This is a genomic window from Dactylosporangium sp. NPDC005555 (assembly GCF_040605635.1).
Classification (GTDB): Bacteria; Actinomycetota; Actinomycetes; order Mycobacteriales; family Micromonosporaceae; genus Dactylosporangium.
This window is the reverse complement of sequence record NZ_JBEXDG010000036.1, coordinates 1-57671: the sequence shown is the minus strand read 5'-3', so window position 1 is coordinate 57671 and position 57671 is coordinate 1. Positions and strand designations below refer to the sequence as shown.

Here is a 57671-nt window from a genome sequence, read left to right as displayed (position 1 = left end):
GGAGTCCTGGGCGGCGCGGAACCGCTCCCAGAGCTTCTGCTCCGTCTCCTTCGCGGCCCGGGGGGCGGCCTTCCACTCGGTCATGAGGTCCTTGAGGCGGGCGGCCGTCGCGTTCCACTCGGTGGACTCGGCGATCTGCTCGGCCTCGACGACCAGCTCCTCCTTGCGGCCCTGGGCCTGCTTGCGGCCGGCGTCCAGGGTGGCGAAGTGAGCGCCGCGGCGGCGGGTGAAGGCGTCGCGGGCGGCCGCGTAGCGCTTCCAGAGCTCGCTCTCGGCCTTCTTCTCGACGCCGTGGATGGACTTCCACTCGTCGAGGATCTCCTTGAGGCGGTCGCCCGCGGTCTTCCAGCCGGTGGCGTCGGCCGCGATCTGCTCGGCCTCCTCCACCAGGGTGGTCTTCCGGGTGAGGGCCTCGGCGCGGGCGGCGTCGCGGGCCGCGCGGGCGGCACCCGCCTTCTCCTCGGCGATCGAGGTCAGCTTGTCGAGGCGGGCGGCGAGCCCGTCGATGTCGCCGACCACGTGGGCCTCGTCCAGGCCGCTGCGCAGCCGCTTGATGGTGGACAGCGACTGACCTGCGTCGGCCGCACCGCTGCCGAGCCGGGCCTCGATCAGGTCGACCTCGGTCACCAGGTCGGCGAACCGGCGGGCGAAGTGGGCAAGGCCCTCCTCCGGTGTGCCGGCCTGCCACGATCCGATGGCCCGCTCTCCGGCTGCCGTCTTCACGAAGACGTTGCCGTCAGCGTCGATCCGTCCAAACGTCGTAGGCTCGCTCATCTGCCATCCTCGCTCCCGGCGTCCGTGGGATCGGGTATCCCACCGTCACGCCGCCATCGCACAGCAAAGTTCCCCATGGCATTCTCACAGGTGCGCCCCGGGGGCGGTCGAGGGCCTGCGGCCGAACCGTGACCATTCCGGTGCCATTCACACCGTCCAGAGCCACCGACGGGCCACAGATGGGGCGCGGAGCGCCGCGACGACCGTCCCGATACCGTTATGGACGTGCCACTCGTCGCCGCCGCAGTCTGCCCACATCCGCCGATGCTCGTGCCGGAGGTGGCCGCGGGGGCCGCCGGAGAGCTCGACGAGCTGCGTGCCGCCTGCCGCGTCGCGGTGGCGCACCTGGCCGGCGCCGAGTCACTCGTCGTGGTCGGTGCCGACACGATGACGGTACGCCGTGAACCCCCGTTCGGGGGGACCCTCTCCCCCTGGGGCATCGACGTGCGGGTCGGCGCGGCCACCGAAGACCCCTTGCCGCTGAGCCTGCTGATCGGCGCCTGGCTCGTCGAAGGCGACAAAAACCTAAATTTCGGAAATGTTCAGTTCTACTCCATCGCCGCGGACGCGACGCCGGACGAGTGCGCGGCGCTGGGCAGGAGCATCGCCGGCACCGACACCGCGATCCTCATCATGGGGGACGGATCCGCGTGCCGGGGCGAGAAGTCACCGGGTTATGACGACCCGAGGGCCGAGGGCTTCGACACGGCCGTCGCCGCCGCCCTCGCCGCAGGGGACACCAGGGCCCTGCTGGACCTGGACCCCGCCCTCGCCGCCGAGCTCCTGGCCGCAGGCCGCGCCCCGTGGCAGGTCCTGGCGGGCGCCGGCGCGGAGCACAAGACGACCGAGCTGCTGCACCACTCGGCGCCGTACGGCGTCGGCTATCTCGTCGCGAGCTGGCGGTGACCCGCGTCGTCGCGGTCGTCGGCCCCACCGCGGCGGGCAAGTCCGCGCTGAGCATCAGGCTCGCCCACGAGCTCGGCGGTGAGGTGGTCAACGCCGACTCGATGCAGCTGTACAAGGGCATGGACATCGGCACCGCCAAGCTCACCCTCACCGAGCGTGATGGCGTGCCGCACCACGTGCTCGACATCTGGGACGTGACCGAGCCGGCCAGCGTCGCGGTATACCAGGAGCTCGCCCGCGCGGCGATCGACGACATCGCCGCCCGCGGACGGGTCCCGCTCCTGGTCGGCGGCTCCGGGCTCTACGTGCGGGCCGTCCTGGAGGACTTCGACTTCCCCGGCACCGACCCCGGCCTGCGCGCCGCCCTGGAGCAGGAGCTCGCCGAGGTCGGTCCGCAGGTGCTGTACGCCCGGCTGCGGAGCACCGACCCGGAGGCGGCCGAGCGCATCCTGCCCGGCAACGGCCGCAGGATCGTCCGGGCCCTGGAGGTCAACGCGCTGACCGGCACGACGTTCACGGCGAGACTGCCTTCGCAGCCGCGGCCGGTGTACGACGCCCTGCAGGTCGGCGTCGACGTGGACACGGCGGTGCTGGACGCGCGCATCGAGACCCGCGTCGACGTGATGTGGGCGGCGGGCCTGGTCGACGAGGTGCGCGCCCTGGAGGCCAAGGGCCTGCGCGAGGGCAGGACGGCCGGCGCCGCGCTCGGCTACAAGCAGGTGCTCGACGACGAGGCCACCGCCAGGGCGGAGACGGTGCGGGCCACCAGGCGGTTCGTGCGCAGGCAGCGGTCCTGGTTCCGCCGGGACGACCGGATCGTGTGGCTCGATGGTGGCGCTGACGACATCGCCGCAGCGGCGCTGGGGGTCGTGCGGCAAGATTGACGCCATGCGCTTCGCCAAGGGACATGGAACGGGCAACGACTTCGTCATCCTGCCCGACCCCGACGGCGTGCTGCCGTTGACGCCGGCGTTCGTCGCCGCGCTCTGCGACCGCCGGCGGGGCCTCGGCGCCGACGGCGTCCTGCGCGTGGTCCGCAGCGCCGCCCACCCCGACGCCGAGGCGTCCGCGGCGACGGCCGAGTGGTTCATGGACTACTGGAACGCCGACGGCTCCCAGTCCGAGATGTGCGGCAACGGCGTGCGCGTCTACGCCCGCTATCTCGCCGAGGCCGGCCTGGTCGCCCCCGAGGGGTCGTTCAACCTGGTCACCCGCGCGGGCGTGGTGCCGGTGACCATCGGTGAGGAGATCGCCGCCGGCATGCCGATGCCGCGGGTGTACGTGCGCAGCGAGGCCACCAGCGAAGGCCGCACGTTCGGCGGCACGGCCGTGGACGTCGGCAACCCGCACCTGGTCTGCCCCGTCGACGAGCCCACGCTGGAGCGGCTGGACCTGACCCGCGCGCCCGGCATCGACCCGCTGATCTTCCCGGCCGGCGTCAACGTCGAGTTCGCCGCGGCCGGGTCACCGCCGGCCGGCGCCGACCTGTACCGGAGGATGCGCGTCTACGAGCGCGGCTCCGGCGAGACGCAGTCGTGCGGATCCGGGGCGTGCGCGGTCGCGGCGGTCGCCCTCGACCACGCCGGCCTGGAGACCGGCGTGGTCGTCGTGGACGTGCCCGGCGGCCGGCTGACGATCACGCAGACGGCGTCGGAGTTCCTGCTCGCCGGCCCGGCCGTGATCGTCGCCCACGGCGACGTCGACGCCCAGGCGATCCGCCAGCTGGCGCCGACCTTCTAGACCCGCGTCCGGCTTCCCCAGCTCCCACGGCGCGCCGTCCGCACTGGCCGGCGCGCCGGAAACGCGGCAGGCCGGGTCAGGCCCGCTCGACGGGGGCCGGGAGGGCGGACGGCTCGCCGTCCACCGTGCTGTCCAGGTAGGCGCCCTTCGCGGCGGCCCTGACCGCGGCGGCGACGGCCGGGGCGACGCGCGCGTCGAAGACGCTGGGCACGATGACGCTCGGGTTGAGCTTGTCCTCGCCGACGGAGTCCGCGATCGCCCGGGCCGCCGCGATGGCCATCGCCTCGGTGAACTCGCGCGCCTGCGCGTCGAGCATGCCCCGGAACACGCCGGGGAAGGCGAGGACGTTGTTGATCTGGTTCGGCTGGTCGGAACGGCCGGTGGCGACGATGGCCGCGTGCTCGCGGGCCTCCCGAGGGTCGACCTCCGGGTCGGGGTTGGCCAGGGCGAACACGATCGAGCCCGGCGCCATCGTGGCGATGTCGTCGCCGGTGAGCAGGTTCGGCGCGCTGACCCCGATGAAGACGTCCGCGCCGCGCAGCGCGCCCTTGAGGTCGCCGGCGTAGCCGGTCTTGTTGGTGTTCTCGACCAGCCACGACCATGCGCCGGTGAGGCCGGGCAGGTCGCGGTGCAGGGCGCCGGGCCGGTCGGTGGCGATCACGTCGCCGACGCCCTGGCGCAGCAGCAGCTTGATGATCGCCGTGCCGGCCGCACCCGCGCCGCTGACCACGACCCGGATGTCGCTCATGGACTTGCCGACGACGCGCAGCGCGTTGGTGAGCGCGGCCAGGACGCAGATGGCCGTGCCGTGCTGGTCGTCGTGGAACACGGGGATGTCCAGCATCGCCCGCAGCCGCTCCTCGATCTCGAAACAGCGCGGCGCGGCGATGTCCTCGAGGTTGATGCCACCGTACGCCGGGGCGATCGCCCGCACGATCGAGATGATCTCCTCGGTGTCCTGCGTGTCGAGCGCGACCGGCCACGCGTCGACGCCGCCGAACCGCTTGAACAGCGCGGCCTTGCCCTCCATGACGGGCATCGCGGCGAACGGGCCGATGTTGCCCAGGCCGAGCACGGCGGAGCCGTCGGTGACGACCGCGACCGTGTTGCGCTTGATCGTCAGGCGGCGGGCGTCGTCGGGGTTCTCCGCGATCTGCAGGCACACGCGGGCCACCCCGGGCGTGTACGCCCGTGACAGCTCGTCACGGTTGCGCAGCGCGACCTTCGGGGTGACCTCGATCTTGCCACCGAGGTGCAGCAGGAACGTGCGGTCCGACACCTTGCGCACGTCGACCCCGTCGAGCTTCTCCAGGCAGGCCACGACCTGCTCGGCGTGCGCGGAGTCGGCGGTGTCGCAGGTCAGGTCGACCACGACCGCGGTGCTGTCGGAGTCGACGACGTCGACCGCGGTGACGACGCCCCCCGCCTCACCGACCGCGGTGGTGAGGCGTCCGATCGCCGAGGCATCGGCGCGGACGGAGACACGGATCGTGATGGAGAACCCGGCGCTGGGCAAACGGTGCGTGGCAGTCGTCACGTCACCCATTCTTATCCCCCGGCCCGGGTGACCTGCGCGGGGGGACATATCAAGTGCCGCGAACGCGGCGAGGTGTCACGATTGGGGGGTCATACGGATCGGAACAAGGAGAACATGTTGCGAGCAACCGCCGCGGAAACCTGGGAGATCGCCGACGACGGCGACGGCCTGGAGCTCGAGGAGCGGCATGCGCTTCGCCGTGTCGCCGGTCTGTCGACCGAGCTCGCCGACGTCACCGAGGTCGAATACCGCCAGCTGCGCCTCGAGCGGGTCGTGCTCGTCGGGGTGTGGACCGAAGGCACCGCCACCGACGCGGAGAACTCCCTCGCGGAGCTCGCCGCCCTCGCCGAGACCGCCGGGTCGCAGGTCCTCGACGGGCTGATCCAGCGCCGCAGCCGGCCCGACTCCAGCACCTACATCGGCTCCGGCAAGGTCGACGAGCTGCGGGTCGTGGTGCAGAGCACCGGCGCCGACACCGTCATCTGCGACGGGGAGCTGTCCCCCTCGCAGCTGCGGACCCTGGAGGCGAAGGTCAACGTCAAGGTCATCGACCGGACGGCGCTGATCCTGGACATCTTCGCCCAGCACGCGAAGAGCAAGGAGGGCAAGGCCCAGGTCGAGCTCGCGCAGCTGCAGTACTTCCTGCCGCGGCTGCGAGGCTGGGGTGAGGCGCTGAGCCGGCAGGCCGGTGGCTCCGCCAGTGGCAACGGCGGCGTGGGCCTCCGCGGTCCCGGTGAGACCAAGATCGAGACCGACCGGCGCCGGATCCGCACGAAGATCAGCCGGCTCAAGCGCGAGATCGCCGCGATGGCGACGATCCGCGACACCAAGCGCGCCACCCGGCGCCGCAACAGGGTGCCCAGCGTCGCGATCGCCGGCTACACCAACGCGGGGAAGTCGAGCCTGCTCAACCGGCTCACCGGCGCGGGTGTGCTGGTCGAGGACGCGCTGTTCGCCACGCTGGACACCACGACCAGGCGCTCGCGCACCGACGACGGCCGGCTGTACACGCTGTCGGACACCGTCGGGTTCGTCCGGCACCTGCCGCACCAGCTCATCGAGGCGTTCCGCTCCACCCTGGAGGAGGTCGCCGAGGCCGACCTCGTCCTGCACGTCGTGGACGGCGCCCACGCCGACCCCGAGGAGCAGATCCGCGCCGTCCGCGAGGTCCTCGCCGAGGTCGGTGCGGACGCCGTGCCGGAGCTGCTGGTCGTCAACAAGATCGACGCCGCCGACGAGGAGACCCAGCTGCGGCTGAAGTCCCTGTGGCCGGACGCCGTGTTCGCCTCGGCGCGCACCGGATCGGGCATCGACGCGGTCAGGGCGGCACTGGAGCAGCGGCTGCCGTGGCCGGCGATCGAGCTGACGGCCGTGGTGCCCTACGAGCGGGGTGACCTGGTCGCGAGGGTCCACACGATCGGCGAGGTGCTCGAGACCGCGCACCTGGCCGAGGGCACGCGGATCCGGGCGCGGATCAACGAGACCCTGGCCGCGGAGCTCGCCCCATTTGCCGTGAAGTCGTAGGTTCGTCTGATCACTGCGAGTGAGAGCCGGACCGGGCTCACCCACTTCCGGTCCGGCTCTGCCAGACTTGTCCGATGCGACAGCGGGTTGGCCTGGCGATCGGTGCGGCTTGTGGTGCGGTGACGAGTCTGTTCCTGGGGCTCGCGGCGCCTGCCGCGGCCGCGCCGACCCCGGCGGCGACCACCGGCCAGGCATCGACCGAGGGCGCAGGTCAGACCGTCTGCACCCCCGACTCTTCCAAGATCAACGAGATCTCCGGTCTCGTCGCGACCGCCACCGGCTTCTACGCGATCAACGACAGCGCCCCCGCCGGCGGCAAGGCCAGGATCTTCACCCTCGACGCGGCCTGCAAGGTCGTCGGCACTCCGGTCAACTACGACCCGACCGCCCGCGACCCCGAAGACCTCGCGATGGACAAGAACGAGACGCTGTGGATCGCCGACATCGGCGACAACACCGAGGCCGCCGGCGGCAGCGCCGCCGCCCGCCCGACCGTCGCGGTGTGGACCCTGGCCAAGGGCGCCAAGGCGCCGGTCATCAACCGTCTCGCGTATCCGGACGGCAAGAAGCGCGACGCCGAGGCCATGCTGCTGGGCGGCGACGGCCTGCCGATCATCATCACCAAGGACCCCGTCGGCGAGGTCTGGGTCCCCGAGGGCCCGCTGCAGCCCAACACCACCAAGGGCGTCAAGCTCAAGCAGGTGGGCACGTTCGCTCCCCAGGAGACGAAGACGCCCAACCCCCTCGCCTTCCTCGGCTGGAAGGCGATCACCGGCGCCGCCTCCTCGCCCGACGGCACCCGGGTCGTCATCCGCACCTACTCCGACGCCTACGAGTTCGACGTCCAGGGCGGCGACGTCATCAAGGCCATCACCACCGGCAAGCCGCGCATCACGCCCCTGCCCAACGAGGCCCGCGGCGAGGCCATCACCTACTCGACGGACGGCAAGCAGTTCATCACCGCCTCCGACGTGCCCGCCGACCAGAGGGCGCCGATCCTCAGGTACACGCCGCAGAACGTCACCCCCGGCAAGGGCGGCGGCGCGGTCCTGCCGACGCCGAAGCCCGACGAGCGGTCGTTCCTGGAAAACCTGACGCTGCAGGACATCACCTACATGGTGGCCGCCATCGGCATCCTGGGCCTGCTGCTCGTCGTCGCCGGCATCATCGGCATCCGCCGCTCCCGCGCCACCCGCCGCGCCGCCGCCGGGTCCGGCCCTGTCCGCGGCTCGGCACCCCGCCCCGTCGGCGACGACCTGCCCCCGGACGACGGCGGCACCGGCAACGTCTACGGCGCCCGCCCGGCCACCTCGGCCGCCCGCGGCGCGACCGCCCCCGCCGGCACCGTCTACGGCGCCGGCGGCGGCCAGCCCGACCCGCGCGACCTCGACCATCAGCCCGGCTGGGGCCCAGGGGACCAGCCGCGCGGCTACTCCCCTGGGCCCCAGCCGGGCGGCGTCTACGGCGCCCCACAGGGCGGCTACGACCAGCGCGGCGCCTACGGCTCAGGCCACCCCGGCGACCAGGGCGGCTACGAACGCGGCTACGCCCCCCACCGCTGACCGCACCGCACCCATGATCAGGTGGGCCTTGCGCAGCCGGCGGCGCGCGAGTTCCGCAGGACCATGGGGAGCGGGGTCAGCAGGAGCGGGCGGGGGTGGCTGACGGGGGCGGGGTGCCGATGGTGGGCATGCCGAGCGAGACGCCCGGGGTGCGGGTGACCCGGCCGGCTTCCCAGGCGTCGCCGGCGCGGGTGCGGCGGTGGGACAGCAGGGGGCCGTCGGCGTTGAGGTGGTGCGGGGCGGCATAGGTCACCGTGGTGTGCACGACGTCGCCGGGGCGCAGGGTCAGCGACGGGTCCGCGGCGAAGTGCACGAGACGCCCGTCCCGCGCGCGGCCCGACATGCGGCCGGTGGCGCTGTCCTTGCGGCCCTCGCCGACGGCGACCAGGACCTCGACCGGCGTGCCGACGAGCTTCTTGTTCTCGTCCCAGCTGATCTCCTCCAGGGTGGCGATCAGCCGGTCGTACCGCTCCTGCACGACGGCCTTCGGCACCTGCAGGTCCATAGTGGCGGCGGGGGTGCCGGGGCGCTTGGAGTACTGGAACGTGAAGGCACTGGAATACCGGGCCTCGCGGACCACGTCCAGGGTGCGCTCGAAGTCGGCATCCGTCTCGCCGGGGAAGCCGACGATGATGTCGGTGGTGATCGCGGCGTCGGGCATGGCGGCGCGGACCTTGGCGATGATGCCCAGGTAGCGCTCGGCACGGTACGAGCGGCGCATCGCCTTCAGGACGTCGTCGGAGCCGGACTGCAGCGGCATGTGCAGGGAGTGGCAGACGTTGGGCGTCTCGGCCATGGCGGCGATGACGTCGTCGGTGAAGTCCTTCGGGTGCGGGCTGGTGAAGCGGACCCGCTCCAGGCCCTCCACGTCGCCGCAGGCGCGCAGGAGCTTGCCGAAGGCGAGCCGGTCGCCGAACTCGACACCGTAGGAGTTGACGTTCTGCCCGAGGAGGGTCACCTCCAGGACGCCTTCCGCCGCGAGGGCGCTGACCTCGGCGAGGATGTCGCCGGGGCGGCGGTCCTTCTCCTTGCCGCGCAGCGCGGGCACGATGCAGAACGTGCAGGTGTTGTTGCAGCCGACGGAGATCGAGACCCAGCCGGCGTAGGTCGACTCGCGCCGGGTGGGCAGCGTGGAGGGGAACACCTCGAGCGACTCGAGGATCTCGACCTCGGCGGCGGCGTTGTGGCGGGCGCGCTCCAGCAGCACCGGCAGGGAGCCGATGTTGTGGGTGCCGAAGACGACGTCGACCCACGGGGCCTTCTTGACGATGTCGCCGCGGTCCTTCTGCGCCAGGCAGCCGCCGACGGCGATCTGCATGCCGGGCTGGGCGAGCTTCGTCGGGCGCAGGTGGCCGAGGTTGCCGTAGAGGCGGTTGTCGGCGTTCTCCCGCACGGCGCACGTGTTGAACACGACGACGTCCGGCTCCGCGTCGGCGGGCACCGGGACGTAGCCGGCGTCCTCGAGCAGGCCGGAGATGCGCTCGGAGTCGTGCGCGTTCATCTGGCAGCCGTAGGTGATGACCTTGAAGCTGCGAGGGGTCTCAGTCATAGCAGCGAGAAGTCTAGCCGCCGACGTGCTCACCGGCGGTATCCACCAGCCCCGGCAGCACCACGTCGGACGCCTCGCGGGGCGGGCGGACCGCGCTGACCGAGACGTAGCCGTCCAGCAGCCACGCGTCGTCGCTGCCGGGCTCCGCACCGTGGTCGCTCTGTTCCAGCGACATCCGCACGTACCCGTGGCCCTGCTCCATCAGGACCATCTGCACGGTGCCGAACTGCGCGAGGGTCGCCCGGCGGATGCCGCGCAGGTCCCCGGCCTCCAGGTTGGGCACGTTGACGTTGAGCACGTACTCGCCGGACAGCAGGGGCAGCAGGTCGCCGGCGACCTCGGCGGCGGTGTCCCAGTGCTCGTCGGGATCGTCGGCGCCGGTGATCCGGAACGGCACGTCCAGGGAGACCGCCATCGCGCAGCAGCCGTTGGCGACGGCGGTGAAGGCGGCGCCGACGGTGCCGGAGTGCAGCACCGCGGCGCCGGTGTTGGGGCCCCGGTTGATGCCGGACAGCACCACGTCCGGCTCGGCGCCGTACGCGCCGCGGGTCGCCATCAGCGCGATGAAGGCCGGCGACGCGGACACCGCGAACGTCGGTACACCGGGGAACAACTCAGGACGGACCTCGGTCGCGATCCGCCCGTCGGCCTCGACGCCCGTGAGTGCGCTGCCCGAGCCGCTCGCCTCGCGGGCCGGGGCGGCGATCACCACGTCGTGGCCGAGGCGGACCGCCATCTCGGCGAGTGCGTGCAGGCCAGGGCTGTCGATGCCGTCGTCGTTGGTCACCAGGATGCGCATGGTCATCATTGTGACAAGCCCTGGCCGTTATCCGTCCGTGACCGCTATGCGGCCGTTCATGGGCATCGTCACCGCTAACGTCGAGCCCACCTACGGACCAGGGTGCACTGCGACGACGCGATGGGGCGGATGATGACGGACGAGCCTTTGATCGTGCTCAGCGGCGTCAACAAGTGGTTCGGCGAGCTGCACGTCCTCAAAGACGTCAATCTCTCGATCGCTCGTGGCGAGGTCGTGGTCGTGATCGGCCCGTCGGGTTCGGGCAAGTCGACGCTGTGCCGGGCGATCAACCGGCTGGAGCCGATCAACAACGGCGACATCGTGTTCGACGGCACCCGGCTGCCGGAGGAGGGCAAGCCCCTCGCGCGGCTGCGCAGCGAGGTCGGCATGGTGTTCCAGTCGTTCAACCTGTTCGCGCACAAGACCATCCTCGAGAACGTGATGCTCGGCCCGGTCAAGGTCCGCAAGGAGAAGGCGGACGTGGTGCGGGAGCGCGCCCTGGGCCTGCTCGACCGGGTGGGGATCGCCGCGCAGGCGCAGAAGTATCCGGCGCAGCTGTCCGGCGGCCAGCAGCAGCGGGCCGCGATCGCCCGGGCCCTGGCGATGCAGCCGAAGGCGATGCTGTTCGACGAGCCGACGAGCGCGCTGGACCCGGAGATGGTCGGCGAGGTGCTCGACGTCATGACGGGCCTCGCGAGCGAGGGCATGACCATGGTCGTCGTCACGCACGAGATGGGCTTCGCGCGGCACGCCGCGAACCGGGTCGTGTTCATGGCCGACGGCCAGCTGGTCGAGGAGGCGGATCCGAAGGTGTTCTTCGCCAACCCGCGCACCGACCGCGCCAAGGACTTCCTGTCGAAGATCCTCACGCACTAGAAGACCCCCTAAAGCATTCGAACGACGCTCTATAGGCGCACGAAGAAGCAAGAAACCCACCGAAAGGGGATAGCGACCATCATGCGTATCACGCGGATCGCCGCGGCAGCCGCCGCCGTCACGCTTGCGCTCGGCCTGGCCGCCTGCGGCAAGGAGGGCACGCCCGCGCCTTCGGCCGAGGGCGGCAGCTCCGGCGCTGCGGCGCCGGCCAGCGACGCCTGCACCTCGTCCGGCACCACGCTCACGCCGGCCACCGGCGTGGCGATCACGGGCAGCCCGACCTTCGACCGGATCAAGGCGGCCGGCAAGGTCGTCATCGGCGTCAAGTTCGACCAGCCCAACCTGGGCTACAAGGACGCCTCCGGCAAGCGCTGCGGCTTCGACATCGAGATCGCCCAGCTGATCGCCTCGAAGCTCGGCTTCGACGCGTCGAAGATCGAATACAAGGAGATCGCCTCCGCCAACCGCGAGACGGCGATCAAGGGTGGCGAGGTCGACTACTACGTCGGCACCTACTCGATCACCGACAAGCGCAAGGCGGACGTCTCCTTCGCCGGCCCGTACTTCGTCGCCGCGCAGGACCTGCTGGTCCGCAAGGACGACACGACGATCACCGGCTCGGACAGCATCAAGGGCAAGGCGGTCTGCTCCGCGACCGGCTCCACGCCGATCCAGCGGGTCCGCGACCAGAAGCTGACCGACAAGATCGTGGAGTTCAAGACCTACTCCGAGTGCGTGTCGCAGCTGCTGGACAAGAAGGTCGACGCGGTCACCACCGACGACGCGATCCTGAAGGGCTTCGCGGCGCAGGCGCCGTCGCAGCTGAAGGTCGTCGGCAAGCCGTTCCTCGACCCGACCACCGGCAAGGCCTACCCGGAGAAGTACGGCATCGGCCTGGGCCACGACGACAAGGCGCTGCGCGACTTCGTCAACGCGTCCCTCGAGGCGGCGTACGGCGACGGCACCTGGCAGAAGATCTACGACGGCACGCTCGGCAAGTCCGGCTCGGCGGGCAGCCCGCCGGCGCTCGAGAAGTACTGATCCTGATGTGAACGGGGCGCCGCCCGGCAAGGCGGCGCCCCTCCCTTATGAGCGCACGAGCGGACCGGGCGAAGCTGAGGTGACGGCGTGAACGACTTTGTACACGTCCTGACGGACAACTGGGACGTCATCGGCTCCCATTTCTGGGAGACGATCCAGCTCTTCCTGATCGCCGCGGTCGGCTCGATGGTGCTCGGCACGCTGCTGGTCGCGATGCGGGTCTCCCCCGTCCCCGCGCTGCGCGCGTTCGGCAGCGCCTATGTGCTGCTGCTGCGCAACACGCCGCTGACGCTGGTCTTCGCGCTGCAGGTGTTCGCGCTGCCGAAGCTCGGCGTCACGTTCGAGTTCTTCACCGGCGCCTGCGTCGCGCTCACCGCCTACACCAGCGCCTTCGTGTGCGAGGCGCTGCGCTCCGGCATCAACACCGTCCCGGTCGGGCAGGCCGAGGCGGCCCGCGCGCTGGGCATGACGTTCATCCAGGTGCTCACCAACGTGGTGCTGCCGCAGGCCTTCCGCACCGTCGTCCCGCCGCTGGTCAGCGTCCTCAACGCGATGCTGAAGAACACCACCGTCGCGGCCGGCTTCTCGGTCGCCGAGGCGGGCGCGATCACGTTCTACCTGTCCGAGCGCGGCGAGAACCAGATCTACGGGCTGCTGTGGGTCGCCATCGGGTTCCTGATCCTGGTCGTGCCGCTCGTGACCCTGCAACGGACGCTGGAACGACGCTGGAAGGTCGCGCGATGAGCAATGTCCTCTACGACTTGCCCGGTCCGAAGGCGCGGCTGCGGTACCGGCTGATCGGCGTCCTGAGCGCGCTGGGCATCGTGGCGCTGATCGCCTACATCGTCTGGCGCTTCTACGACACGGGACAGTTCGAGCCGATCCGCTGGGAGCAGTTCGAATACGCGCAGACCCAGCGCGACCTGGTCGACGGCTACCTGACCACGCTGCGCGCCGCCGGCACCGCCGCGGTGCTCGCGCTGGCCCTCGGCGCGCTGCTGGCCACCGGCCGGCTCAGCGACCACGCGGTCTTCCGGGCGCCGGCCTCGGCGTTCGTCGAGCTGTTCCGCGCGATCCCGCTGCTCATCCTGATCTTCTTCGCGTACTACGGCCCGATCCAGCTCGGCTACAAGGTCGGCGCGTTCTGGCCCCTCGTCATCGGCCTGACCCTCTACAACGGCGCGGTCCTGTCGGAGATCTTCCGGGCCGGCATCATCGCCGTCGCCCGCGGGCAGTCCGAGGCCGCCTACGCGCTCGGCATGCGCAAGACCCAGGTGATGACGTCGATCCTGCTGCCGCAGGCGGTCCGGGCCATGCTCCCCGCGATCATCAGCCAGGTGGTGGTACTGCTGAAGGACACCGCGCTCGGCTTCATCATCCAGCTGCCGGAGCTGCTGTACTACGGCAAGCAGTACGGCGGCCGGTTGACCTTCGGCTTCCCGTACGTGCCCGGCTACCTCGTCGTCGCCGCCGTGTACATCGGCACCTGTGCCCTGCTGTCGTGGTTCGCCTTCTGGCTGCAGAAGCGGCTCATGGGCGGCCCGAAGCAGGCCAAGACGACCGCGAAGGCCGTCAAGCTGGCCGACGTCGGACAGTCCGTGTGAGCCGGCCGGTTGATTGGCAACGTTGCGCGTAGTACGTACGCTGCGCGGGTGGCGGACACCGGCTTTCGTTTGGGCATCGACTTCGGCACCTCGAACACCGTCGCCGTGCTCCGCTGGCCGGACGGCCGCACGAAACCGCTGTTGTTCGACGGCTCGCCGTTGCTGCCCTCCGCTGTCTACGTCAACGCCGACTACAGCATCCTCACCGGCCGCGACGCGGTGCACTCGGCGCGCCTGCAGCCGCACCGGTTCGAGCCGTACCCGAAGCGCCGCGTCGAAGAGGGCACCGTCTGGCTCGGCGAGCAGGACGTGCCGGTCATCGACCTCGTCGCCACCGTCCTGCGCCGGGTCGCCGCGGAGACGTACCGGGTCGCGGGCGCGCACCCGAGCGAGGTCAACCTGACCCACCCGGCGACCTGGCCGCCGCAGCGCCGCCAGACGCTGTCGCAGGCCGCCGTGTCCGCCGGCTTCCCGCAGCCGTTCCTGTCCTCGGAGCCGGTCGCCGCGGCGTCCTATTTCGTGGGCACCGTCGGCACCCACGTCCCGGTCGGCGGCATCGCCGTCGTGTACGACTTCGGCGCCGGCACCTTCGACGCGAGCGTGGTGCGCCGCAACGCGGGCGGGGGCTTCGACGTCCTCGCCAGCGAGGGCCTCCCCGACGCCGGCGGCCTCGACGTCGACGCGGCGGTCGTGGCATACCTGGGCCGCGCGTTCACCGGCCGCGAGGGCGACCAGTGGCGCCGCCTGACCAACCCGGAGAGCGAGGCCGACCGGCGCGCCGCGTGGCAGCTCTGGGAGGACGCGCGGCTGGCCAAGGAGATGCTCAGCCGGGCCGCCACCACGTACGTGCACGTGCCGCTCTTCGACGAGAGCGTGCCGATCGGGCGGGAGCAGCTGGAGCAGCTGGCCAGGCCGATCCTGGACCGGACCGTCACGGCGACGCAGCTCGCGGTGTCCGCGGCGGGTGTTTCCGGGCAGCCGCTCGCGGCGGTGTTCCTGGTCGGCGGGTCGTCGCGGATCCCGCTCGCGGCGACGCTGCTGCACCGGGCGTTCGGTCAGGCGCCGACCGCGATCGAGCAGCCCGAGCTGGTGGTCGCGGAGGGTGCGCTGCACCTCGCGCCGCCGACGGGTCGGGCGCACGTGGCCGGAGTGCCGGCCGGGCCCGTGTCGGGGGCTTCCGGGCCGTTCGGGCCGGTGCCGTCGTCGCCCGGTCCTTCGCCGTCCTCCGGTGGGCCGCTCAGCGGGGATGTCGCGGCGTCGCCCGTGTCGGCGGCGCCGGTGTCGCCGGGGTTCAGCATGCCGACGATGGACCCCGGGTTGCCGCCGTTGCTGCAGACCGCCTCGATGCCGGTGGTGCCGAGCCGTCAGCAGCAGCCGCCCGTGCGCCAGCAGCCGCCGGCGAACCAGCCACCCGCCCAGCAGGGGCCCGGGCCGCAGCAGCCTCCTGCCCAGCGGCCGCCGGGGGCGGGGCAGTTCCAGCAGCCGCCGCCGGCGCAGCGGCCCGGGGTGCCGCAGCAGGGGCAGTGGCCGCCGGGGCAGCAGCCACCCGGGCAGCCGCCGGTCCAGCCTCAGGTGCAGCAGCGGCCGCCGGTCGTGCCGCCGGTGCAGTCCGTCCCGCCTGTGCAGTTCGTCCCACCCCAGCAGCCGCCTGTGCAGTTCGTCCCACCCCAGCAGCCGCCGGTGCAGTTCGTCCCGCCGCAGCAGCCGGTGCAGCAGCGGCCGCCCGTCGTGCCGCCCGTCCAGCCCGGCCAGCAGCCGCCCGCCCAGGTCGGCTTCCCGGGGCAGTTCCAGCAGGCGCCGCCCGTGCAGCGGCCGCAGGTGAGCGCGCCGCCTGCGTCTGGACCTCCGGTCGGCCCCGCGCTGGGTTCACCGGGCTGGGCGCCGGGGCAGCCCGCCGCCGGGCATCCGGCCGGCGGGCCGCCGGTTTCGGGGCCGCCCACGTCCGGGCCGCCCGTCGCCGGGCCGCCGCCGTTCTCCGTGCTGCCTGCTTCCGGGCCGCCTACGTCCGGTCCGCCTGCTTCCGGGCCGCCGTTCTCAGGGCCGTCCGCCTTCGCGCCGCCGCCGCCGGGTGGGCGGCGGAGCACAGCCGTGCTGACCGCGGTCGGCGGTGGGGTGCTCGCGCTGCTGCTGCTCGTCGGCGGGATCGTCTGGTTCGTCAACCGGGACGGTGGGGGTGAGCCGGGCGGGGGTGGCACCGGGCCGACCAACCAGGCGGGGCCCGCGGTGTCGCCGGCCTGCGGGCACAAGATCGCGTTCCTGGGCATCCTCGCCGGGACCGGATCCAAGGACAGCAACGGCATGCGCAACGCCGCCAAGCTGGCCGTCGACGACTACAACGCCAAGCACGCCGGGTGCGACGTCGGGTTCGCGGAGTTCGACACGAAGGGCACCGAGGAGGGCAGCAAGCTCGCCGCGGAGGACCTGGTCGCCGACAGCGAGGTGATCGGCGTCGTCGGCCCGGCGTACCGCACCGAGCTCCTCGCCGCGGGCCCCATCCTGGAGAAGGCGGGCGTGCCGTTCTTCACGCCGTTCGCGCCGGACGTCGACCTCTCCGGCAAGGGCTGGAGCACGTTCCACCGGCTCATCGCCAACGACAAGGAGCAGGCCGCGGCCGGCGCGCGGTACATCAGGAACACGATGCGCGCCTCGAAGGTCGTGGTGGTCTACGACGACACCGACTTCGGCGGCGTCGCCCGGCAGGCCGTGTCGAGCACGCTCGGCGGCGCCGTCACCGCGAGCGTGGCGATCCGCCGCGCCGACACCGACTTCGCCGGGCCCGTCGGCCAGGTGACGAACGCGAGCCCGGAGGTCGTCTACTACGCGGGCGAGTCCGACGACGGCACCGCGTTCCTGAAGGCGCTGCGGACCGCGAAGCCGACGATCCAGGTCGTCGTCAGCGACCGGCTCTTCACGCAGCTGTTCGTGGACACGCTCGCCAAGTCCGCCGACGGCATCATCGTCACCTGCCCGTGCATCCCGAGCGACCGCGCGGGTGGCGACTACGCGTCGCGCTACCAGGCCGCGTACAAGGCCACCGCCGGCTACTACGGTCCCGAGGCGTACGACGGGGCGAACATCATCCTGGAGGGCTTCACGGCCGGGAAGGCGACGCGGCCGGACATGCTCGCCTTCGTCGACAAGTACGACGGCAAGGGTGTGGCCCGGTCGTACAGGTTCGCGTCGAACGGCGACCTCGCCGTCCAGGACCCGCTGATCTGGTCCTACAAGATCACCAGCCCGTACACGTCGGCCGAGAAGGCGATCGAGCCGTAGCCGCACGTCCGCCGTGATCCGGAAGACTTTTCGTCGTCCTGACAGCAAGAAGTCTTCCGGATCATGAGCTATGGGTGGTTCACGACCGCAGGTCGTGGCTGGGCGACTGACGGCGGCGGGAGAGGGAAGGCCGTCCACGGCCTGACCGGCGGCTGACGGGAGCGGCGGACCTTCGCCACGACGGACCGGAGCATGCTGCTTGTGGCTCTTGTCCTTGCTTGTGCTGTTATCTGGCGATCTCGGTGACGCGCGACTCGCGGACGACGGTGACGCGGATCTGGCCGGGGTAGGTCAGCTCCTCCTCGATCTGCTTCGCGACGTCGCGGGCGAGGACGGCGGCGCCGATGTCGTCGACGTCGTCGGGGCGGACCATGACGCGGATCTCGCGGCCGGCCTGCATCGCGAAGACCTTCTCGACGCCCGACTTACCGGCGGCGATCTCCTCGATGCGTTCGAGACGCTTGACGTAGGCCTCGAGGCTCTCGCGGCGCGCGCCGGGGCGGCCGCCGGAGCAGGCGTCGGAGGCCTGGGTGAGCACGGCCTCGATGGTCTGCGGGAGGACCTCGTTGTGATGGGCCTCGATGGCGTGCACGACGTCCTCGGACTCGCCGTACTTGCGGGCCACGTCCGCGCCGATCAGCGCGTGGCTGCCCTCGACCTCGTGCGTGAGCGCCTTGCCGATGTCGTGCAGGAACGCGCTGCGCTTGATCAGCTTGGGGTCCAGCCGCAGCTCGCTGGCCATGATGCCGGCGATGTGCGCGGTCTCGACGAGGTGCTTGAGCACGTTCTGGCCGTAGGAGGTCCGGTACCGCAGCCGGCCCAGCAGCGTCATCAGCTCGGGGTGCAGGTCGGTGATGCCCACCTCGACGAGCGCGTCCTCGGCGGCCCGCAGGCAGAGGCGTTCGACCTCGTGCTTGGCCTGCTCGAACACCTCCTCGATCCGGTGCGGGTGGATCCGGCCGTCGAGCACCAGCTTCTCGAGCGTGAGCCGGCCGATCTCCCGGCGCACCGGGTCGAAGCACGACAGCAGGACCGCCTCGGGCGTGTCGTCGATGATCAGGTTGACCCCGGTCGTCGACTCGAACGCGCGGATGTTGCGGCCCTCGCGGCCGATGATCCGGCCCTTCATCTCGTCGCTCGGCAGGTGCAGGACGCTGACGACGCTCTCCGCGGTCTGCTCGCTGGCGACCCGCTGGATGGCGTCCACGACGATGTGCCGGGCCCGCTGGTCGGCGGTGTTGCGGGCGTCGTTCTCGATGTCCCGGACCAGGAGGGCGGCCTCGCGCTTCGCCTGCACCTCGATCGTCTCGATGACCTCGACCCGGGCGGCGTCGGTGGTGAGGCCCGCGACCCGCTCCAGCGCCTCCCGGTGCCGCTCCTCGCCCGCGGCGATCTCGACCTCCCGGCGGGTGAAGGCCGCCTCCCGTTCGAGCAGGTCGGCCTCGGTGCCGGTGATACGCCGGTCGCGTTCGGCGAGCCGCTCGGCCTCCTCGGCGAGCAGGCGTTCGCGTTCGTCGAGCCGGCGCTGGCGCCGCTCCGCGTCCTGCGACTGCTCCTTGGCGACGGTGGTGAGCTGGCTGACCTCGCGCTCGCCGGCGCGGCGGGCGGTTGCGCGGGCCTGCTCGGCGTCGACCTCGGCCTGCCGGTGGGCGCGCTCCAGCAGCGAGTCGGCCTCGGCCCTCGCCCCGTCGAGGATGCGCCGCGCCTCCGACCGTGCCGAGCTGGCTTCCGCTTTTGCGGCGGCCGCTTCGGTACGAGCAGCGGCGGCCACCGCCCGTGCCTCGTCCACCGCCGCGGTGGCGTCCTCGGCGGCGGTCCGCAGTGACGCGAGGGAGTGCTCCTGCCGGTCCTTCTCGGCGAGGAACGCGGGATCCTCGGCGACAGGCTGAACGGTCACGGTGGCGGCGGAGTGCAGCCGGCGCATGACCTTCAGCGAGACCACCAGCGCGGCGAGGACGCCGAGGCCGATGACGACGACCACGGCGACGAGCACGACCTGCAGGCCGGTCACGCGGTCACCTCGGCTGCGGCGGTTGCGGTTGCGGCGGTTGTGGCTACGGCCTGGCTCGCGGGTCGTGCTCCGCTCGCGGGTCGCGTTCCGCTTGCGGGTCGTTCGCAGAGGATGACAGGGGCGTACTCCGTCACGACGTCACCTCGCTCCGCTCGGCGCTGCGCAGAGTCGCGCAACGCGGGATGTTGTGGAGGAGACGCCCGACCACACACTGCCATCAAGATGTATCAATATCGGGACACAGGGTGACCCGACAACCGGTCAACGGCCGCCACCTCCCGCAAGGCGCGGCGCTTATATGTCGTGCGTAAACGTTGCTGATCTGTGACGCGATCTATGTTGTGCGGTAAACCCGCGGTGGTTGGGCGGTCTCCATCTGGTAACGCCGAGGCTAGGTCTTGAAGGGCGCTTCGGTCAAGGACTCATGATCGGGCACCATAAGGGACGTAAGTCCGTCAAGACCCTCGCCAGCCGAAACACCCTATCAGTGACATTTGACCAGAACTATCCGGCATGTCGGTCGCGGACGGGCAGAGATTGTCGACGAACTGTAGTCACCCGGACGCACGGCGCTGAACTGCCGCCTCCGTACGCCTGCAATCATTCCACCACACACGGTGCGCCGACCAACCACCGCATCGACACCCGTCGCACTCCTAGGGCTCTCCCCAGTGTGGCCCGGCGCCACATCCACCTAGCTGACAGCCACATGGCGGCACGTCGCCGCACGTGACCGCCCGGATACGGCGGTGAACGCTCACATCCGAAACCCGACCGTCGCCGGCGACGAACACCGACGGCCGTGCGGCGGGGTCGTTTCGGATGCAACGTCGTGGTGTCTTCATCCGGACTCGGGACGGCACGGCGCCAAGCGGTCATCGCCCGGACCTCGGCCGCAGGCGCCCGACGCCTGCATCACCTGGAGACCAGGTCTCGCACCGGCCGGAGGCGACGCGCTCCTCGCCACCGATCCGTCCGCGACCCGGTCCGTCCGCGATGCGGTCCTCCGCGACGCGGATCTGCATGGCCCGATCCATTGGGCTCACGGCCCCACGGGCTTGCTGATGGCGGAGCAGCGCGGCTTTGTGAGGGGAGGCGCATACGTCACGTGCCGGCCGGGTGACTCCTCCTGTCCGTCGGCTGGTCGGGTCAGCGCTGGTCGGGTCAGCGCTGGTCGGTCGCACTGGTCGGGTCAGCGCTGGTCGGGGTCGATGGCGGCGTCGGCGAGGGCGTCGGGGTCGATGCCGTCGGCGAACTCGGCGGCGTCGGCTCGTTCGGCGAGGCCTTCCTTGACCAGGCGGATGGCCAGGCCGGGTGGGTACCCCTTCCTGGCCAGCATCCCGACCAGCCTGCGGAACACCGCCTCGGGCGCGGCGTTGGACTCGACGCGGAGCCGCCGGGCGACCAGGGCTCTGGCGGTCTGCTCCTCGACGTCGGGGTCGAGCTCGTCGAGTGCCTCACCGACCTCGTCGGAGGAGACGCCCTTGCGGCGCAGCTCCCCCGCGAGGGCCCTGCGCGCCAGGCCCTTGCCGTGGTGCCGGCTGGCGACCCACGCCCGAGCGAAGGCGGCGTCGTCGATGATGCCGACCTCGTCGTACCGGTCGAGGATCTCATCGGCGATCTCCTCCTCGACACCGCGCTTGCGCATGGTGGTGGCGAGCTCGAGCCTGGTCCTCGGCCGGACGGCGAGCTGGCGGAGGCAGATCTCCCTGGCCGCTTCCCTCGGATCGAGCGGCGCGGCCGGCGGCCCACCCCGCCGCCGGGACCCACCGCTCCGCCCGGATGCTTCCTGCGGCTCGCGATCGCCCTGCGGCTCGCGATCGCCTCGGGGGTCGGAGCCGTCTTGCCAGGCGCTCTGCTGTCTGGCGCCGCCCGACCACGCGGGACCACCCTTGCGTCCGGAACGGCGGCCGGGGCCGGAACGTTCGCCGGAGTCGTAGCCCTCCCCCGAGCTGAACCGCCCGCCGGTGGCACCATCCGCCGGGTCGGCGCGTCCGTCCGCGTCACGGTCCTCTGCCGGGTCGGTGCCTCCGCCGGTGTCACGCCCCCTTGCTGGGCTGCGGCGTCCGCCGGTGTCGCGACCGTCTGCTGGATCCGCACGCCAGCTGGCGTCACGACCGCCTGCCGGGTACGCGCGTCCGCCGGTGGCACGATCCTCCGCCGGGACAGAGGCGGACGACGACTTCCTGGCGGCCGAGGAAGCGGACCGGCCGGGCGGAACCTTGCCGGCGGTCCCGGTCTCCGGAGCGACGAGCCATGCGGGCGGGGGTACGGGGCCGGTGGACCCAGCCGCCGGGGCTCCGGACCGGCCGGGCGGAGCCTGGCCAGGAGGAGCATCGAGCCACGCGGGAGGCGGCACACGACTGGTCGGCCCGGTCCCTGGAGCGGCCGGCCAGCCGGGTGGGATCTTGTCGGCGGTCGCCGGCCAAGGGGGCGGAGCATCGCCGGTGTCCTCTGTCCGAGGCGTGGGGTCCGGGGCGACGCTGGGGCCGGGAGCCGACCGCCACCCCGGCGGGGCGTCGGCGGAAGCATCCCGTGGCCGCGTTCTGCGTGGGTGCGCCGGCGGCACACCGGCGGCGCCGCCCGGCTGAGCTTCGGCGGACAGCCAGGGGTTGTCGTCGCTCATGTCGGCGAACCGCCAGGGCTTGCCACTCGCGGCCGCGGCGGATCCGAGCCCGTCCGGCAGAGCGGCACCTGACGTGAGGTCGCCCGACTCGGAAGCAGACGCATCGGACGAGGAGGCGACAAGCTCAGCGTCCACGGAAGCAAGGACCGCGGACGCCGGGGGCACAGCACCTGACGGGGTCACGCCCGGCGCGGAAGTAGGAGACGCAGGCACAGCACCTGATGCGGGGTCGCCCGGCGCGGAAGCACCACGCGCATCGGACGGGACCGCGGCAGCCGCCACGGCGGGGTCAGCGGTGTCGGGCGGGTCGGTCGGTTGCTGGCTGGGACTGCTGGAACGCCGCCTGCCCGGCACGGGCACACCTCCGAAACCGCGAACCGCTCATGCCGAGCATCACGGCGAGCGGCGAACCTGCATGAAAAAGCCCCCGAAAGGCGCCAGCGCGGGCGGGGCCGGCCGCGGGACAAACCTCCAGCAGCGGAGGTCTTCCCGCGGACCGGCACCGAACGCCGTGGGTCGCGAAGTAGGGAGCGCGTGAGGGAGAGCGCCGGTCAGAAGTCGACCGGGACCGCCTCGGGGCCACCGGCCGCGTCGGTGGCCTGGCCGACCCCGACGCCCAGCTTCTCCTTGATCTTCTTCTCGATCTCGGCGGCGACGTCGGGGTTCTCCCGCAGGAACTTGCGGGAGTTCTCCTTGCCCTGGCCGAGCTGGTCGCCGTCGTACGTATACCAGGCGCCGGCCTTGCGGATGATCGTCTGCTCGACGCCGACGTCGATGAGGGAGCCCTCGCGGGAGATGCCCTTGCCATACATGATGTCGAACTCGGCCTGCTTGAACGGCGAGGCGACCTTGTTCTTCACGACCTTGACGCGGGTGCGGTTGCCCACCACGTCGGTGCCGTCCTTGAGGCTCTCGATGCGGCGCACGTCGAGGCGGACCGACGAGTAGAACTTCAGCGCGCGGCCACCGGTCGTGGTCTCCGGGCTGCCGAACATGACGCCGATCTTCTCGCGGAGCTGGTTGATGAAGATCGCGGTGGTGCCGGAGTTGTTGAGGGCACCGGTGATCTTCCGCAGGGCCTGGCTCATGAGGCGGGCCTGCAGACCCACGTGGCTGTCGCCCATCTCGCCCTCGATCTCGGCGCGCGGCACGAGGGCGGCGACGGAGTCGATGACGATGATGTCGAGGGCGCCGGAGCGGACCAGCATGTCGACGATCTCGAGGGCCTGCTCACCGGTGTCCGGCTGGGAGACGAGCAGCGCGTCGGTGTCGACGCCGAGGGCCTTGGCGTAGTCGGGGTCGAGGGCGTGCTCGGCGTCGATGAACGCCGCGATGCCGCCCTGGGCCTGCGCGTTGGCGATGGCGTGCAGCGCCACGGTCGTCTTACCGCTGGACTCGGGCCCGAAGACCTCGACGACCCGGCCGCGGGGCAGGCCCCCGATGCCCAGTGCGACGTCCAGGGCGATGGAGCCGGTCGGGATCACGGCCATCGGAGCGATGACCCGCTCGCCGAGCCGCATGACCGAGCCCTTGCCGAACTGTTTGTCGATCTGCGAGAGGGCGAGCCCGAGCGCCTTCTCCCTGTCAGGTTGCACTGCCATGTCCGTCACCCCTGAGTTCGCGGTCTTCGTCGGCGTTCGTTTATTCACGCTGACAAGGTAAGCGCCGGGTATGACAAAAAACCGGCACCGACGCCTGAGGACACTACCCGTACATCTGTACGATCAACGAGGAGACACGCCAGAATTCATCACCGCAACCTGCTGGGAACACGCTCCGGGTATGCGGCGACCACAGCCCGCCACACCACGGCGGCGTCCTCGCCACCTGCGAGCGCTTCCTTGATGGTCCGGCCGCCAAGCTCGGTCAGCACCTGGTCGTTGGCGACGCTTCCGGCATACGCCACGCCGAACACCTGCTCCAACCGCTGCCAGAAATCCGTCAGTCGCACGCGGCCAAGACTAAGACCTCCGCAGCGTCAGCGCGGCCAGCGGCACCACGGCGATCCCCGCCAGGATCGACAACGTGGCGAAGCCGAACAGGTCGACCACGACCCCGGCGAGCGCGCCCGCACCGGCCGCCGAGACGCCCATGATGACGTCGGACAGGCCCTGCACGCCGGAGCGCTCCACGACGGGCACGGACTCCGACAGCAGCGTGGATCCGGCCACCATCGTGCAGCCCCAACCGACCCCGAGCAGGCCCATCCCGATAGCCAGCCGGACCGTGTCCTCTCCGGCCGTGCCGCTGAGCGCACACGCCGACGCGAGCAGCACGACGCCCGCGAGGATCACCGGCTTGCGGCCGAACCGGTCGGTGGCCCAGCCGATGACCGGCGACAGCGCGTACATGCCCGTGATGTGGATGCTGATCACCAGCCCGACGATGCGCAGCAGGTCACCGTGCGCGTGCACGTAGTCACCGATGTGCACGGGTGTCATCGACATCACGCCGACCATGACCACGTGCCCGACCGCCACCGCGGAAACTCCGAGCCGTGCGGCGGCGCTCGCCCGCACCGTCGCGAACGCCGACTTCCAGGATGTTGATTTTTCCGATAGATCGGACTCAGCAATCGACCGCCGGGCCGTCAGCAACGGGTCCGGCCGCAACAGCACGAACAAGGCAACGGCTCCGAGCGCGAACACCGCGGCGCTGAACAGGTACGGTCCCGCGTACTCCGGCGCACCCCACGGCATCGTCACCCGGTCCGCGAACGGCGCCAGATTCGGACCGGCCACCGCCCCCAGCGTCGTCACCCACACGACCAGCGACAGATGCCGCGCCCGGCGGTCGCTGTCGGCGAGGTCGACCGCCGCGTACCGCGACTGCAGGTTCGCCGCCGACGCCCCGCCGAACAGGAACGTGCCCACGAACAGCAGCGGCACCAGTCGCAGCGACACCGCGGCCACCACCAGCAGCGATCCGAGCACGCCGGCGCTGTACGCGAAGACCAGCCCCGGCCGCCGCCCGCCGGTGCGCATCAGCCGGGTCGCCGGGATCGCGATCAACGCGGCCCCGATGACCGCGGAGCTGCCGGACAGCCCCGCCGCGGTCGGCCCGGCCATGTCGGCGGCGAGCAGCGCACCGATCGACACCCCGCTGGCGACGCCCAGCCCTCCGAGGGCCTGCGTGGAAACGAGCAGGCCGAGGGTGCGCCGCTGCAGCACGGGGATGTCAGGTGCGTCGATCACGGACGACATCCTCGCGTAGGCACCGCGACCCGCACCACTCCTTACCCTCGGCGGCCCGCGAACTACTCGAACGACGAAAGCATCACCGCCAGTGCGGCGACCGCGGCGACCGCGTCGTCGCCCGTGGCGGACACCACCACCGGCGTGCCCGCGCGCGCGTTCAGCCCCATCACCCCGAGCACGCTCCGCGCGCTGACCCGCCGCTCCCCGGCGATGATCTCGACGATGCTGGTGAAGCCCGCCGCCGCCCGCACCAGCGCCCCGGCCGGCCGGGCGTGCAGGTCCGCCGGGAGCACCACGGTCGCCTCAGAGTTTGCGGACATCGCGGGCCTCCGTCGCGGCGCTGACGCATTCCGCGAGGTCGGCGCCGGTCCCGGCCAGTACCGCCGCAGCCACCGCACCCTCGACGAACGGTGCGTCGACCAGGGTGGCCGTGTTGGCGACCCGGTCCTCGAGCACGGTCTGCGCGGTGAGGACGGCGCTGCCGAGATCAGTCAGGACCAGCACCCCGGCACCCCTGTCGGCCCGGTCGATCGCCACGAGGATCCGGTCGTAGCTGGTGCCGAGGCCCCCGTCGTCGGTGCCTCCCGCCGCCTCGATCGGCACCTCGTCGCCCGCCACCTGCACGAGCATGTCCCGCAATCCGTGCGCCAGGCGTTCGCTGTGCGAAACCAGCACTATTCCCACCATGTGTGCCACAGGGCAATGCTATGCAGCGTCGGTACCGCCAAAATGCTAGGCATGAAGAAGTTCATCAACGACCCGGACGACGTCGTCCGTGAGGCGCTCGCCGGAATGGCCGCCGCGCACCCTGAGCTGCGCGTGGACCTCGACGAGCAGATCATCGTCCGCGCCGACGCGCCCCGCCCCGGCAAGGTCGGCCTCGTCTCCGGCGGCGGCTCCGGTCACGAGCCGCTGCACGGTGGGTTCGTCGGGCCCGGGATGCTCGACGCCGCCTGCCCCGGCGAGATCTTCACCTCGCCCGTCCCCGACCAGATCCTGGCCGCCACCAGGGCCGTCGACGGCGGCGCCGGGGTCGTGCACATCGTCAAGAACTACACCGGCGACGTCATGAACTTCGAGATGGCCGCCGAGGACGCCGAGATCCCGGTCGAGAGCGTCCTCGTCGACGACGACGTCGCGGTCGACGGCTCCACCTGGACCGCCGGCCGCCGTGGTACGGGTGCGACGCTGCTGGTCGAGAAGATCGCGGGCGCGCTCGCCGAGGAGGGGGCGGCCCTCGCCGCGGTCGCCGCGGTCGCCCGGGACGTCAACGCGCGGTCGGCGTCGTTCGCGATCGCCCTGACCGCCGGCACCGCCCCGGCCGCGGGCAAACCAGGGTTCGACCTGCCCGGGGACGAGATCGAGGTCGGCGTCGGCATCCACGGCGAGCCCGGCCGCGCCCGCGAGAAGCTCCGGCCCGCGCGTGACCTCGCCTCCCGCATCGTGGAGCCGATCCTGGCGGCCAAACCGCTGGAGGCCGGGAGCCAGGTGATCGTGCTCGTCAACGGGCTCGGCGGCACGCCGCTGCTCGAGTTGTACCTGATGTTCAACGAGATCAACCGGTTGCTGGCCGATGCGGGTGTACAGATCGTCCGCAGCCTCGTCGGCAACTACGTCACCAGCCTGGACATGGCCGGGATCTCGCTGACCGTGTGCCGGGCCGACGACGAGCTCCTGCGGCTCTGGGACGCCCCGGTCCGCACCGCCGGCCTGCGGTGGGGTGCCTGACGTGGACGCCGCACAGGCCCGCGCGTGGGTCGCCGCGATCGCCGCGTCCGTCACCGAGCACGCCGCCGAGCTCGGCGACCTCGACGCGGCGATCGGCGACGGCGACCACGGCGTCAACCTGCGCCGCGGGTTCGACGCGGCGGTCGCCGCCCTGGCCACGTTCGAGGCCGACACGGCCGGGGCGGTGCTGACGAAGACCGGCACGACCCTGGTGTCGAAGGTCGGCGGCGCGTCGGGACCCCTGTACGGCAGCATGTTCCGGGCGCTGGGCAAGGCGTTGCCGTCCGACGACGCTTCCTTCGCGGACGGTCTGCAGGCCGGTCTGGACGCGATCGTGCGGCTCGGCAAGGCCTCACCCGGGGACAAGACCATGGTCGACGCGCTGACTCCGGCCGTGGCCGCCTACGCGGCCTCGGGACCTGACGCCGCGGCTGAGGCGGCTCGGGCCGGGGCCGCCGCCACCATCCCGTTGCAGGCGCGTAAGGGCAGGGCGTCGTACCTCGGCGAACGCAGCACCGGCCATCAGGACCCCGGCGCCACGTCCACCGCATTGATCTTCGCCGCGCTCGCGTCCGTCTCGGGCTGACTTTTGCTCACACGCCCAGGCTCCGGCCGATGATCTCCTTCATGATCTCGGTCGTGCCGCCGTAGATGGTCTGCACGCGGCTGTTCAGCCAGGCCTTCGCGACCGGGTACTCCATCATGAAGCCGTACCCGCCGTGCAGCTGGACGCAGCGGTCCGCCACCTTGTTCTGCAGCTCCGTGGTCCACCACTTCGCCTTGGCCGCGTCGGCGACCGTCAGCCGCCCGGCGTTCTGCTCGACGATGCACTGGTTCAGGAACGTCCTGGCGATCGTCACCTCCGTGTCGAGCTCCGCGAGCACGAACCGGTTGTGCTGGAACGACCCGATCGGCTTGCCGAACGCCTGCCGCGTCTTGGCGTAGTCGAGCGTGATCGCCAGGACGTGCTCGGCCGACGCGACCGCGGCGACGGCGATGCCGAGCCGCTCCCGCGGGAGGTTCGCCATCAGGTGGTAGAAGCCGGCGTTCTCCTGGCCGAGGAGGTGGTCGGCGGGGATACGGCAGTCGTCGAAGAACAGCTCGGCGGTGTCGTTGGCCTTCAGCCCGACCTTCTCCAGGCGGCGCCCGCGCGTGAAGCCCGGCGTGCCCGTCTCGACCACGAACAGGCTGATGCCGTGCGCCCCCTGCGCCGGGTCCGTCTTCGCCACGACGACGACGAGGTCGGCGAGCTCACCGTTGGTGATGAACGTCTTCTGCCCGTTGAGGACCCACTCGTCCCCGTCCCGCACCGCCGAGGTGCGCACCCCGGCGAGGTCGCTGCCGGCGCCCGGCTCGCTCATCGCGATGGCGGTCACGATGTCCCCGGAGCAGAAGCCCGGCAGCCACCGCTTCTGCTGCTCCTCGGTGGCCAGATCCGTCAGGTACGGCGCGACGACGTCGTTGTGCAGCCCGAACCCGAGCCCGGACGCGCCGGCGGCGACGATCTCCTCGACGAGCACCGCGTTGAAGCGGAAGTCCTTCTGCCCGCCGCCGCCGTGCTCTTCGTCGACATCCATGCCGAGCAGCCCGGCCGCGCCCGCCTTGCGCCAGACCTCCCGGTCGACGATGCCGGCCTTGTCCCACTCGTCGTTGTGCGGCACCGCCTCACGGGCCAGGAACGCCTTGCACAGTTCCCGGAACGCTTCGTGCTCGGCTTCGTAGAGGTGCTGTTCCATGACGTGCAGTGTTGTCCGTGAGACACGGTCTCGCCTAGGCCTCGCCCCGCGGGGCCGCCGCCCCGCCTGCGAAGCAGCGCGAAGCAGCGCGAAGCAGCGCGAAGCCGCCGGGCGAAGCCGCCGGGCGAAGCGGGCAGCGCGGAGCCGCCGGGCGAAGCGCCGGCCGGTCCTTCAAGGCCGGCGGCGGCCCGAGGTGCGGGCGTCAGAGGCCGAGCATGCCGTAGAGGTGGTCGGGAAGGGGTTCGGCCCCGGTGGGGGCGGCCGTCGTCAGGCTCGTGCCGAAGTCGGAGTAGGTGGCGATGACCGGGTTGTCGGGGATCTCGACCTTCACCGACACGAGGCGGTCCTGGTCGTCGACGACCGCCTCGAACGGGATTCTTCTGGCGACGTCGCCGAGCTGCATCACCTGCGGGATGTTGACCGGGCCCCAGGTGGTCACGCGGGTCATGTCGACGGTGCCGGTGTAGGAGCGGTTCTCGCGGCGGATGTCGTGGGTGGCGGCGATCAGGGCCTGCACTCCGGTCGGGTCCTTGGTGGCGCTGAGGCCGAGCGAGCCGGGCCTGGTGATGCGGGCGGGGTCGACGCGGAACCAGGTCGCACCGTCGAAGCCGGGCAACGGCAGGCCGGTCAGGCGCGTGTACGCGGAGCCCCGCACCCCGAGAGTGTCGATCTTCAGGGTGGCGCCGTCGGAGGTCACGCTGACCGTGGCATCGAGCAGGTCGGCGACGGGGTCGACGCCGCCGGTGTAGCTGCCCTCCTTGGCCACCACCTTGAATCTGTAGCCGCCGCTGGTCAGGACGTGCAGGCTCTTCGCCAGCTCGCTCTGCGTCGGCGCCACCGATGGCCCGGTGTCCGGCCGCGGCGACCCGTCCCTGCCGAACGAGCAGCCGGCGAGCGCGACCGCCGCGACCAGGGCGGCGACCAGCGCGGCGGTCAGCACCCCGGCGCGCGAGGCGGTCCGCGAGCGGGCGGGCGGCCGCCCTGCGGGAGTCGGTCGTCGCAGCATCAGGGTCAGCCGTTGAGCAGGCCGTAGACGGCGGCGGGGGCGGCGAGCACGTCGGCGGCCTTCGGCGCGGCGACGGTGACCGGCTGGCTGTGGCCGGTGTAGTCGACGGTCAGCGTCTGCTCGGCGACCGTGCCATAGGCCGGGACCGTGATCTTCAGCGAGACCAGGTGCTTGCCGTCGAGCGTGGCGGTGAACGGCGCGGACTTCGCCTTGTCGCCGAGCGCCTGCAGCACGGCGGCGTCGTCGATGCCGAGGTCACCGCCGCCGGTGAGGTCGTAGGTGCCGGTGATCGTGGCCGGGTCGGGCTGCGTGGCGGTGGTGACCCGCGCGAGCACGCCCTGACTGGCGGTGGGGTCCTTCGTCTCGATGAGCCCGATGATCGCGTCCTTCTTGATCTTCGAGCGATCCAGCTTGTACCACTTCTTGGCGTTGACGCCCGTGGTCGGGATGCTGGTCTTGAAGTAGTAGTCGGCGCCGAGCGCGATGCCCTCGATCGTGTATTTGAGCCCGCCGGCGGCGACCCCGTCGACCTTCACCTGCTGCTTGCCGGTGGGGTCGATCGAGCCCGTGAACGTGCCCTCGGGGATCTTCATCGAGTAGCTGTAGGTGCCGGCGCCGAGGTCCTTGACAGCCGCGGCCAGCGTGTCCTTCGCGGCGGGGGTCTGCGACGCGCTGCCACCGGAGCCCTTCGAGGCGTTGCTGGTGGTCTTGTCGTCGTCGCCCCCGCAGGCGGTCACAAGTGCCAGTGCGACCGTCGCGACCGCGATGCCGACCGTCCTGAACGTGCTGGTGCGCATGTCATTCCCCTCCCTGATGACGCGCCCTGAGAACGCCACTGTCTACCCAACAGCCCGCAGACGATTTCGGGTGCGTCGATGGCCGCGGAACCCTGCGACCACTCACGGAGACTAGCCGCCGGGTCCGACAATTCCGCCCCGCGGGTCACACCTGCCGCCGGGACGAGCCGGTGAGCCGGCGCATCACCGCGTCGGCGACCCGTCCGGCGTCGCGAGGGTCGAGGGTGGCCGTGGTGATGCGGATCGCAGGGGGTGTGAGCAGCCGGAACATGGAGCCGGGTGCCACGGCGATGCCGTCCTCGCGCAGGCCGGCGACCATCGACGTCTCGTCGGGGACGGGCAGCCATACATTGATCCCGCTGACGCCGCGGGCCGGCAGGTCGCCGAGCGCGGCGCGCAGCGCCTCCCGCCGGACCGCGTAGACGTCGCGGGCCCGGTCGACCGCGGCCGTGGCGTCCGGGTCCTGCCACAGCGCCACGACGAGGCGTTGCAGGACGGTGGAGACCCATCCGGCGCCCAGCCGCATGCGTCCCTCGATCCGGGCGATGGTCACGTCGTCGCCGACGACCGCCGCGACCCGCAGGTCCGGTCCGTACGGCTTGGACAACGACCGGATGTAGGCCCACGCACCGGACGATCCGACCAGCGGGTGCGCTCTGTCGTGCGCCAGTTCGGCCGCGTGGTCGTCTTCCAGGACCAGGAGCTGGCGGTACACGCTGAGCAGCCGGCGAAGGACGGCGGCCCGCCGTGCGGAGATCACCGCGCCGGTGGGATTCTGGGCGCGGGACGTCACGACCAGTCCGGCCACGCCGGCGCTCAGCGCTGCCCGCATGCCCTCCTCGGTGGGCCCCTCGTCGTCGACGGGGACCGGCACGGGGGTGAAGCCGAGCGCCGCGACCAGGTCCAGGAGGTTGGCCCAGCCCGGGTCCTCGACCGCGACCTTGTCGCCGGGGCGCAGGTGGGCGACGAGGGCCCGCTCGATCGCGTCGAGCGCCCCGCCGGTCACGGTGAGCCGTCCGGAGGGGATGCCGTCGGCGGCGAAGCGCTCCCCTGCCAGGTCGAGCAGCTCGGGCAGCGGGCCGCCACCCGAGTAACCGACCGCGGGCATGGCCTCGGCGAGCCGGATCAGATGTGGCGCGTACATCGGCAGCAGACCCTGATCGGGGCCGCCGCCGGCCAGGTCGAGGGCACCGGAGGGCACGGCGAGCCCGTGCAGGCTCCGCCTGGCGACCGGCGGGCGTGGCCGGACCCGTGTGCCGCCGCGCCCGGCCGTCTCGACCAGCCCCCGCTCGCGCAGCGCCCGATACGCGGCGGCGACTGTGGCCGGGCTCACACCGAGGTCGACCGCAAGGGCCCGGACCGAGGGCAGCGCGGCGCCCGGGTCCAGCCCACCGGTGCGGATGCCGCTCTCGACGCTGGCCGAAATCTGGGCTGCCGTGGCGCCCGACGGCTGGTACTGTACTGCCACAGTTTCAAGATTGTACTAGAACAAACGAGGTCGCGGTGGAAACTTATCAGAAAACACCACGGACGACGCCCAAACGGATGAGCGAGCGCGCGTCGTACGACGCCGAACTGGTGCACACCGTCCTCGACGAGGCCTATGTCTGTCATCTCGGGTTCGTCGTCGACGGCGAGCCGCGGGTGCTGCCGACCCTGCACGCGCGCGTCGGCGACACGGTCTACCTGCACGGATCGACCGGCAGCCGGCCGCTGCTCGCGGCGCGCGACGGCGGCCTGCCGATCTGCGTGACCGCGACGCTGATCGACGGCCTGGTCCTGGCCCGTTCCCAGTTCCACCACAGCGCCAACTACCGCTCGGTCGTCGCGCACGGCACCGCGCGCCTGGTCACGGACCCCGCCGAGCGGGAGCTGGCATTCGCGGCGCTGGTCGACAAGGTCGCGCCCGGCCGCGCCGCGGACAGCCGCCCGCCCGACGCGAAGGAGCTCGCGCAGACGGCGCTGCTGGCCCTGCCGTTGCGGGAGGTGTCGGCGAAGGTCCGCACGGGCGGCGTCAGCGACGATGAGCGCGACCTGCCCTTGTCGCATTGGGCAGGTGTGGTGCCGCTCAGGCTCGTCGCCGGGGTGCCGGAGCCGGCACCGGGCGTGCTGGTGCCGGTGCCCGCGTACCTTCGGCCTTCCGAGTCCGGCTGGCTGGGCGCGCCGACACTGCGTGGTCGGCATGTCGTGATCGAGCCGCTCGACGCGTCGCACGCGGCGGGCCTGTTCACGGCCCTGGACGACGCCGAGGTCTGGACGCATCTCACCGTCGCCCGGCCCGCCTCGGCCGGGGAGATGGCCGCGATCGTGGACGCCGCGATCAAGGACCAGACGCGCACGCCGTTCGTGCAGAAGGATCCGCGGACGGGAGAGATCCTCGGCAGCACCTCCTACTACGCGATCGACGAGGCCCGTCGCTCGATCGCGATCGGGCACACGATGCTCGGCCGCCCGCACTGGCGCACGGCGATCAACACCGAGTCGAAGCTGCTGCTCATGGCGCACGCGTTCGACACGCTCGGCGCGATCCGTCTCGAGTGGCACACCGACATCCGCAACGAGCGCTCCCAGAAGGCGATCGCCCGGCTCGGCGCCGAGCGCGAGGGCGTGCTGCGCGCGCACCGGCAGCGGCCCGACGGCAGCTGGCGCGACACGGTCTGCTTCGCGATGCTCGCCGGCGAGTGGCCCGCCGCGCGGGAGCGCCTGACTGCAGGGGTCCGCTGATGCTCGGCGTGACCAACCCCTGGACCTATCTGCTCGGCACCGCCGCCATCGTGCTGCTGCCCGGGCCGAACTCGCTGTATGTGCTGTCCGTGGCCGCCCGCCGCGGTGTCCGGGACGGGTATCGCGGCGCCGCCGGGGTCTGGCTCGGCGACGCGGTGCTCATGACGCTGTCCGCCGGGGGCGTGGCCTCGCTGCTGCACACGTATCCGTGGTTGTTCGTCCTGGTGAAGTACGCGGGAGCCGGCTACCTGGCGTATCTCGGCATCCGGCTGGTGGTCGACACGCTCCGGCGGCTGCGGGCGCCCGATTCGCCGGCGTCGGCGGAGCCGGAGGCGCCGGCGGACCGGCCGTTCCGGCGGGCGCTGGTGATCAGCCTGCTCAACCCGAAGGCGATCCTGTTCTTCGTGTCGTTCTTCATCCAGTTCGTCGACCCGGAGTATCCGTATCCGGCGGTGAGCTTCCTGCTGCTGGGCATCGTCGCCGAAGTGTTCAGCGCGATCTATCTGACCGTGCTGATCTTCGCGGGGCGGTATCTCGCGGAGCAGTTCCGGTCGCGACGCAAGCTGGCCGCAGGGCTGAGCACCACGGTCGGCGGGTTGTTCCTGGCGTTCAGCCTCAAGCTGGCGACGGCGAGCCTGTCGTAGCGTCAGCGCCGCGCAACGCATGGAGGGTCCCCCACTGGTTCATGGGGGACCCTCTTCGCTGCCCGGCCAGGCAAGTTCTCTCAGTGCTCCACGATCAGGTCCGCGCGCCCCAGGTCGCGGAGCAGGTCGTTGACGACGCGGTCGTCGTCGCCCTGGCGGCGGCGTTCGGCGGGGGCACGGCCGCCGGTCAGCAGCGCCAGGCGGGCGCCTCCGCCGGGGCGGGCCGGGCCGTCACCGGCGGCGCCGCGGTAGACGAAGTAGTGCACGGCGGCGCGCACGCGGGCCCGGTCGACCGCGCTCGACCTGGCGGTGTCGGCGATCAGCTGGCGCAGCGCGGCGGCCATCCGTTCGGCGTGCCCGACGTCCGCGGCGCCGCGCCCCGTGCGCAGGGCGGCGAGGTAGGCGTCCAGCTGGCGCAGCAGCACTTCCGACTCCTGGCGGACCGCCCGTTGAGCGATCGTGCGCTGTGCTGCCACCGGCTGCTCCTGTGTTCTGGGGATTGGCACACCTTAACCAAACTCCCCCATTCGTACAAATCGGACTAATCCTATCGGCGGCGTCGGCCGGTCCGGGGAAAGTGTCGTACCCCGGGGGCAGGATGGAGGCATGGATGAGCTGGGTCGATTCGGGGCGGCGACACGTGAGTGGTTCGGTGCGGCGTTCGCGGCGCCGACCGCCGCGCAGGCCGGGGCGTGGCAGGCGATCAGCGCCGGCCGGCACGCTCTCGTGGTCGCGCCGACCGGCTCCGGCAAGACCCTGGCGGCGTTCCTGTGGTCCCTCGACCAGCTGGCCGCCAAGCCCGACGTCGAGGCGGCGAAGCGTTGCCGGGTGCTGTATGTCAGCCCGCTGAAGGCCCTCGCGGTCGACGTCGAGCGCAACCTGCGGGCACCCCTGGCCGGCATCCGGCAGGCGGCCGCGCGGCTCGGCCAGGAGCCGCCCGACATCAAGGTCGGCATGCGCACCGGCGACACCCCCGCCGACGAGCGGAGGGCGTTCACCAGGACCCCGCCCGACATCCTGATCACCACCCCCGAGTCGCTCTATCTGCTGCTCACCTCGCAGGCCAGGGAGTCGCTGCGCAGCGTCGAGACGGTGATCGTCGACGAGGTCCACGCGGTCTGTGCGACCAAGCGCGGCGCGCACCTGGCACTGTCACTGGAGCGGCTCGACGCCCTGCTGGAGCGCCCTGCGCAGCGGGTCGGCCTGTCCGCGACCGTCCGCCCGATCGACGAGACCGCCAGGTTCCTCGGCGGGTCCGCGCCCGTCGAGGTCGTGCAGCCGCCGAGCGCCAAGACCATCGAGGTCGAGGTGCAGGTGCCCGTCGAGGACATGACCGCCCTCGGTGAGAGCGACCCGTCCCAGGACGACGACGGGGCGCCCCGGCAGGCCTCCATCTGGCCGGCCGTGGAGGAGCGGGTGCTCGACCTGATCGAGGGTCACCGCTCCACGATCGTGTTCACCAACTCGCGGCGCGGCGCCGAGCGGCTCTGCGCGAGGATCAATGAGCTGGCCGCCGCCCGCGCCGGCATTCCCACGCCGACGGCGCCGCGCACCCCGGCGGAGATGATGGCGCAGGCCGGCACCGCCAACGGCGCGGCGCCCGTCGTGGCCCGCGCCCACCACGGCAGCGTGTCCCGCGAGGAGCGCAAGCACATCGAGGAGGCACTCAAGTCGGGCCGGCTGCCGGCGGTGGTCGCCACCTCCAGCCTGGAGCTGGGCATCGACATGGGCTCCGTCGACCTCGTCGTGCAGATCGAGGCGCCGCCGAGCGTCGCCGCCGGCCTGCAGCGGGTCGGCCGGGCCGGGCACCAGGTCGGCGCCGTCTCCCGCGGCGTGGTGTTCCCGAAGCACCGCGGCGACCTCGTCTCCTGCGCCGTCGTCGCCGAGCGGATGGTCGAGGGCGGCATCGAGGAGTTGCGCTATCCGCGCAACCCGCTCGACGTCCTCGCCCAGCAGATCATCGCGATGGTCGCCATGGAGCCGTGGCACGTCGACGAGCTGGCGGCCCTGGTGCGCCGCACCGCCGTCTTCGCCGACCTGCCCGAGTCCGCGCTGTTCGCGGTGCTCGACATGCTCGCCGGGCGCTATCCGTCGACCGCGTTCGCCGAGCTGCGCCCGCGCGTCGTGTGGGACCGCACCGACGGGGTCCTCACCGGCCGGCCCGGCGCCCAGCGTCTCGCCGTCACCAGCGGCGGCACCATCCCCGACCGAGGCCTGTTCGGCGTGTTCCTGGCCGGGGCGGAGAAGGCCGCCCGCGTCGGCGAGCTCGACGAGGAGATGGTCTACGAGTCACGCGTCGGCGACGTGTTCCTGCTCGGCTCCACCTCGTGGCGCATCGAGGACATCACGCCCGACCGGGTGCTGGTCTCCCCCGCGCCGGGTGCCGCCGCGAAGATGCCGTTCTGGAAGGGTGACTCCCCCGGCCGCCCGGTCGAGCTGGGCCGCGCGATCGGCGCCCGGCTGCGCGGTTTCGTGAAGGCCGGCGACGAGACCGCCCACGCGCAGCTGCGCTCCGGCGGGCTCGACGAGTGGGCCGCCGACAACCTCCTGGCCTATCTGCGCGAGCAGCGTGAGGCGACCCGCCACCTGCCCGACGACCGCACCGTGCTGGTCGAGCGGTTCCGCGACGAACTCGGCGACTGGCGGATGACCGTCCACTGTGTCCTCGGCGCCAGGGTCAACGCGCCATGGGCGCTCGCGATCGCCCGCCGGCTCAACGAGCGCTACGGCGTCGACGCCCAGGTCATGCCCAGCGACGACGGCATCGTGGTCCGGCTACCCGACGTCGCCGACGAGCCGCCCGGCGCCGACCTGGTCGCGTTCGACCCCGACGAGATCGCCGGCATCGTCGAGGAGACCGTCGGCACGTCGGCGATGTTCGCCGCGAGGTTCCGCGAGTGCGCCGCCCGCGCGCTGCTCCTGCCCCGCCGCGACCCGCGCCGCCGCCAGCCGCTGTGGCAGCAGCGGCAGCGCTCCGCCCAGCTGCTCGACGTCGCCCGCGACTACGCCGACTTCCCGATCACGCTCGAAGCCGCCCGCGAGTGCCTGCAGGACGTCTTCGACGTCGCCGGGCTCGTCGGCGTCATGCGCGACATCGCCGGCCGCAAGCTCCGCCTCGTCGAGGTGGAGACGCCGCGGCCGTCGCCGTTCGCGCGGTCGCTGCTGTTCGGCTATGTCGGCGCCTTCCTCTATGAGGGCGACTCCCCGCTCGCCGAGCGGCGGGCCGCCGCGCTCGCCCTCGACCCGACGCTGCTCGCCGAGCTCCTCGGCCGGGTCGAGCTGCGCGAGCTGCTCGACCCCGAGGTCGTCACCGAGACCGAGCGGACCCTGCAGTGGCTCGGCGAGCAGCGCACCCCGCGCGACGCCGAGGACGTCGCCGAGATGCTCCGCGTCCTGGGCGACCTGTCCGACGCCGAGCTCACCGCCCGCGGCGCCGACCCCGCCTGGGCCGCCGAGCTCGGCGCGCAGCGCCGCGCGATCCAGGTCCGGGTCGCCGGCGAGCCGCGCTGGGCCACCGTCGAGGACGCGGCCCGCTTCCGTGACGCGCTCGGCGTGGCCCTGCCCGTCGGCCTGCCCACCGCCTATCTGGAGCCGGTCGCGGACCCGCTCGGCGACCTCGTCACCCGCTACGGGCGCACGCACGCCCCGTTCAGCGCGACGACCCTGGCGGCCCGCTTCGGCCTCGGTGTCTTCGTCGTCGAGCAGGCGCTGCGCCGCCTGCCGTCGATGGTCTCCGGCGAGTTCACGCCCGGCGGCGCCGGCTCCGAGTGGTGCGACGCGGAGATCCTGCGGCTGCTGCGCCGCCGGTCCCTGGCCGCGCTGCGCCGCGAGATCGAGCCCGTGCCGCCCCGCGCCCTGGCCCGTTTCCTCCCGCAGTGGCATCAGGTCGGCTCGTCCCGCGCCCGGGGCATCGACGCGGTCGCCGCCGCTGTCGAGCAGCTCCAGGGCATCCCGATGCCGGCGTCCGCGCTGGAGCGGCTGATCCTGCCCGCCCGCGTCGCCGACTACACGCCCGCCCATCTCGACGAGCTGTGCGCGTCGGGCGACCTGCTGTGGTCGGGCGGCGGCGCCATCGGCGAGCACGACGGGTGGATCAGCCTCGCCTTCGCGGACACCGCGCCGCTGCTCCTGCCGGCGTCGGCCGAGGTGGGCGGCCCGGTGCACGAGGCGATCCTCACGGCGCTCGCGGGCGGGCAGGCCCTGTTCCTGCGCACACTCGGCGAGCGGGTCAACGAGATCCTCGCCTCGGCTCCGCCCGCTGCGACACTTCCGCTCGAGCCGGGGTCCGCGGCAGCCGCCGCGGGAGGTCCGGCGCGGTCTCGCGGGGCGGGTTCGACGCCTCCGCCCACGATCGTCGCGTCGTCGTCGCTGCCGGTCTCCGGGCCGGTCTCCGGGCCGGTCTCCGGGCCGGTCTCCGGGTCGCCGGCCGTGCCGATGTCCGCGGCGGCGTTGACCGGTGAGAGCGGCACGGCGAGGAAGCCACGGGGTCGCGGGGGCGCTGACCGTTCGCCGGCAAACACATCGCCCACCCCTGGGACAGCATCAACTGCCACTGCGGATCATGCGGAGGACGGGGAGGTCGTGCCACCGCCGATCCCCGTTGCGAGGCTGCGGAGGGCCAAGGCGGTGCCGGGCTCCATCAGCGACACGCTGCGAGGCGTGGAGGCGTCGCTGCACACCGGCGCTGCGGATGCCGCCGCGACCGACCCGACGGGCACTGGCACCGGCACCGCAGGAGTCGGCGCTCCGGGCGTTGGCACGACAGGCACCCACCCCGCGGGGGTCGGGCCCGCGGGCATCGGGTCGGTGGGGGCCGGAGCCGCGGGCATCGGGTCGGCGGAGGCCGGGTCGGCGAGCGTCGGGGCGTCGGGCAGGGGTTCGGCGGGGTTCGTCAGTTTCGTCGGTGAGGCGGAGCTGCTCGACGCCGTGTGGGACCTGGTGTGGGCGGGCCTGTTGTCCAACGACACGCTCGGGCCGTTGCGGGCGAAGCTCGGTGGTGGTGGGGCGCACAAGGCGAAGACGGCCGCACCCCGGTCGCGGTATCGGCGGGCCGGGATCGCGGCGGCGCGGGCGTCCCTCGCGACCGGGCGGTCCGGGCCGCCGACGGGGGCGGGCCGGTGGCACCGGTTGCCGGACCGGGACCTCGACCCGACCCGGCGGGCGACGGCCAACGCCGAGCTGCTCCTTGACCGGCACGGGATCGTCACCCGTGGGGCGGTGATGGCCGAGGATCTGCCGGGGGCGTTCGCCGGGGTGTATCCGGTGCTCGCCGCCATGGAGGAACGCGGCGCCGCCCGGCGTGGCTACTTCGTCGAAGGGCTGGGGGCCGCGCAGTTCGCGCTGCCGGGCGCCGTCGACCGGTTGCGGGGCGGCACCGACAGCCGCGACGCGCTGGTGCTGGCCGCCACCGACCCGGCCAATCCGTATGGCGCCGCGTTGCCGTGGCCCGAGCGGGTCGTCGACGCCGGCGACGGGGAGCGTTCCGGTCACCGGCCGGGCCGCAAGGCGGGCGCGCTCGTCGTCACCGTGGGCGGCGACCTCGTCATCTACGTGGAGCGCGGCGGCAGGACCCTGCTGTCGTACGTCGAGGACACCGACCTGCTCGCCCTCGCCGCGAAAGCCCTCGCGGACGCCGTCCACGGCGGAGCGCTCGGCGCCATGTCGGTCGAACGCGCCGACGGCGAGTCCATCCACGCATCGGCACTCGGCGACGCGCTGTCCGCCGCCGGCTTCCGCACCACGCCGAAGGGACTCCGCCTACGGAACTGACACGCCATGTCAAGGGCGACACCACGACAAGGGGGATCCGCCCACGACGACGAAGCGCCGCCGCACGACTGGCATGCCGACGGCGAAGCCCGCCACGGGGACGAAGACCAGGGCGTATGAGCGACAGAGAGGAGGCCGGCGCGGTGATCGAGTCGGTGGACGGGCGGCGGGAGTCGCTGTTCGAGTATGCCGGTGGGGCGCCGGCGTTCCAGGCCCTGGCGGCGGCGTTGCATGAGCGGTGTCTGGCGGATCCGGTGCTCAACCATCCGTTCTCGCATCCGGGGCAGCATCCTGAGCACGTCGAGCGGCTCGGGATGTATCTGGCGGAGGTGTTCGGTGGGCCGCCCGTGTACTCGCAGACGTGCGGCACGCACTTCGGGGTGCTCGACCTGCACGCAGGGCAGGGTGCTGACGACGACCTCGGGGAGCGGTTCGTGCGGTGCTTCGTGCTCGCCTGCGACGACGCCGGACTGCCCGGCGATCCGGCGTTCCGCGGTGCGCTGCGGGACTACATGACCTGGGCGGCGGCGGACGTCATGCGGTATTCGCCGCCGGGGTCACGGGTGCCCGCCGGCGTACGGATGCCGCACTGGACCTGGGAGGGACCACGCTGAGCCGACCCGTCAACGGTGTTCGAGCTGGATGATCGCGTCGCCGTCGGCCAAGTGGGCGGTGCGGCCGGTCGGGGTGTAGCCGGCGGCGGCGTAGAGGCGCTGGGCTCGGGCGTTCGACTGGCGGGTCCACAGCGTCGTGCGGGTGTATCCGAGGGCGTGGACCGCTCGGAGGAGATGCCGGCCGTAACCCTGCGACCAGTGGGAGGGGTCGACGAACACCATCGACACGTGACCGTGGCCGGGGATGAGGTCGCCGGTGCCGTCGCCTGCGCGACCCGGCTCGACCAGGGCCATGCCGACCACCACCTCGGACCCGCCACCGGCCGCGACAGGCACGCCGCCAGCCGGGAGAGGCACCCCGCCAGCCGCAACAGGCACACCGCCGGCCGGGAGAGGCTCGCCGCCGGCCTCGACAGGCACGCCGCCGGACGGGAATGACGAGCCGTGAGCCGGGTGAGGCGCGCCGCCGGCCGGCCCGGGCTGACGGCCGAGCGCCGCATCGGGCTCACTGGATGCGGCACGCCCAGGTGCGGCGGCGGGCAACGTGGCGATCAGGACGTGGGCGTCAGGGGCGGCGAGCTTCTCCGTGATGCGGGTCCGGCGTTGCGGCGGGGGAGGGAGACCACGGGCGACGTTCGCCGCGTGCCAGACCTCGACCGCGGCGGGCAGGTCGCCCGGCAGCGCGGTGCGCACTTCGATCATGGTCACCATTGAAGCATCCGGCAGTGCAGCCGCGTCGCCATCGCAGCACCTGGCCAGGGCAACGACATCACCATCGCAGCACCTCGCAGGGCTGCGGCGTCACATCGCAGCACCTCGCAGGGCAGCCGCGTCACCATCGCAGCACCTGGCACGGTGGCGGGGTCACCATTGCAGCACCTGGCACGGTGGCGGGGTCACCATTGCAGCACCTGGCGGGTCAGTGGGGTCAGCTGCTGGCAGAGGGCGGGGTGGGGCCAGGTGACGTCGCGGAGCTCGTCGGCGTACGAGCTCCAGTACTGGCCGCTGCCGTCGTGGTCGAAGTAGGCGTGCGACTCGTACGCGAAACGGTGCAGCGGATCCCGGATCCAGGCGTGCGGGTGCATGAGGCCCCAGGACGGCGGGCCCATCGGCATGTAGCCGCTGACCAGCAGCGCGCGGCGGTCGCCGATGGCGCGCAGGGCGTCGACGGTCTGCTGGGCGGCGCGTTCCCAGAGCAGGGCACCGGCGCGGCCGTCGGCGGCGAGGCGGGTCGGTTCGTTGAGCAGGCCGAGGCCGATGACGGCGGGGTCGTCCGCGGCGGGGGACATGCGGCGCCAGAAGTCGGCGAGCGCGGTCGTCGGCAGGCCGGGGCCGCCGAGGCGCAGCAGGGTCTGCTGGTGTGGACCGCCGCCGAGGGCGAAGTCGCCGTACCCGTGCAGGTCCAGCACGACGAGGAGCCCGGCCGCGCGGGCGTGCGACAACGCGCGGCGGACCCGGGCGACCTCGGAGGAGGACAACGGCCCGAAGGGGACGGGCTGGAGGCGTTCCCAGTTGACGGCGAGCCGGATCAGTTTGACGCCCCGCGAGGCGAGGAACTCGTAGCTCGACGGCGTCTCGTAGGTGTAGTCGGCCCCGTACCGGCCGGGATTGGCGCTGCCGAAGCCGCCGTTGACCTCGGAGGTGGCGAAGGAGCCGGCGGCGAGGTTGACGCCGCGCAGGTAGCCGGCGGTGCTGGGGTGCCGCTCGACGACGTGCGCCTGCGGGCCGACGACGTCGACGTCCATGCCGTGCGCGACGGGACGGTAGACGGCCATCGGATAGTTCGCGGGCCAGGTGCCGGCGGCCCACGCGGTGACGGGCAGCCCGATCGTGTCGGCGGCGGAGTACCACGCCTCGGCGACCCCGGTCCACTGCGCGGCGTCGCGGTCGGCGGGCCAGCCCATCTCCCCGATGAAGCCGGTCGCGTCGTTGCGGCGCAGCCAGGCGGAGAAGTTGGCCAGCCCGGCGACGGCCCTGGCCTGCACGATGTCCGCCGTGCACACGGTCTGCGGCGGCCGGGGCCACGTCACCGGCACGAGCAGCGCCACCATCAGCAGCAGCACCATCGCCAGCGCCGGACCTTTGCGTGCCACGGCACGCCACTGCCCGGCGCTGCGCGGGTCACACCTTCCTTGCCACGCCCCCGTAGACGGAGACCTGGGTGTCTGTGACGTCGGGCGACACCTGCGCGTCGGGGCGCCACTTCGTGACCAGGGGCAGGCCGGGGTCGGCGAGCTCCAGGCCGGTGAAGAACCGGGCGATGTCGGCGTGCGGGCGGACCTGCATCGTCACGCCCTGCCGGGCGTAGATGGCGGCGACGTGCTCCCAGGCGACCGGGTCGAAGTCGCCGGTCAGGTGCGACAGCGCGAGGTAGCTGCCCTTCGGCAGGGCGTCGACGAGCTCCTGCACGATGGCATACGGCTCGTCGGCGTCACCCACGAAGTGCAGGATCGCGATGAGCAGCAGCCCGACGGGCTTGTCGAAGTCGATGACCTCGCGCAGCTGCGGCGAGTCGAGGATGCGCCGGACGTCGCGGAGGTCGGCGTCGATGTACTCGGTGCGCCCCTCCGGCTTGCTGGTGAGCAGGGCGCGGGCGTGGGCCAGGACGATCGGGTCGTTGTCGACGTAGACGATCCGGGAGTCCGGGGCGATCGCCTGGGCGACCTCGTGCACGTTGGGTGACGTCGGGATCCCGGTGCCGATGTCGAGGAACTGCCGGATGCCCGCCTCGCCGGCCAGGAACTCCACGGCCCGGCGGAGGAAGGCCCGGTTCTCCCGTGGGGGGATGCGGCTGTTGGGGTTGGCGCGCAGGCCGGCCTCGGCGGCGCCCCGGTCGGCGGGGAAGTTGTCCTTGCCGCCCAGCAGGAAGTCATAGACCCGGGCCGGGTGCGGCCGGTCCGTCTGCAGGTCGACCGGCTCATGGGTCTCGTCCGGCTTGGGCTTCATCCAGTCGGCGCCCGACATGTCCCACGCTCCGCCACACTTGATCTGATTGGACGCTCGGATCATATGCCCGGCATCACCCTCCGTCACTCCCCCGCACGTACCGCGGCCGCGACATCACGAGGGGTGCGTGACGGTGACGTGATCGCCGGCCCGGACCTGCAACACGTCGGCGGCACTGCCACCGTTGACGGCGACGGCGAGGTGGCCGGCGGAGTCGGTGAACACGACGAGCCCGCCGGGAGCCGCGTCGCCGAAGGTGCCACCGACCACCGCCGGCCGGCCGTTGATCTCCAACAGACGGTGATCGAGAAGCCCACCGTCGACACAAGCGAGCTGCAGGTTGCCGAAGCGGTCCACCGTCAGCACCTCGGCCGAGACACCGTCCGGCAGTGCGAGGAGATGCGGTGGCGCCAGTCGTACCAGAGCCGCAGCCTCGCTTCCGGCGGCCGGCAACCCGGCGCCCGAGGCGAGCCGCGCGGCCACCGGCGCGAAGACATCGCGACCGTGGAACGTGCGCGACACCTGCGGCGCGAACCAGGCCGTGTTCGTGAGATGGACTGCGTGCCGGATGCCGCCGAGGGCCTCCGCCGCCGGGATCAGCAGGCCGTTGTCCGGCCCGACGAGGAAGCCGCCGTCGACGGCCTCGATCGCGATCGGACGGCGGGCGGTGCCGACGCCCGGATCGACGACGGCGAGGTGCACGCCGCGCGGCAGCGACGGCACGGTCTGCGCGAGGACGTGCGCGCCGCGTGTGACGTCGCCGGGCGGCACGAGATGCGTCACGTCGATCACCCGGGCCGACGGGGCGAGGCGCGCGATCATGCCGTGGCAGGCGGCGACGAACCCGTCGTCGAGCCCGTAGTCGGTGGTGAACGAGATCCAAGCGGGGTCCATCGGGATAGTGTCTGACGCATGCGGCTCTGCGTCTTCATCGAACCCCAGCTCGGCGCGACGTACGAGGACCAGCTGGCCTTCGCCCAGCGGGCCGAGCGGCTCGGGTTCGAGGGCTTCTTCCGCTCCGACCACTACATGGCGACCCGCGGCGGCGCGCCCGGACCGACCGACTCGTGGGTGACGCTCGGCGCGCTCGCCCGCGAGACGTCGACGATCCGGCTCGGCACGCTCGTGTCCTCGGCGACGTTCCGCTACCCCGGGCCCCTGGCCGTCGCGGTGGCGCAGGTCGACGCGATGAGTGGCGGCAGGGTCGAGCTGGGGCTGGGCACCGGCTGGTACGACCGCGAACACGCCGCGTACGGCATCCCGTTCCCGCCCGTCGGCGAGCGGTTCAGCCGGCTCGAGGAGCAGCTGGAGATCCTGACCGGGCTGTGGTCGACGCCGGAGGGCGACACGTTCAGCTACGAGGGCCGCCACTACGACCTCGTCGGCTCGCCCGCGCTGCCGAAGCCCGCGCAGCGCCCCGGACCGCCGATCATCATCGGCGGCAAGGGGCTCAAGCGGACGCCGAGGCTGGCCGCGCGGTTCGCCGACGAGTTCAACGTGCCGTTCTCGTCCCTGGCCGAGACCGGCACGTCCTACGACCGGGTCGTCGCGGAGATCGAGGCCGAGGGGCGCGACGGACGGGCGCCGATCGTGTTCTCGTTCGCGCAGACCGTCGTGTGCGGCGCGACCGAGGCCGACGTCCGGCGCCGGGCCGAGGCGGTCGGGCTCGACCCCAACGGACCGCCGGCGTCCGGCGGGCAGCTCTACGGCACCCCCGCGCGGATCGCGGAGCAGCTGTCCGACTTCGTGAAGGCCGGCGCGTCGCGCGCGTTCCTCCAGGTCCTCGACCTTCACGACCTCGATCAGCTGGACCTGCTCGCCGAGGAAATGGCCCCGTTGCTCCCATAAGGTGGGACAGTGCCCGAAGGCGACACCGTCTGGAACACCGCCCGCGTGCTCGACACCCTCACAGGCCACGAGCTGACCCGCAGCGACTTCCGGGTGCCGAAGCTCGCGACCACGGACCTGTCCGGCTGGCAGGTCGCGGAGTCCGGCAGCCACGGCAAGCACCTGCTGCTCCGGCTCACCCGCGAGCCCGGCCGCGCCTTCACGCTGCATTCGCATCTGCGGATGGACGGCGCCTGGCGGACGTACCGCCCGGGCGAACGCTGGACCGGCCGCCCCGCGCACCTGATCCGGGTCGCGCTGCACGCGGAGCCGGCCGTCGCCGTCGGCTTCCACCTGCACGAGCTCGCGCTGGTGCCGACCGCCGAGGAGCACCGGCTGATCGGCCACCTCGGCCCGGACCTGATGGGCGACGGCTGGGACCCGGCCGAGGCGGTCGCCCGGCTCGCCGCCAGACCCGACCGGCACATCGCCGACGCCCTGCTCGACCAGCGCAACCTCGCCGGCATCGGCAACCTGTACAAGGCGGAGGTCCTGTTCCTGCGCGGCGTCAACCCGTGGACCGAGGTCGGCGCGGTGCCGGACCTGCCCGCGATGGTCGACCTCGCGCACCGGCTGCTCAACTCCAACCGCGGCCGGTGGACGCAGACGACGACCGGTTCGCTGCGCCGCGGGGAGACCAACTGGGTGTTCGAGCGCTCCGGCCGAGGTTGCCGCAGGTGTGGTACGACCATCGAACGCTGGACCGGCGGCGACCATGACCGGATCACCTACTGGTGCCCGCACTGCCAGCCGGTTGTCGAGGCGCCAGCTGGCCCGTAGGCTGCGAACCCGCTGGTCACCGCGCTTTCGCGGCGGTACGGGGCGAGGGAGAAAGCGGACGTGCAGGGACTTCACCGGCTCGGCGCCACGGACCGGACGCTGCTGTGGGGCACCGCGGCGCTGATCGCGTTCACGCTCGGTGCCGTCACCGTCGCACGATCCAGCGGCGGGTCGGGCGTGGGCGGCACCGACGAGGCGCGGCTCTGCTACAACTCGGCGGGCGTCGGCTCCGCGTGCCTGCCGTCGGCCCCCGCGGAGTTCGAGCCGGTCGCGGTCCCCTCCCCGACGGCATCGCCGGCTCCCCCCGCCGCTCCCCCTGCCTCATCCCCGGCCGCGGCACCGCCGCCGCCTCCGTCGCGTTCCGTGGCCGTGGTCAAGCCGCCTGTGACCACCGGGCCGCCGGCGCCCAAGAAGACCGGGCCCGCCGCCTGGGCCGCCGGCGTCGCATACGGGGCCGGGGTGCAGGTGACGTACCAGGGCCGCGTCTATGCCTGCGTGCAGCCGCACACGTCGCAGAGCGACTGGTCGCCGGTCTCCGCGCCCGCGCTGTGGGGCCGGGTGTCGTGAGGTTTACGCCCGCGCACTGATCGTTGCGGGCACGCTGTAGGGTCGTGGGCGTGACACTGGGTGTGGTGTTGTACCGGTGGATCACCGGCTGAGCCGGCGGGGCCTGTTCGTCGGCTCGGCGGCCGCGTTTCTGGCTTCCGCGCTCGGCGCCTGCGACGGGACCCCGCTCATCACGCCGAGCCCGACGCCGACGCTGCGACCGCCCGACGGCACGCCGCTCGCCGTCTGGGAGCTGACCGGCGGTCCCGTCGGCACGGCGATGCTCGCGCTGCGGGCACCCCGGCTGGTCGTCTTCGGTGACGGTGACGCGATCGCCGACGCCGCGTACCGGTCCCGGCTGGACCCCGACCAGTTGCAGAGCCTCGCCTCCGGCCTGGTCACCGACCTCGGCTCGGACGACGCGAAGAAGCCGCGCAGCGCCGCCCCCGCGGCCGCCGGCGCACCGGTGACGAAGGTGACCGCGTGGTCGCCGACGGGCACGCTCACGTTCACCGCCGAGGGGCTCGACGAGCTCAAGCCGGACCACGTCTACGCCGATGTCCTCTACGACGCCCGCGACCGCCTAGCCGCGGTGCACAAGTCGGTGGCGGCGACGGCCCAGCCGTACCTGGCGGACCGGGTCAGGCTGGTCGCCATGCCGGTCGACGGCGAGCCGGCCACGGCCAGCGACTGGCCGGTCGACGTGACGCTGCCGGCGGCCGACGCGGGCGGGCTGCGCAAGGCGGACCTGTCCGGCGACGCCGCCCGGGCGGTGGTCCGGACGCTGACCCGCGACCTGGACCAGCGCGGCGCGTGGCCCGCCTACCAGACCACGGCGGGCGAAACGGTCCGAGCCAGCTGGCGCTACCTGCTGCCCTACGAGTAGCGCGAGACCGGCCCGCGGATCGCGGCGGCACAAAGCCGCGCCGCGCGGTCAGGCGGCGGTCGGGCGCGGCACGGTGCACAGGTCCGGCAGCGCCGTCGCGTCCATGAGGCTGCCGGGCAGCCGCGCCGCGGACAGCAGCTCCGCGGCCGCGCGGTCAGGCGGTGGTCGGGCGTGACACGGTGCGCAGGTCCCGCACCGCCGCAGCGCCGTCGCGTCCGCGAGGCTACCGGGCAAGCCATGCCGCGGACAGCAGCGAGCAGATCCGGCGCGGCGGCGTCAGGCGGTGGTCGGGCGCGGCACGGTGCGCAGGTCCGACAGCGCCTCGGCGACGCCCTTCAGGAACGCCGTCGCGTCCGCGAGGTTGCCGATCGTGGCGCTGTCCTCCGCGACGCACCCCGCCGCCGCCGTGACGAACTGCTCGTACGCCGTGACGCCCTGCTCCAGCTGCGCCGCCAGGACCGCGTGCGCGGGGCGCAGCGACTCCCCCGCCGCGCCGAGGCCCATGGCCCGCTCGACCGAGGCGGTCCGCTGGGCGAGGTCCCGCAACGACTGCTCGGCGAGGGTCGCGTCGAGCACCGCCGCCTCCGCGTGCGGGCCGAGCCGCCCGATCAGCCCGGAGAGCATCGTCGAGGCCCGGTCGAGGCGCCGCCACGGCTCGGCGACGGTGAGGCCGCGCAGCTTGAACGAGTCGCGCTGCCGGCCGAACTCGGCGATCGCGGTGCGCCCGGCGGGCATGCGGGCGACGATGCCGACGAGCTTCTCCTTGGCCTGGGCGCCGATCACGGCCGGGTCGGGCTCGGGCGGCACGGGCAGCGCCCGGAAGGCGCGCAGGTCGATCCACCGCCAGATGGCGATCGCGATCGAGCCGCCGGCCCCCGCGGCCCAGAACGCGTCGGGCAGCCCGAGGCCGCTGTACGGCACGAGGACCGCGGTGGCGCCGGTGAGCAGCCCGGCCCGCACGGACCAGCCACGCGCGGAGCGGTGCAGCTTCCGCAGTCGCTTCAGGTGCTTCGTCCGGTCCGACGCCATGGCCCTCGCTCTCCCTCCAGAAGTCGCACCGTCAGCTCGCGCTGGCGGCGTCCCCCGCCTGCTTGTCCTTGCTCAGCCCGGCCCGGATCTCGTCGAGACGGGCGACGCTCGCGTCCTTCGGGCCGGCGGCCGTCGCAGCGGGTGTGCCGGGCGCGGCGGCGAGCTGCTCGCCGGCCATGCTCGCGCGGATCTGGTCCAGCCGGGAGCTGCCGGCCATGTCGAGCGTGGTGCGCTGGACCTCCAGCATCCGGCCCTCGACGGAGTTGGAGGCGAGCTCGGCGCGGCCCATCGCGTTGGCGTAGCGGCGCTCGATCTTCTCGCGCACCTCGTCCAGCGACGGCGTGTTGCCGGGGGCGGCGAGGCCGCTCATCGACTCCAGGGACTTCGCGACGGTCTCCTGCATCTTGGCCTGCTCGAGCTGGCTGAGCAGCTTGGTGCGCTCGGCGAGGCGCTGCTGCAGCAGCATCGCGTTGTTCTCGACCGCGCGGCGGGCCTGCGCGGCCGCGTTGAGGGACTGGTCGTGCAGGGTCTTCATGTCTTCCATGCCCTGCTCGGCCGCGACGAGCTGGGTGGCGAAGATCTGCGCGGTCTGCTCGTATTCGACGGCCTTCGCCTCGTTGCCCTCGGCGCGGGTCTTGTCGGCGAGCAGGAGCGCCTGCCGGGCGGAGCCCTGCAGCTTTTCGACCTCGCCCATCTGCCGGGACAGCCGCATCTCGAGTTGCCGCTGGTTGCCGATCACGGCCGCGGCCTGCTGCACCAGGGCCTGGTGCTGCCGCTGCGCGTCCTCGATCGCCTGCTGGATCTGCACCTTCGGATCGGCGTGCTCGTCGATCTTGGCGCCGAAGAGCGCCATCAGGTATTTCCAGCCCTTAACGGCGGGATTCGCCATCTCGCGGTCCTCTCTGCGCCAGCACTACGAAGGTGCGGCTTCCATCGTGTCAGGCGAGCGCTAGAGCGTCACGCCCGATGGGTGGTCAAACAGGGGAAGAAACCGGTCATATAGGTATAAGCTACTCGCACCTCAGGGTGATCTCAGGGATGCGCACTACTGCGCCTGCCCGCCGGCCAGGGTCGTCCGCGACAGCCGCTCCGCCTCGGCCAGGCCCTGCCGCAGCCCCTCCAGGTCCCCGGTGAGCTCGGCCACCTTCACCGCGGTCAGCGACGCACCGCCGTCCGACGTCGCGTGCAGCGCGAGCAGCTCCGCCATCCGTGCGACGAGGCCTTCGAGACCCAGTACCGCCGCCTGCATCCGAGCCAGGAGCATCTCGCGGGCGTCGTGCAGCCGCCGGGCCACGTCGAGCTGGTCGGTCACCGCGCGCAGCGCCCGCTCCCGCTCGGCCCGCAGCGGCCCCGGCGCCAGGCCGTGCAGTCCGTGGCGCAGCTGCGCCCGGTCGTGCTGGAGTCGCGCGAGGTCGATGCCGGCCGCCGTCCGCTCGATCACCGTGACCTGACCGGCGAGCTTGGCGAGATCGTCGAGCGCCTCGGCCGCCTGGCCGTCGACACCGGCGACCTGTGCCCGCAGGCCGGCGTCGGCCGGGCTCTCCGATTGCCGGTGCAGCGTGTGTACGGCCACCCGCGCCCTCTGCGACCACCGGTCGGCGTCGCCGCCGCGGGAGGGGGTGGGCAGGCCGGGCACCGTGAGTTGCCGCGTGGGCGTGCGGTCGGTGAGCGCGCCGAGCCCGACGCGGATGCCGTAGACGGCCGCGGCGACGGCGAGGCCCACCGGCACGCCGGCCAGCAGCCCGGCCGGGGCAAGGGCGGCGGCGACGGCACCGCCCATGCCGCCCAGCACGCCGGCCGCGACGAGCCCCCACGGCTCGGTCAGCTGCTCCCTCGCACCCACTCGCGCTCCCGGGGTCAGAAGTTGCTCAGGACGTTGGTGAGCACCTTGTCGATGGTGGTCGGGTCGCTCGCGTCGTACGCCGCGGCCCGCGACGCCGCCGAGATCCGCTGCAGGACGCCGAGGTCTGCCTGGCCGCCGTACGCGATGGTGAACACGCGCACCGGGATCTCCTTCTCGGCGGTGTCGACGTCCCGCACCAGCGCGGCCAGGTCGCTGTCCTTGGCGTATTCGTTCTTGCCGTCGGTCAGCACCACCACGGCGTTGATCCGGGAAGGGTCCGCCGAGGCCGCGAGCTTCTGCTGTGCCGCGCGGGTCGTGGCGTACAGGGCGGTCCCGCCCTCGGCACTCAGCCCCTTGACGACCTGCTCGATCTTCGCCCGGTTCGCCGACAGCGCGCCGACGTCGACCCTCGACGTGTACGGCGTCGCCGCCCCGCCGACCTCGGTCGAGAACGTCCACAGCCCGACCTCGTCGTCCGGCGCGAGCAGCCCCAGCGCCTGCAACGCCGCCGACTTCGCCAGCTCCAGGCGGGACTGGTTGTTGCTGCCGGCACCGTTGTTCATCGAGCCGGACACGTCCAGCACCAGCAGCACCCTGGCCCGCTTGCGCTGCGAGTCCCAGGTCTTGAGCGCCTTGTCCAGCACCACGGGCGACGGCGGGTCGATCACCGTGAACGCCGCGTCCGGCAGCAGCCCGTTGGCCCTGCTCAGTCCCGCGCCGCCCTTGCCCTCGTACGTGCGGAACGCCGCGTCCGTGAACCGCCGCTGCCGCTCGGGGTCCCGCACGTACTTCAGGAAGTCCTCGGCGGCGGCCTTCTGCTCGTCGCTGGCGGTGCTCAGCACGACGAACGGGTGGTCCGACAGGAGCGTGCCCTCCTTCGGGTACACCGCGACCAGCGGCACCCGAGGCTTCGCGCCCTTGCCCACGAGGGCCGGGTCACCGGTCGGGTTGCCCTGGTTGAAGTCGTAGACCGACTTCTCCTCGATCGCGACGGCGCTGATGTAGCTGAGCCCGCGCCCGGCCTGGTCGGCGGCCGCGAGGTTGGCCAGGAACGTCAGCGTGGTGTCGCCGTAGTGCACCACGCCCGACTCGACCGACCGGACGTACTGCAGCACCTTCGGGTCGGCGAGGTCCTTCTCGGTCAGGTCCGTCGAGCGGCCGGTCGCGGCGAAGTACGCGCCGACGGTCGCGTTCAGCCCGGACGTGGAGAAGTGCGGGTTGGTCTTGCCGAGTTTGAACCGGCCCCACTCCGGGTGGCCCTTGGAGCCCCAGCCCTGCGGGTCGTTGCTCAGCCCCAGCACGTCCGACCAGCCGATCGGCTTGTCCGGCCAGCCCAGCGCCTCGGCCATCGGCTTGGGCAGGGCGAGCACCAGCGGCGACTGCGCCACCGTCGGGATCTTCCCGTCCGGCACCAGGCCGCCCTTGTCCGTCGCGGACAGCCGCTGCCGCAGCAGCTCCACCCACGACGAGGACGCGGGCGTCCACACCTGCGGGACCGGCCCGTCCCGGCCCTCGTTCCAGCCCGCCGCCAAGGCGTCGAGGGCCGCGCCGGACGCCTTCGACGTCACGTTCGGGTCGGCGCACTTCCCGCCGAACCGCCGGTCGGCCCGGATGTACTCGTCGGCCATCTGCCCCAGCAGCGCCGCCTTCTCGCTCGACGCGCTGATCTCGAGCGGGACGCAGCCCTCGCGCCGCTGCGCCGGCCGCCCGTCCGGATCGCCGCCGCCGCTGTCCCGGTTGGCGAGCACGATGTACACGCCGAGGATCGCGAGGATCCCGACCACGATCGCGATCACGATCGGGAGGGGACTGCGTCGCCGGGGCGGAGCGGGGAAGGTCACGGGTCGCCTCCACGAGGTTGATCACGCCGTCCGGCGTGCGACCAGTGTGGCAGGTGCGCTCCACGCCACCCGCCCACCTGCTCCTCCGCAAGCCACCGCCCGGCCATGCGGGCCGGACGGAGGCTCTTGCACCAGCGACGGTGGCGCTGGTTCCAAAACCCACAACGGGCTGAGCTGTTCTCATGATCCCGAACGTTCCGGTAGCCCTGGAGCCTGTTGCGTTTTGGCGGAAAACTGTCTCGTCGACGGTCGTCGCGACCCTCGACGGCTACCGATCGGCCGCGACCGGCTCGCACAGCCGTGTTTTTCTCAGCACGGAACGTGAGACGGCCATTTCGCAACAGGCTCCCTGGCCACATGTCCGGCGACGGCATGCGGCGGCGAGCTTGCGGTCACGCAGCGACCATGTCCGGTCCGGCGCGCATGTCGCGCGGGGTCGGGGGGTCAGGCGGCGTAGACGACTTCCCGCGGGTTGCGCGTGGCGCGCAGCGTCGTGCGGAGCGGGCCGTCGTGGCGAACCGCGACAGACAGCTTGGCGTCGACGCTGACCTTGGACTTCGGCGCCCCGCGACTGCCGAGCCGGGCGTCCGGCGCGGGCTCCGGCACGGCGGATTCCGACGCGGAGTCGGGCGCACCCACCGGGACGAGCACGCGTGGCAGGTCCTCGGCCGTGGCGAGCGTGTCGCTCACATCGCGCAGCACCTCGGACAACGCGGCCCCGAGCGCCTCACAGATGGCGGCCAGCAGTTCGCTGGACGCCTCCTTCTGCCCGCGCTCGATCTCGGACAGATAGCCGAGACTGACGTTGGCGGCGGTCGACACCTCGCGCAGGGTCCGGTGCTGGGCCTGCCGCCGCGCACGCAGCGCGTCACCGATCACTCGACGAAGCAGCACCTTGGCACCCCCTCTGAGGCAGTCCGCGAATGGCTTGCCCGCGAAAACTGGTACCCGCCACGGTACCTGGTGCGGCGCCGATCGACACCCTACCCCGCCGTTATCGCGAGGTGATGGTGATCGCGAGCCGCTCGGCGAGGAGCGCGACGGCCGCGTCGACGGCCCCGGAACGCACCTGCGGGCGGTCACCCGGGAGGGTGAGCTCGCGGACCGCGGCATGCTCGGGAAGGGGTCCGGCGACGGCGACGTAGACCCGGCCGACGGGCTGGCCACCCTGCGGATCGGGGCCCGCGACCCCGGTCGTGGCGGCGGCCCAGTCGGCCCCGCAGCGCTCCCGGGCCCCGCCGGCCATGGCGGCCGCGACGGACGGATCGACGGGTCCGTGTGCGTTCAGCAGCGGCGTCGGTACGTCCAGCAACGCCGCCTTCAAATCGGTCGCATACGCGACGACGCCGCCGCGGAACACCGCGCTCGCTCCTGCCACCGCGACGAATTCGGCGGCGAGGAGCCCGCCGGTGAGCGATTCGGCGACGGCGAGCGACTCACCCCGGGACTGCAGGGTGGCGAGGACGTCCGCCGCCGCGGTCATGCCGCCACCTCCGCTACGCTCCGGCGCCGGCCTGACCCAAACACTGAGCCGATGATGACCGGCCCTCCGCTACGCTCCGGCCCGGTCATGCCGCCACCTCCGCTACGCTCCGGCGCCGGCCTGACCCAAACACTGAGCCGATGATGACCGGCCCTCCGCTGCGCTCCGGCCCGGTCATGCGACGGGCTCGTCCGCGGTGGGGGCGACGGCGGGCGCCGCGACCGGGGCGCTGAGCATCGTGTCCTGCGCCGACAGGCGGTCGGCGTCGCCGAAACCGTCCTGACCGCCACCGGCGGCACCGGCGGCACCGGCGGCACCGGCGGGACCAGGGGCGCGCCGGCGCAGGGAGTCGCGGCGCACCCGGTACGCCCGCAGCACATAGTCGAGTCCGGTGACGACGGTCACGATGAGCGCGCCGGCCATGAGCCACGGACCGACCGCGGCGAGCCAGTCGGGCAGCGGCGTGAGATACCACCCGATCGCGAGGATCTGCAGGGCCGTCTTCGCCTTGCCGCCCCGGCTCGCGGGGATGACGCCGTGCCGGATCACCCAGAAGCGCAGGGCGGTGACCCCCCACTCGCGCACGAGGATGAGGATGGTCACCCACCAGGGCAGCCGGTCGTACAGCGACAGCAGGACCAGCGCCGCGCCGGTGAGGGCCTTGTCGGCGATCGGGTCCATGACCTTGCCGAACGAGGTGACCAGGTTGTGGGTGCGCGCGATCCATCCGTCGACGTAGTCCGTCGCCGACGCGACCACGAAGGTGATGCCCGCCGCGAGCTGCCAGCCGGTGTCGGTCATCCGGCCCGCGACGACGAAGACGACGAAGACCGGGACGAGCACCATCCGCACGACGGTCAGGACGTTGGCCGCGTTGAGGAGGGGGACGGGCTTCACCACCGTCATGAGTCCGCCGGACTGATCATCTCGATCGGGACGGCGACCAGGTCGACGCCGACGCTGTCGACGACCTTGGCCCGGACCAGGTCGCCGGGGCGCAGCCGGAACGGGTCGAGCCCGTCGCCGTCGACGAGGGTGGTCGAGCCGTCGACCTCGGGCGCCTGGTGCGCGGCGCGGCCCTCGACCGAGTCGTCGAGCTGGTAGTCGACGAGGACGTCGACGTGCGAGCCGATCCGGTCGGACGCCCGCTGCGCGCAGAGCTCCTCGGCGAGGGCGCTCATCCAGTCGTACCGCTTCTTGATGTCGCTCTCGGACACCTTGCCTGGCAGGTCGGCGGCCTCGGTGCCGTCCTCGTCGCTGTAGTCGAACACGCCGACGGCGTCGAGGCGGGCCTCGGTGAGGAAGCGGGCCAGCTCGTCGACGTCCTCGCGGGTCTCGCCGGGGAAGCCGACGATCACGTTGCTGCGCGCGCCGGCGTCGGGGTCGAGCCTGCGGACCGACTCGAGCAGCTCCAGGAAGCGCTCGGTCGAGCCGAAGCGCCGCATCCGCCGCAGCACGGGCTCGCTGGAGTGCTGGAACGACAGGTCGAAGTAGGGCGCGACGCCCGGCGTGGTGGCGATCGCCTCGACCAGGCCGGGGCGGGTCTCGGCCGGCTGGAGGTAGGACACCCGGACCCGGACGATCCCGCTGACGGCCGCGAGCTGCGGCAGAAGACGCTCCAGCAGGCGCGGGTCACCGAGGTCCTTGCCGTACGACGTCGAGTTCTCGCTCACGAGCACGAGCTCCCGGACGCCGGTGGACGCGAGCCACTCGGCCTCCGCGAGGATCTCGTCGGGGGTCCGGGACACGAACGCGCCGCGGAACGACGGGATCGCGCAGAATGTGCACCGCCGGTCACAGCCGCTGGCCAGCTTCAGCGGCGCGACCGGCCCCTTCTCCAGGCGCTGCCGCATCACGCCGCGCAGGTGCGCCGGCAGGTGGCTCGCGGCATGTCCCGGCACGACCACGTCGGCCGTCGCCGCCTGCTGCCTGGCGACCGGGGTCAGCGGGAGCAGGGTGCGCCGGTCGCGGGGTGCGTGCGACGCGATCGTCTCGCCGGCGAGGATCGCGTCGAGACGCGCCGCCATGTCCGGATAGTGGTCGAAGCCGAGCACCGCGTGCGCCTCGGGCAGCTCCCCGGCGAGCTGCTCGCCGTAGCGCTCGGCGAGGCATCCCGTCGCCACGACCTTGGCGCCGGTGTCGGCCGCCGCGAGCAGCGTGTCGATCGAGTCCTGCTTCGCCTTGGCGACGAACCCGCAGGTGTTGACGACGACCACGTCCGCGTCGGTGCCGTCGGTGGTGACCGCCCAGCCGCCGGCCGCGAGCCGGGCCGCCAGCTCCTCGGAGTCCACCTCGTTGCGGGCGCAGCCGAGGGTGAGCAGGGCGACGCGACGCTCAGCGTTGGTGGGCATGTTGTCGAGGGTACCGGGCGGACCGGGGCTCAGGCTGCGGGGAAGGGGTCGCGGAACGTGAACGCATCGGGTGACGGCCCGTCGCGCCGCAGCAGCTCCAGCCGCTGCCCCGCCTCGCCCACCGTGGGAACGTGCCCGGCCGGGATCCACCAGTTCACGGCGTACACGTCCCCGAGTGGCACGAACCACTCCCGGCGCCGTCGCAGCACGTCGAGGTGACCGCTGCGGAACGTGAAGTCGCGCAGCGCGTCGAGGCTCTCCCACACCGACAGGTTGACCATCAGGTCGTCCCCGAACGGCCGCAGTGACGTCGCGTCGGCGCCGCTGTCGTCCACGAGCCGCCAGACGAACCCGGGCCACCCGTCGGCGAGGGCGTTGATGCGGTCCAGGTCGCCGTAGAAGCCGGCCATGCGGGGATCGTCCTTGGGCCCGACGGTCCGCCCGACGTTGAGCTGCGCGAGGTGTGAGGTCATGCCGGGCATTCTAAAACTAGTCGTCATTGTTTTTGGTACCGCTGAACGGCCACACAGCATCCGTCCGGCCGGGGGTCGATGCTCACGCGGTTGCCGAGGGCCCCTTCCAGCAGCGCGAGGTTGGCCCCGCACACGAGCGCCGCGTGGGTCCGCGCCACGCCGTCGAACGGGCAGTTCCGCAGCCGCCACACGTCGCCGTCCTCGTACGGCTCGTACCCCAGGCTCTTGAGCAGCGCCTCGTCGTCTTCCGGGGCGCTGCGCGCCAGCAGGGCTCCCCGCCGGCGGGCCGCCTCGTAGAGGACCGGCTCGATCCCCGCCTCCTCGACGGCGTCGGCGAGGACGGTGGCCAGGGTCCGGTAGTCCCGCGGCGGCAGGCTCAGCCCGTGCTCGGTGGCGGCCCTTCTGTACAGCTTCGACGGCCGCCCCGAGCCGGGCCCGCTGCGCCCGTTGACCCGCGCGAACGACACCTCGACGAGCCCCGCCTCAGCCAGCCAGTCCAGGTGGTGCGCCGCGAGGTTCCGTCCGATGCCCAGCGCGTCCGCGACCCCGTTCCGGCTGACCGGCGCCCCGGCACCGGCCACGTGCTCGTACACGGCCCGGCGCTGCGGCTCGGCGAGCGCGGCGATCGCTGCGGCATCCACCCGACCAACTATCCCAGCAGGGCCGCCGTCACCGTCAGGGTCACCATGGACACCGCTGTCGAGGCGACGACAGCGTCCCGTGGGAAGCGGCCGTCGACACCGTACGATCTGGTCGGGGGCGTCGGTGCGTACCAGCGACAACCCCAGAGCGACGAGCGCCGACGGCACGGCCGCGTCGCCCAGCAGGGTGACCACCCCGGCCGGCAGCGGCGGCAGGTCCACCCCCGCGGCGCCGAGCAGCACCCCGGTCACACATGCCAGCATGACCGGGCTGCGCAGCGGCACCGTGGCCAGCCGCCGCCACCGCCCTGCCCCCTGCTCGTGCCGGGCGAGGTCGAGCGTGCCCAGGATCACCGGCGTCAGGATCGTCGTCTGGATCAGCAGGACCACCGCGATGAACGACGCGTCCCCGAGCACCTGCACCGCCACGGGGATCCCGAGGTTGCCCGCGTTGACGTACCCGGCCGCCATGCCGGCGATGGCCTGCTCCCCCAGCGGCCGGCGGAACATCCACCGGGCGACACCGATGCCGGCCGCACCGACCACGACCGTCGCCCCCACGAACGCGGCGATCCCTCCGCCCGCGAGCCCGGTGATCGGCTGCCTGGTCAGCGTGTCGAGCAGCGCCGCCGGCATCGCCACGTAGAACACGAACCGCCCGAGCACGTCGACCGCACCGAACCCGAGGACACCCGTCCGCCCGGCCACGTACCCGACGACCGTGAGCGCCCAGATCGGCACGAACGCCGCTAACACGCCCACACCGGACAATCCCGGGCAGCCTGTGGCAGTCGTCGTCGCTCTGGATGATCCGGAAGACTTTGTGTCGTCATAGCACAATGCCGGTGAGTTAAGCGTTCAGGGTGATGGATGGGGCTGGATGGTGACTGTGAAGGTTGCTGTCCAGCTTCGTTGTTTGCGGCCGGGT

General features: G+C 72.5%; 49 protein-coding genes and 1 pseudogene (1 of these 50 running past the window's edge). 20 read left to right on the top strand and 30 right to left on the bottom strand.

Annotation, left to right across the window (positions count from 1 at the left end):
• Positions 1-774, bottom strand: the 5' portion of a protein-coding gene (locus tag ABZS58_RS32715) for a DUF349 domain-containing protein (protein WP_354787105.1). Its footprint begins 435 nt before the window's first position; the window shows 774 of its 1209 coding nt (coding positions 1-774); its start codon is at positions 772-774; the stop codon falls past the left edge of the window.
• 219 nt (positions 775-993) lie between these two features.
• On the opposite strand from ABZS58_RS32715, the gene ABZS58_RS32710 reads away from it, so the two are divergent.
• Genes ABZS58_RS32710 through dapF form a run of 3 tightly spaced genes read left to right on the top strand, consistent with a single transcriptional unit; the run spans position 994 to position 3420 of the window.
• Positions 994-1680: a class III extradiol dioxygenase subunit B-like domain-containing protein gene (locus ABZS58_RS32710; protein ID WP_354787104.1), complete on the top strand. Its 687-nt coding sequence runs from the start codon at positions 994-996 to the stop codon at positions 1678-1680.
• Positions 1677-2564, top strand: coding sequence for a tRNA (adenosine(37)-N6)-dimethylallyltransferase MiaA (gene miaA, locus ABZS58_RS32705; RefSeq protein WP_354787103.1), 888 nt, complete (start codon positions 1677-1679; stop codon positions 2562-2564). The genes ABZS58_RS32710 and miaA overlap by 4 nt, the downstream gene beginning before the upstream one ends.
• 4 nt (positions 2565-2568) lie before the next feature.
• Entirely contained in the window at positions 2569-3420 is an 852-nt protein-coding gene (dapF, locus tag ABZS58_RS32700) for a diaminopimelate epimerase (RefSeq protein WP_354787102.1), read from the top strand.
• Between the two features lie 76 nt (positions 3421-3496).
• Here the strand turns inward: dapF and ABZS58_RS32695 are convergent, their stop codons facing one another.
• The gene (locus ABZS58_RS32695) at positions 3497-4957 is read right to left on the bottom strand and encodes an NAD-dependent malic enzyme (RefSeq protein WP_354787101.1); all 1461 of its coding nucleotides are present in this window, start codon (positions 4955-4957) and stop codon (positions 3497-3499) included.
• A 114-nt stretch (positions 4958-5071) separates the two neighbouring features.
• Here ABZS58_RS32695 and hflX point away from each other — a divergent pair, with 114 nt between their 5' ends.
• Both hflX and ABZS58_RS32685 read left to right on the top strand, forming a co-directional pair.
• The gene (gene hflX / locus ABZS58_RS32690; RefSeq protein ID WP_354787100.1) at positions 5072-6481 is read left to right on the top strand and encodes a GTPase HflX; all 1410 of its coding nucleotides are present in this window, start codon (positions 5072-5074) and stop codon (positions 6479-6481) included.
• Between the two features lie 74 nt (positions 6482-6555).
• Positions 6556-8043 (top strand): hypothetical protein, encoded by a 1488-nt coding sequence (locus ABZS58_RS32685; protein WP_354787099.1) that lies wholly within the window; start codon positions 6556-6558, stop codon positions 8041-8043.
• Positions 8044-8119: 76 nt separating this feature from the next.
• Here the strand turns inward: ABZS58_RS32685 and miaB are convergent, their stop codons facing one another.
• Positions 8120-9592 (bottom strand): tRNA (N6-isopentenyl adenosine(37)-C2)-methylthiotransferase MiaB, encoded by a 1473-nt coding sequence (gene miaB, locus ABZS58_RS32680; protein ID WP_354787098.1) that lies wholly within the window; start codon positions 9590-9592, stop codon positions 8120-8122.
• A gap of 13 nt (positions 9593-9605) precedes the next feature.
• Complete coding sequence (locus ABZS58_RS32675) at positions 9606-10391, bottom strand: 5'/3'-nucleotidase SurE (protein ID WP_354787097.1); 786 nt, start codon at positions 10389-10391, stop codon at positions 9606-9608.
• 120 nt (positions 10392-10511) lie between these two features.
• Here ABZS58_RS32675 and ABZS58_RS32670 point away from each other — a divergent pair, with 120 nt between their 5' ends.
• The 5 genes from ABZS58_RS32670 to ABZS58_RS32650 all read left to right on the top strand — a co-directional run bounded on the left by ABZS58_RS32670 (position 10512) and on the right by ABZS58_RS32650 (position 17185).
• Positions 10512-11267 (top strand): amino acid ABC transporter ATP-binding protein, encoded by a 756-nt coding sequence (locus tag ABZS58_RS32670; protein WP_354787141.1) that lies wholly within the window; start codon positions 10512-10514, stop codon positions 11265-11267.
• Positions 11268-11348: 81 nt separating this feature from the next.
• The gene (locus tag ABZS58_RS32665) at positions 11349-12308 is read left to right on the top strand and encodes a glutamate ABC transporter substrate-binding protein (RefSeq protein WP_354787096.1); all 960 of its coding nucleotides are present in this window, start codon (positions 11349-11351) and stop codon (positions 12306-12308) included.
• 87 nt (positions 12309-12395) lie between these two features.
• Positions 12396-13052, top strand: coding sequence for an amino acid ABC transporter permease (locus ABZS58_RS32660; RefSeq protein ID WP_354787095.1), 657 nt, complete (start codon positions 12396-12398; stop codon positions 13050-13052).
• Positions 13049-13912 carry an amino acid ABC transporter permease gene (locus ABZS58_RS32655; RefSeq protein ID WP_354787094.1) on the top strand — a complete coding sequence of 288 codons (864 nt, stop codon included), beginning with the start codon at positions 13049-13051 and terminating at the stop codon, positions 13910-13912. Before ABZS58_RS32660 ends, ABZS58_RS32655 begins: the two co-directional genes overlap by 4 nt.
• Before the next feature lie 48 nt (positions 13913-13960).
• Positions 13961-17185, top strand: coding sequence for an ABC transporter substrate-binding protein (locus tag ABZS58_RS32650; protein ID WP_354787093.1), 3225 nt, complete (start codon positions 13961-13963; stop codon positions 17183-17185).
• A gap of 226 nt (positions 17186-17411) precedes the next feature.
• Here ABZS58_RS32650 and rny read toward each other — a convergent pair whose 3' ends face one another.
• The 7 genes from rny to dhaM all read right to left on the bottom strand — a co-directional run bounded on the left by rny (position 17412) and on the right by dhaM (position 25706).
• Positions 17412-19196 carry a ribonuclease Y gene (gene rny / locus ABZS58_RS32645; RefSeq protein WP_354787092.1) on the bottom strand — a complete coding sequence of 595 codons (1785 nt, stop codon included), beginning with the start codon at positions 19194-19196 and terminating at the stop codon, positions 17412-17414.
• 1192 nt (positions 19197-20388) lie between these two features.
• The gene (locus ABZS58_RS32640; protein ID WP_354787140.1) at positions 20389-20901 is read right to left on the bottom strand and encodes a regulatory protein RecX; all 513 of its coding nucleotides are present in this window, start codon (positions 20899-20901) and stop codon (positions 20389-20391) included.
• Positions 20902-22373: 1472 nt separating this feature from the next.
• Positions 22374-23423, bottom strand: a complete 1050-nt coding sequence (gene recA / locus ABZS58_RS32635; RefSeq protein ID WP_354787091.1) for a recombinase RecA — start codon at positions 23421-23423, stop codon at positions 22374-22376.
• Positions 23424-23572: 149 nt separating this feature from the next.
• Positions 23573-23773 (bottom strand): DUF3046 domain-containing protein, encoded by a 201-nt coding sequence (locus ABZS58_RS32630; protein ID WP_354787090.1) that lies wholly within the window; start codon positions 23771-23773, stop codon positions 23573-23575.
• Positions 23774-23783: 10 nt separating this feature from the next.
• The gene (locus ABZS58_RS32625) at positions 23784-25025 is read right to left on the bottom strand and encodes an MFS transporter (protein ID WP_354787089.1); all 1242 of its coding nucleotides are present in this window, start codon (positions 25023-25025) and stop codon (positions 23784-23786) included.
• A 53-nt stretch (positions 25026-25078) separates the two neighbouring features.
• A complete protein-coding gene (locus ABZS58_RS32620; protein ID WP_354787088.1) occupies positions 25079-25339 on the bottom strand; it encodes an HPr family phosphocarrier protein in 261 nt (86 codons plus the stop codon).
• The gene (gene dhaM, locus ABZS58_RS32615; RefSeq protein WP_354787139.1) at positions 25323-25706 is read right to left on the bottom strand and encodes a dihydroxyacetone kinase phosphoryl donor subunit DhaM; all 384 of its coding nucleotides are present in this window, start codon (positions 25704-25706) and stop codon (positions 25323-25325) included. The genes ABZS58_RS32620 and dhaM overlap by 17 nt, the downstream gene beginning before the upstream one ends.
• A 51-nt stretch (positions 25707-25757) precedes the next feature.
• On the opposite strand from dhaM, the gene dhaK reads away from it, so the two are divergent.
• Entirely contained in the window at positions 25758-26747 is a 990-nt protein-coding gene (gene dhaK, locus ABZS58_RS32610) for a dihydroxyacetone kinase subunit DhaK (RefSeq protein WP_354787087.1), read from the top strand.
• 1 nt (position 26748) lies between these two features.
• On the top strand, positions 26749-27333 hold the full coding sequence (dhaL, locus tag ABZS58_RS32605) for a dihydroxyacetone kinase subunit DhaL (protein WP_354787086.1): 585 nt from the start codon (positions 26749-26751) through the stop codon (positions 27331-27333).
• Between the two features lie 7 nt (positions 27334-27340).
• Here dhaL and ABZS58_RS32600 read toward each other — a convergent pair whose 3' ends face one another.
• The 4 genes from ABZS58_RS32600 to ABZS58_RS32585 form a co-directional block, all read right to left on the bottom strand.
• Positions 27341-28483: an acyl-CoA dehydrogenase family protein gene (locus tag ABZS58_RS32600; protein WP_354787085.1), complete on the bottom strand. Its 1143-nt coding sequence runs from the start codon at positions 28481-28483 to the stop codon at positions 27341-27343.
• A 202-nt stretch (positions 28484-28685) separates the two neighbouring features.
• On the bottom strand, positions 28686-29489 hold the full coding sequence (locus ABZS58_RS32595; RefSeq protein ID WP_354787084.1) for a hypothetical protein: 804 nt from the start codon (positions 29487-29489) through the stop codon (positions 28686-28688).
• A 5-nt stretch (positions 29490-29494) separates the two neighbouring features.
• On the bottom strand, positions 29495-30286 hold the full coding sequence (locus tag ABZS58_RS32590) for a hypothetical protein (protein ID WP_354787083.1): 792 nt from the start codon (positions 30284-30286) through the stop codon (positions 29495-29497).
• A gap of 145 nt (positions 30287-30431) precedes the next feature.
• Positions 30432-31754 carry an aminotransferase class I/II-fold pyridoxal phosphate-dependent enzyme gene (locus ABZS58_RS32585; protein ID WP_354787082.1) on the bottom strand — a complete coding sequence of 441 codons (1323 nt, stop codon included), beginning with the start codon at positions 31752-31754 and terminating at the stop codon, positions 30432-30434.
• A gap of 77 nt (positions 31755-31831) precedes the next feature.
• Between ABZS58_RS32585 and ABZS58_RS32580 the strand changes: the two genes are divergently transcribed.
• On the top strand, positions 31832-33010 hold the full coding sequence (locus tag ABZS58_RS32580) for a bifunctional pyridoxamine 5'-phosphate oxidase family protein/GNAT family N-acetyltransferase (protein WP_354787081.1): 1179 nt from the start codon (positions 31832-31834) through the stop codon (positions 33008-33010).
• Positions 33010-33654, top strand: coding sequence for a leucine efflux protein LeuE (gene leuE, locus ABZS58_RS32575; protein ID WP_354787080.1), 645 nt, complete (start codon positions 33010-33012; stop codon positions 33652-33654). The genes ABZS58_RS32580 and leuE overlap by 1 nt, the downstream gene beginning before the upstream one ends.
• A gap of 80 nt (positions 33655-33734) precedes the next feature.
• Here leuE and ABZS58_RS32570 read toward each other — a convergent pair whose 3' ends face one another.
• The gene (locus tag ABZS58_RS32570; RefSeq protein WP_354787079.1) at positions 33735-34130 is read right to left on the bottom strand and encodes a hypothetical protein; all 396 of its coding nucleotides are present in this window, start codon (positions 34128-34130) and stop codon (positions 33735-33737) included.
• Between the two features lie 130 nt (positions 34131-34260).
• On the opposite strand from ABZS58_RS32570, the gene ABZS58_RS32565 reads away from it, so the two are divergent.
• Positions 34261-39423: a DEAD/DEAH box helicase gene (locus ABZS58_RS32565; RefSeq protein WP_354787078.1), complete on the top strand. Its 5163-nt coding sequence runs from the start codon at positions 34261-34263 to the stop codon at positions 39421-39423.
• Between the two features lie 116 nt (positions 39424-39539).
• The gene (locus tag ABZS58_RS32560) at positions 39540-40037 is read left to right on the top strand and encodes an oxidoreductase (RefSeq protein ID WP_354787077.1); all 498 of its coding nucleotides are present in this window, start codon (positions 39540-39542) and stop codon (positions 40035-40037) included.
• A gap of 9 nt (positions 40038-40046) precedes the next feature.
• Here ABZS58_RS32560 and ABZS58_RS32555 read toward each other — a convergent pair whose 3' ends face one another.
• The 4 genes from ABZS58_RS32555 to ABZS58_RS32540 form a co-directional block, all read right to left on the bottom strand.
• Positions 40047-40739: a GNAT family N-acetyltransferase gene (locus ABZS58_RS32555; protein WP_354787076.1), complete on the bottom strand. Its 693-nt coding sequence runs from the start codon at positions 40737-40739 to the stop codon at positions 40047-40049.
• A gap of 194 nt (positions 40740-40933) precedes the next feature.
• A complete protein-coding gene (locus ABZS58_RS32550) occupies positions 40934-42130 on the bottom strand; it encodes a cellulase family glycosylhydrolase (RefSeq protein ID WP_354787075.1) in 1197 nt (398 codons plus the stop codon).
• 28 nt (positions 42131-42158) lie between these two features.
• On the bottom strand, positions 42159-43001 hold the full coding sequence (locus ABZS58_RS32545) for an SAM-dependent methyltransferase (protein WP_354787074.1): 843 nt from the start codon (positions 42999-43001) through the stop codon (positions 42159-42161).
• Positions 43002-43097: 96 nt separating this feature from the next.
• Positions 43098-43877, bottom strand: a complete 780-nt coding sequence (locus ABZS58_RS32540; protein ID WP_354787073.1) for an SAM-dependent chlorinase/fluorinase — start codon at positions 43875-43877, stop codon at positions 43098-43100.
• Between the two features lie 18 nt (positions 43878-43895).
• Here ABZS58_RS32540 and ABZS58_RS32535 point away from each other — a divergent pair, with 18 nt between their 5' ends.
• The 4 genes from ABZS58_RS32535 (at position 43896) to ABZS58_RS32520 (ending at position 47082) form a co-directional block, all read left to right on the top strand.
• Complete coding sequence (locus ABZS58_RS32535; protein WP_354787072.1) at positions 43896-44831, top strand: LLM class F420-dependent oxidoreductase; 936 nt, start codon at positions 43896-43898, stop codon at positions 44829-44831.
• A 9-nt stretch (positions 44832-44840) separates the two neighbouring features.
• On the top strand, positions 44841-45650 hold the full coding sequence (locus tag ABZS58_RS32530; RefSeq protein ID WP_354787071.1) for a DNA-formamidopyrimidine glycosylase family protein: 810 nt from the start codon (positions 44841-44843) through the stop codon (positions 45648-45650).
• 60 nt (positions 45651-45710) lie between these two features.
• On the top strand, positions 45711-46217 hold the full coding sequence (locus ABZS58_RS32525) for a carbohydrate-binding protein (protein WP_354787070.1): 507 nt from the start codon (positions 45711-45713) through the stop codon (positions 46215-46217).
• 76 nt (positions 46218-46293) lie between these two features.
• Positions 46294-47082 (top strand): hypothetical protein, encoded by a 789-nt coding sequence (locus ABZS58_RS32520; protein ID WP_354787069.1) that lies wholly within the window; start codon positions 46294-46296, stop codon positions 47080-47082.
• A 276-nt stretch (positions 47083-47358) separates the two neighbouring features.
• On the opposite strand, the gene ABZS58_RS32515 is transcribed toward ABZS58_RS32520, so the two are convergent.
• The 10 genes and pseudogenes from ABZS58_RS32515 to ABZS58_RS32470 form a co-directional block, all read right to left on the bottom strand.
• Complete coding sequence (locus ABZS58_RS32515; RefSeq protein WP_354787068.1) at positions 47359-48111, bottom strand: hypothetical protein; 753 nt, start codon at positions 48109-48111, stop codon at positions 47359-47361.
• A 31-nt stretch (positions 48112-48142) separates the two neighbouring features.
• The gene (locus ABZS58_RS32510) at positions 48143-49000 is read right to left on the bottom strand and encodes a PspA/IM30 family protein (protein ID WP_354787067.1); all 858 of its coding nucleotides are present in this window, start codon (positions 48998-49000) and stop codon (positions 48143-48145) included.
• Between the two features lie 156 nt (positions 49001-49156).
• Positions 49157-49954, bottom strand: a complete 798-nt coding sequence (locus ABZS58_RS32505; protein ID WP_354787066.1) for a hypothetical protein — start codon at positions 49952-49954, stop codon at positions 49157-49159.
• Positions 49955-49968: 14 nt separating this feature from the next.
• Entirely contained in the window at positions 49969-51750 is a 1782-nt protein-coding gene (locus ABZS58_RS32500; protein ID WP_354787065.1) for a substrate-binding and VWA domain-containing protein, read from the bottom strand.
• A 489-nt stretch (positions 51751-52239) separates the two neighbouring features.
• The gene (locus ABZS58_RS32495) at positions 52240-52674 is read right to left on the bottom strand and encodes a helix-turn-helix transcriptional regulator (RefSeq protein WP_354787064.1); all 435 of its coding nucleotides are present in this window, start codon (positions 52672-52674) and stop codon (positions 52240-52242) included.
• Between the two features lie 115 nt (positions 52675-52789).
• The gene (locus ABZS58_RS32490; protein WP_354787063.1) at positions 52790-53278 is read right to left on the bottom strand and encodes a CinA family protein; all 489 of its coding nucleotides are present in this window, start codon (positions 53276-53278) and stop codon (positions 52790-52792) included.
• A gap of 345 nt (positions 53279-53623) precedes the next feature.
• A pseudogene (gene pgsA, locus ABZS58_RS32485) lies at positions 53624-54184 on the bottom strand (CDP-diacylglycerol--glycerol-3-phosphate 3-phosphatidyltransferase); the annotation flags it as partial.
• Positions 54181-55629 (bottom strand): 30S ribosomal protein S12 methylthiotransferase RimO, encoded by a 1449-nt coding sequence (gene rimO / locus ABZS58_RS32480; protein WP_354787062.1) that lies wholly within the window; start codon positions 55627-55629, stop codon positions 54181-54183. The pseudogene pgsA and the gene rimO, both read right to left, overlap by 4 nt.
• Before the next feature lie 29 nt (positions 55630-55658).
• Complete coding sequence (locus ABZS58_RS32475; RefSeq protein WP_354787061.1) at positions 55659-56102, bottom strand: DUF3291 domain-containing protein; 444 nt, start codon at positions 56100-56102, stop codon at positions 55659-55661.
• Positions 56103-56125: 23 nt separating this feature from the next.
• Positions 56126-57505 carry an AEC family transporter gene (locus tag ABZS58_RS32470; RefSeq protein WP_354787060.1) on the bottom strand — a complete coding sequence of 460 codons (1380 nt, stop codon included), beginning with the start codon at positions 57503-57505 and terminating at the stop codon, positions 56126-56128.
• Positions 57506-57671: the final 166 nt, after the last annotated feature.

What these genes read in the sequence shown, in the direction of transcription:
- ABZS58_RS32710 (WP_354787104.1), top strand. Translation starts at nt 994, where the DNA reads ATGGACGTGCCACTCGTCGCCGCCGCAGTCTGCCCACATCCGCCGATG.
- dapF (WP_354787102.1), top strand. Translation starts at nt 2,569, where the DNA reads ATGCGCTTCGCCAAGGGACATGGAACGGGCAACGACTTCGTCATCCTG.
- hflX (WP_354787100.1), top strand. Translation starts at nt 5,072, where the DNA reads ATGTTGCGAGCAACCGCCGCGGAAACCTGGGAGATCGCCGACGACGGC.
- ABZS58_RS32685 (WP_354787099.1), top strand. Translation starts at nt 6,556, where the DNA reads ATGCGACAGCGGGTTGGCCTGGCGATCGGTGCGGCTTGTGGTGCGGTG.
- miaB (WP_354787098.1), bottom strand. Translation starts at nt 9,592, where the DNA reads ATGACTGAGACCCCTCGCAGCTTCAAGGTCATCACCTACGGCTGCCAG.
- ABZS58_RS32675 (WP_354787097.1), bottom strand. Translation starts at nt 10,391, where the DNA reads ATGCGCATCCTGGTGACCAACGACGACGGCATCGACAGCCCTGGCCTG.
- ABZS58_RS32670 (WP_354787141.1), top strand. Translation starts at nt 10,512, where the DNA reads ATGGGGCGGATGATGACGGACGAGCCTTTGATCGTGCTCAGCGGCGTC.
- ABZS58_RS32665 (WP_354787096.1), top strand. Translation starts at nt 11,349, where the DNA reads ATGCGTATCACGCGGATCGCCGCGGCAGCCGCCGCCGTCACGCTTGCG.
- ABZS58_RS32655 (WP_354787094.1), top strand. Translation starts at nt 13,049, where the DNA reads ATGAGCAATGTCCTCTACGACTTGCCCGGTCCGAAGGCGCGGCTGCGG.
- recA (WP_354787091.1), bottom strand. Translation starts at nt 23,423, where the DNA reads ATGGCAGTGCAACCTGACAGGGAGAAGGCGCTCGGGCTCGCCCTCTCG.
- ABZS58_RS32625 (WP_354787089.1), bottom strand. Translation starts at nt 25,025, where the DNA reads ATGTCGTCCGTGATCGACGCACCTGACATCCCCGTGCTGCAGCGGCGC.
- ABZS58_RS32620 (WP_354787088.1), bottom strand. Translation starts at nt 25,339, where the DNA reads ATGTCCGCAAACTCTGAGGCGACCGTGGTGCTCCCGGCGGACCTGCAC.
- dhaM (WP_354787139.1), bottom strand. Translation starts at nt 25,706, where the DNA reads ATGGTGGGAATAGTGCTGGTTTCGCACAGCGAACGCCTGGCGCACGGA.
- dhaK (WP_354787087.1), top strand. Translation starts at nt 25,758, where the DNA reads ATGAAGAAGTTCATCAACGACCCGGACGACGTCGTCCGTGAGGCGCTC.
- ABZS58_RS32600 (WP_354787085.1), bottom strand. Translation starts at nt 28,483, where the DNA reads ATGGAACAGCACCTCTACGAAGCCGAGCACGAAGCGTTCCGGGAACTG.
- ABZS58_RS32595 (WP_354787084.1), bottom strand. Translation starts at nt 29,489, where the DNA reads ATGCTGCGACGACCGACTCCCGCAGGGCGGCCGCCCGCCCGCTCGCGG.
- ABZS58_RS32590 (WP_354787083.1), bottom strand. Translation starts at nt 30,286, where the DNA reads ATGCGCACCAGCACGTTCAGGACGGTCGGCATCGCGGTCGCGACGGTC.
- ABZS58_RS32580 (WP_354787081.1), top strand. Translation starts at nt 31,832, where the DNA reads ATGAGCGAGCGCGCGTCGTACGACGCCGAACTGGTGCACACCGTCCTC.
- leuE (WP_354787080.1), top strand. Translation starts at nt 33,010, where the DNA reads ATGCTCGGCGTGACCAACCCCTGGACCTATCTGCTCGGCACCGCCGCC.
- ABZS58_RS32565 (WP_354787078.1), top strand. Translation starts at nt 34,261, where the DNA reads ATGGATGAGCTGGGTCGATTCGGGGCGGCGACACGTGAGTGGTTCGGT.
- ABZS58_RS32560 (WP_354787077.1), top strand. Translation starts at nt 39,540, where the DNA reads ATGAGCGACAGAGAGGAGGCCGGCGCGGTGATCGAGTCGGTGGACGGG.
- ABZS58_RS32555 (WP_354787076.1), bottom strand. Translation starts at nt 40,739, where the DNA reads ATGATCGAAGTGCGCACCGCGCTGCCGGGCGACCTGCCCGCCGCGGTC.
- ABZS58_RS32545 (WP_354787074.1), bottom strand. Translation starts at nt 43,001, where the DNA reads ATGTCGGGCGCCGACTGGATGAAGCCCAAGCCGGACGAGACCCATGAG.
- ABZS58_RS32540 (WP_354787073.1), bottom strand. Translation starts at nt 43,877, where the DNA reads ATGGACCCCGCTTGGATCTCGTTCACCACCGACTACGGGCTCGACGAC.
- ABZS58_RS32535 (WP_354787072.1), top strand. Translation starts at nt 43,896, where the DNA reads ATGCGGCTCTGCGTCTTCATCGAACCCCAGCTCGGCGCGACGTACGAG.
- ABZS58_RS32515 (WP_354787068.1), bottom strand. Translation starts at nt 48,111, where the DNA reads ATGGCGTCGGACCGGACGAAGCACCTGAAGCGACTGCGGAAGCTGCAC.
- ABZS58_RS32510 (WP_354787067.1), bottom strand. Translation starts at nt 49,000, where the DNA reads ATGGCGAATCCCGCCGTTAAGGGCTGGAAATACCTGATGGCGCTCTTC.
- ABZS58_RS32490 (WP_354787063.1), bottom strand. Translation starts at nt 53,278, where the DNA reads ATGACCGCGGCGGCGGACGTCCTCGCCACCCTGCAGTCCCGGGGTGAG.
- rimO (WP_354787062.1), bottom strand. Translation starts at nt 55,629, where the DNA reads ATGCCCACCAACGCTGAGCGTCGCGTCGCCCTGCTCACCCTCGGCTGC.
- ABZS58_RS32475 (WP_354787061.1), bottom strand. Translation starts at nt 56,102, where the DNA reads ATGACCTCACACCTCGCGCAGCTCAACGTCGGGCGGACCGTCGGGCCC.